We start from the raw sequence: 56,780 nt of genomic DNA, 5'->3' as shown, positions 1-56,780 counted from the left end.
TTCTGTGGGTGCGGATCGTGAGCCGGTTGGAGCGGTGGGGAGTGGTCTTGTCGTCGGGCGGGCGGAATTCGCGGGGGGAGAGGGTGCGGGCGGTGAGAGGGCTGGCGCCGTGGGTGCGGATTCTGTGGGTGCGGATCGTGAGCCGGTTGGAGCGGTGGGGAGTGGTGTTGTCGTCGGGCGGGCGGAATTCGCGGGGGGAGAGGGTGCGGGCGGTGAGAGGGCTGGCGCCGTGGGCGCGGATTCTGTGGGTGCGGATCGTGAGTTGGTTGGGGTGGTGGGGAGTGGTGTTGCCGTCGGGCGGGGTGGGGTCGATGGTGGGGGCGAGGCCGAGTGTTGGCGGCTTGTGCGGGTGGCCTGGGCGTGGCGGGGGCGGCTTGACGCGGTGGTGAACTGTGCCGGGATCCAGCCGGTGCAGGCGCTTCCCGGCATGACCGCCGCCGATTGGCGCGCGCTGGCGGAGGCGAACACGACGAGTGCGTTCAGCTGCACGCAGGCCGCCGCGGAGCTCATGTCCCGCCAGGACGGCGGCGGTTCGATCACGCACATCGCGTCGATCGAGGGCTCCCACCCCGCCCCCGGCCACGCGCACTACAGCGCGTCCAAGGCCGCCCTCATCATGTTCGCCCGCTCCGCCGCCCTGGAGTACGGGCCCCTCGGCATCCGCGTCAACAGCGTCTCGCCCGGCCTCGTCGACCGTCCCGGCCTCGCCGATGACTGGCCGGACGGCGTGGCCCGGTGGGGCCGCGCGGCGCCGCTCGGCAGGCTCGGGCGGCCCGAGGACATCGGCGACGCCTGCGTGTTCCTCGCCTCGGACGCGGCGTCCTGGATCACCGGGACCGACCTCGTCGTGGACGGCGGGGTGGGGGCGCGGCCCACCTGGTAGACGGCTTGAACCGATCATCTACGGTTCCGGCATGACGACTATGGAGCCCCGCCCGGATCTTCGGCCCCCGGGTCTGAACGCCGACGAGAAGACCACGTTGTTGACCTTCCTGGACTACCTGCGCGAGTCCGTCCTCGCGAAGGCGGCCGGTGTCCCGGAGCCGGCGGTCCGCACGGCCGGTGTCCCTTCCGGGACCAGCCTGCTCCAACTGCTCAAGCACCTGACGGCCGTCGAGCTCAACTGGTTCGTCTGGGCCTACGCGGGGGCCGACCGCGAGACCTGGGAGGACGAGGCCGTGGTGTCCGCCGACGACACCGCTTCGGGCTTGGCGGACGCCTATCGCGAGGCGGTCGCCCGGGCCAACGAGGTTGCCCTCGCCTGCACCGACTTGGACCGCCCAGGCGCCCGCTCGCTGCGCGAGACCCCGCCGCCGTCGATGCGCTGGGTGCTGGTCCACATGATCGAGGAGACTGCCCGGCACGCCGGTCACGCGGACATCCTGCGCGAGCAGATCGACGGCTCGACCGGGCGGTGATGCGGCCCCGGTGAACCAGGCGCGACCGCGCCCACCGACCGGTCGTGTCGGCCCCGGCCGCCTACGACCACCAAACCCCGTGGAATCGATCAGCTAGTTTCTGGCCGATACCCCCGAAGCCGACGCGACCCGGTCGAGCCACCCGCCGACCGCCGCGTCGAACTCGGCGGGACGCTCCAGGTTCGGCAGGTGCGCGGCCGACTCGACGACCCGCAGCGCGGAGTCGGGGAGCGCGGCGTGCATGGCCTCCGCGTCGGCGACCGGCGTGTACGTGTCGTCGCGGCCCACGACCACGAGGGAGGGGACCGTGACCCGGGTCAACAGGTCGCGGTAGTCCGGGCGTTCGGCCCGCCCGCGCAGCGCCGCCGCGGCTCCCTCGGGTGGCGCGGCCAGCATCATGCGGTGCACGTGGGCCGCGGCCTCGGGGTTGTACGGGGCGGCCATCCTGTCCAGGACCTCGTCCGCGTACCCCCGCATGCCCTCGGCGAGCAGCCGGTCCGCCATGGCGTTGCGGTGTGCCTTGCCCTCCGGCGTCTCCGCCGCGGGGAACGTGTCGGCGAGGAGCAGTCCGGTGACGCGGTCGGGGAACCTGCGGTAGCACTCCATGACGATCTGGCCGCCCATGGAGAGCCCGCCGAGTGCGAACTCCCGTACGCCCAGGTGGTCGAGGAGCGCCGCGATGTCCTCGGCGAACGTGCCGAGCGGGGTGGTGCCGGGGACGACCGTCGACTCGCCGTAGCCGCGCAGGTCGGGCGCGATGACGCGGTGCGTGGCGGCGAACGCGCGGCGCTGCGGTGTCCACATGGAGCGGTCGAAGGGGTGGCCGTGGATGAGGACGAGGGTGGGGGTCGGGGCCGGGGCCGGGGTGGGGGCGAGTGCGGGTGTGGGCGTCGGTGTCGGTGTCCGTGCCGGTGTGGCGGGGGTTTTGGTCGGGCCGTCGTCGTCGTAGCCGATGGTGACGCCGTTGACGTGTGCGGTTGCCATGGAGGGAGGCTAGGCCGGGCGGAGTTGGCGGTGCAATAGGATCTTTGCTCTCGGTGCAATGTGGGCTGACCAGGGGAAACGGGGTGGCGGGTGCGGCGGGACGAGTTCCGGCGGGTCGCGGACGAGGTGGCGGCGGAGATCGGGAGCGGGGCGCTGCGGCCGGGCGAGCGGCTGCCCACGCAGCGGGCCTTCGCGCGGGCGCGGGGCATCGCCAACTCCACCGCCATCCGCGTGTACGGAGAGCTGACGCGGCGCGGACTCGTCGTCGGCGAGGTGGGCCGCGGCACGTTCGTACGGGCCACCGCTCCGCACGCCGGGGGCGCCGCCCTCACCGAGCGCGCGGCGGCCGCCGCGTCCGGGCCGCCCGACCCCGGCACTGTGAACCTCGAACTCAACTACCCAGTGACACCAGGGCAGTCGGAGCTGATGAGCAAGGGACTCGCCCCGCTCCTCAGGCCCGACGTACTGCTCGACGCCACCCGGACCGCCGCGCCCGCCGGTACCCCTCGGGCGCGCGAGGCCGCGGCCGACGTGCTCGCCCGCGCCGGGTGGCGGCCGGAGCCCGAGCGGCTGCTCTTCGCGGGCAACGGCCGCCAGGCCATCGCCGCCGCGCTCTCCTCGCTCTGCGGTCCCGGCGGCCGCGCCGGTGTCGAGGAACTGACGTATCCGCTGGTGAAGTCCATCGCCGAGCGGATCGGCGTACGGCTCGTGCCGGTCGCCGTGGACGAACAGGGCATGGTCCCCGAGGCGCTCGCCGAGGCCCACCGGAGCGCTCCGCTCAGCGCCGTCTACGTACAGCCGACCCTGCAGAATCCGCTGTCCGTGACCGCGAGGGAGGGGCGCAGGGCCCAACTGGCCGCCGTTATACGGGAGTACGGGATCGTCGCCGTCGAGGACGCCACGTGGGGGTTCCTCGTGCCCGATGGGCCGGGTACTGCTGATGGGCCGGGTGCGGCTGATGGGCCGGGTGCGGCTGGTGTGCCCGCGCCGCTCGCGCCGCTCGCCGCGTACGCGCCCGAGCGGACCGTGCTCGTCGACAGCCTCTCCAAGCGGCTCGCCCCGGGCCTCACCGTCGGCATGCTGGCCGCGCCCGCGGAGCTCGTCGACGTTCTCACGGACGGTCTGCGGTCCGGGGCCTGGACGGCACCGGCCTTCAACCTGGAGGCGGCCGTGCGGTGGGTCCGCGACGGGACCGTCGCGGCGGTCACCGAAGCCAAGCGTGCCGACGCGGCCGCGCGCCAGCGGATCCTGCGGGAGCGGCTCGGGGTCGACGCGGCGGGCCGGGTCCGCGCGGGCGGCCGGGTCCGTACCGATCCCGGTGCGTACTACTGCTGGTGGGACCTGCCGTCGCGGTGGCGGGCCGAGCCGTTCGTCGCGGCGGCGGCCGCGCGTGGTGTCGCCGTCACGCCCGGCGCGGCGTTCGCGGCGGGCGGGCATCTCGCCCCGGACGCCGTACGGATCGGTCTCGCCTCCCCGCCGATGGAGGCGCTCGGGGAGGCGCTGGAGGTGCTGGCGGAGGTGGCGGAGGTGGCGGCCGGGTGATCAGTCGGTCGCCAGCAGCGCGCGCAGTGCCTCCGTGACCCCGGCCGGGTCCTCCTCCGCCATGAAGTGGCCGCACGACACGGTGCGGTGCGTCAGGCGGGGCGCCCAGGCCCGCCAGCGCGCGGCGGCGTCGAAACCGAGCGCGGCGCCCCAGTCCTGCTGGAGCACCGTGACCGGCATGGCGAGAGTGCGGCCCGCGCGGCGGTCGGCGGTGTCGTGTTCGAGGTCGACGGTCGCCGACGCGCGGTAGTCGGCGACGATCGAGGGCACGGCCTCGCGCGACGCCTTGAGGTAGGCGGCCCTGACGTCGTCGGGGACGGCCGCGGGATCGCGCGTCCAGATGTCGAGGAAGTGGCCGAAGAACGCGTCCGCCGACGCCTCGATCATCCGCTCCGGCAGGCCGGGCGGCTGCGCCATCAGATACAGGTGGAAGCCGACCGCGGCGGACGCGCCGTGCATGACCTCCCACATGTCGGGCGTCGGCAGCACGTCGAGGGAGGCGAGGTGCGTGATCGCGGCCGGATGGTCGAGGGCCGCCCTGATCGCGACGAGCGCGCCGCGGTCGTGCCCGACGAGCGCGAACCGCTCGTGGCCGAGCGCACGGGCGAGCGCGACGACGTCGGCGGCCATCGTGCGCTTGGAGTACGTCGCGTCGGAGAGGGCGGGCGGCTTGTCGCTGGCGCCGTAACCGCGCAGGTCGGGGCAGATGACGGGGTGGTCGACGGCGAGCTCGGCCGCCACGTGGCGCCACATCAGGTGGGTCTGGGGGAAGCCGTGCAGCAGGACGACGGGGGTGCCGGTGCGGGGGCCGCCGACGGCGGCGTTGAGCGCGACACCGCCGTCGGCGGGGTCGACGTCGACGCGGTGGTAGGCGAATCCGTCGATGTGGGGGGCGGGGGTGGGGACGGGGCTGGCCTCGGTGGTGTTCTCTCGGTGCATACGGAGAGGGTGCGCCGGGTGGATCAGCGGTGGATCAGCGGCGGCTCAGCGGTGGTGCTCCGCGGGGCCCAGGGACGGCCCCGTGGCGGCTCGGCGCACCCCGCCGAGCGGGTACGTTGACGGAGTGCCGCAGCAAGCAGGGGGCTCCGCCCGGCCGTCGCAGGAGCAGGCGGTGGCGTTCACCGTGCTCGGGACCGTGGGGGCGCGGGGCGGGGACGGGCGGGCGCTGGGCCTCAAGGGGCCGATGCACCGGGCCGTACTGGCCAGGCTGCTGATCGCGCGCGGCAAGGTCGTCCCTCTGGAGTGGCTGGTCGACGACCTCTGGGAGGATCCGCCGCCGAGGGCCGTCGGCACGATCAGGACGTTCGTCTCGACGCTGCGCCGCGCCCTCGAACCCGACAGGCCGCCGCGCGCGCCCGCCCGCCTCCTCGTCACCGAGGGCACCGGCTACGCGCTGCGCCCCGCGCCCGACGCGGTCGACGCCTGGCGGTTCGAGTCGGCGGTGCGCGGCGCGGGCGAACTCCTCGACGCGGGGCGCCCCGCGCCCGCCGTACGGTGCGTCGACGCGGCGCTCGCGCTGTGGCGGGGGCCCGCGTACGTCGAGTGGGCCGGTGCGGACTGGGCGCGGGCGGAGGCCGCGCGCCTGGACGGCCTGCGGCTGCTCGCCGTGGAACGCCGCGCGGCGGGGGCGCTGGCGCTCGGCCTCACCGACGACGTGGTCCCCGACCTGGAGGCGCAGGTCGTGGAGCACCCGTGGCGCGAGGAGTCCTGGCGCCTGCTGGCCCTCGCGCTCTACCGAGCGGGCCGCCAGGGCGACGCCCTCGCCGCCCTGCGCCGCGCCCGCCGCATCCTGGTCACGGAACTCGGGGTGGACCCCGGGCCCGAACTGCGACGGCTTGAGGCGGGGGTGCTGGAGCAGGATCCGGGGTTGCTGATGCCTGGGCCTGCTGTGGCGCGGGTGGGGATTCCCGAAGGTTTCGCCGGGCGGGGGCTTGGGGGCCTTGAGGAGGTCTCGGGGCCGGCTGGGTACGCCGGGTTCGCCGGGTACGCCGGGCAGGCGGGGCACTCCGAGCAGGCGGGGCTCGCCGGGTTCATGGGGCGCTCCGGGTTCGTGGGGCACGCGGGGCACGCGGGGCACGACGAAGCTGCGAGGCAGGCGGGGCTCGTTGGGCACGCCGGGCTCGTCCTGGCGCCCGGCGAAGCGGGCGCGGGGAAGACGGCCCCGGCCGAACAGCGGGTGGTGACCCCTCAGGGCTTCGTCGGGCGGGAGCGGGAACTGGCGGTCCTCGAAGAGGTCGCGGGGCAGGTGGGGCTCGCGGGGCGCTCCAGGCTCGCGGGGCAGGTCGGGCAGGTCGGGCAGGTCGGGCAGGTCGGGCAGGCAGGGCTCGATGAGGCTGCCGGGCACTCCGGGTTCGTGGGGCATGCGGGGCTTGACGAGGCCGCGAGGCACTCTGGGTTCGCGGGGCAGGCAGGGCACGACGAGGCTGCGGGGCAGGTGGGGCTCGCCGGGCGTGCGGGGCATGCGGGTCTCGACGCGGTCGCCGGGCGTGCGGGGCATGCGGGTCTCGACGCGGTCGCCGGGCGTGCGGGGCATGCGGGGCTCGACGCGGTCGCCGGGCGTGCGGGGCATGCGGGTCTCGACGCGGTCGCCGGGCGTGCGGGGCATGCGGGGCTCGACGCGGTCGCCGGGCGTGCGGGGCATGCGGGGCTCGACGAGGCCGCCGGGCGTGCGGGGCATGCGGGGCTCGACGAGGCCGCCGGGCGTGCGGGGCATGCGGGGCTCGACGACGCTGCCGAGCTTGCGGGCCACGCCGGGCACGCCCGGCTCGCCGGACACCCCGGGCACGACGAGGCCGTCAGGCACGCCACCCACACGGGACCCGCCACGCCCCCCGGCCTCGTCCTGGTCTCCGGCGAAGCAGGCGCGGGGAAGACCGCCCTGGTCGAGCAGTTGACGGCGCGGCTCGCGGGCCGTGGCTGGGGCACGGCGTGGGGGCGGTGCCCGGAACACGGGGGCGTACCGGCCGCGTGGCCCTGGGCCACGATCCTGGCTGAGCTGGCGGCGGGGCCGTGGCCCGGTGGGGGCGATGCCGGGGCCGATGTCGGGGAGGTCCCCGCCCCCGACGCCCGTTTCCAGCGCCGTCGCGCCCTCGGGGAGCTCCTTCGCGGCGTCGTCGTACGAGAGCGTCAACCCCTGCTCATCGTGCTCGACGACCTGCAGTGGGCCGACGACGAGACGCTGGAGTGTCTGGAGAGCCTCGGCTCACCCGCGTCGGCGGGCGCCTCGGCGGGCGTGCTCGTCGTCGGGACCTGTCGGGAGACCGACGTGCCCGCGCGGCTGCGCGCGTTCCTCGGGCGGGTGGCGCGCGCCGAACCCGTGCGGGTCGTCCTCGGCGGGCTCGGCGAGGACGACGTGGCCACGCTCGTCCGCACCGTCGCCGGACCCGACGTGACCGCCGACGCCGTCCGCGCCGTGCACGCCCGCAGCGGCGGCAACCCCTTCTTCGTACGCGAACTGGCCCGCCTCTGCGCCACGGACGGCCGCGCCGCGCTCTCCGGCGTCCCCATCGGCGTACGCGACGTCATCCGGCACCGGCTCGGCGCGCTCGACGACGGGGCGCGGACCGTGCTGCGGCAGGCCGCCGTCATCGGGCCCGAGGTGGATCTCGACCTCCTGATCCCGCTCGCGGGCGGCGGCGAGGACGCGGTCGTCCACGCCGTCGAGACGGCACTGCACCACGGCTTCCTCGACGAACTCGGCCCGGACCGCGTGCGGTTCGCCCACGCGCTCGTCCGCGAGACGCTGTACGCGGACATCTCCCGCGCCCGCCGCGCCCGTTGGCACACCGCCGTCGCCGAGGCCATCGAGACGCTGCGCCCGCACGACGCCGACGCGCTCGCCGACCACTACCTCCGCGCGGGCACCCGGGCGACCGCCGCCCGCGCCGTCCACCACGCCCGCCTCGCCGCGCGCCGCGCCGAACACGACGCGGCCCCGCACCGCGCGGCCCGCCTGTGGCGGGCGGCGCTCGACGCCCACGACCGGCTCGGGGGCGAACGCGCGCGCGAGCGGCTCGGGCTCGTCACGGGGCTCGTCCGCGCCCTCGCCCTCACCGGCGGCCTCGCCGAGGCCAGGCGGCACCGCTCCGACGCCCTCGCCGACGCCGAACGCCTCGGCGACCCCGAGCTGACGGCCCGCGTCATCGGCGCCTTCGACGTCCCCGGCAACTGGACCCGCAACGACGACGAAGCGCTCTCCCGCCGCATCGTCGACGCCGCCGAGCGCACGCTCCTCGCGCTCCCCGGCGACGACGGCGCCACGCGCTGCCGACTGCTCGCCACCATCGCCATGGAACTGCGCGGCTCCGCCGGACCGCGCGGGCGCGAGGCGGCCGCCGAGGCGGAGGCGCTCGCCCGCGGCCTCGGGTCCGGCCCCGGCTCCGGTCCCGGCCCCGGTCACGACCCGGTGCTCCTCGCCTTCGCCCTCAACGCCCGCTTCATGCACAGCTTCGAGCGGGCCGGTCGATCCGCCGAACGGCTGCGTATTGGGGAGGAGTTGGTGGACTTCGCCGGGGGCGGGCGCGGTCATGGATCCCTCGTCGCCTTTCACGTGCTCGGGCATCTGATGTGCCTTCAGGCGCACTGCGCACGCGCCGAGTTCGGTGACGCCGACGCGCACGCCGTCGCCGCCGACCGGCTCGCCGAGCGGTACGACCTGCCCCTCGTCGGGGTGTTCACCGAGTGGTACGCCGCACTGAAGCAGGCCGTGTCCGGGCGTACGGAGGAGGCGCGTGCCGCGTACGCCGCCGCGGCGGCGCGTCTCCCGGAGACGGGCATGACCGGGCTGGCGGAGGGGCTGCTGCCGCTCGCCCTGCTGAGCTTGCGGGGGCGACCAGATAGTGGTGAACCGGGCGCGGGCTTCGAGGAGGGGTGCTTCGGGCCGTACGAACCCTGGTGCCGACCCGCCGACCTCACCGCCCTGCCGCCCTCCGCTCCCGACCTCCTCCTCGAAGCCCGCCTCTGCCTACACGCCAGGGCCGCCGTCGCCGCCGGTGACGATCCTGTCCTCATGGAGCGGCTCTATCGTCAACTCCTTCCGGCCTGTGGGGAGTTGGCCGGGGCCGGGAGCGGTCTCGTCAGCTTCGGGCCCGTGGACCGGTACGCGGGTGACCTCGCCGCCGCCCTCGGCAGGGCCACGGACGCGGCACGGCACCACGAGCGGGCCCGGGCCCTGGAGTCCCGCCTCCGCGACCGCTGACCTTCCCCAGTCGCCCCTAGCCGTCCCTGTATGTCAGGAAGCCAGTCCCGCCCGGTGCGCGAGCAGCGCTGCCTGCACCCTGCTGTCGCTGTCCGTCTTCTCCAGGATCGCGGCCACGTGCGTCTTGACCGTGCCCACGCCGATGCCGAGCCGCAGTCCGATCTCCAGGTTCGGCAGACCGGCCCCGAGCATGGCGAGCACCTCGCGTTCGCGGTCGGTGAGGGAGGCGACGCGGTCCTCCGCCGATGCCGGGCCCGCGGCGGCCCCGGGGCCCGTGGGCGCGGCCGCGGCGCCGCCCTGGAGCATCCGCCTGATGACCGTCCCCGTCACGCCGGGCGAGAGCACCGCGTCACCGGCCGCCGCCGCCCGCACCGAGCGGATCAGCTCGTCGGGGCCCTCGTCCTTGAGCAGGAAGCCGCCCGCGCCCGCTTGCAGGGCGCGCGTCACGTTCTCCTCGTCGCCGAACGTGGTGAGCATGACGACCTGCGGCCTCGGGTCGAGCGCGATCAGCGGGCCGATCGCCGCGAGCCCGTCGAGCACGGGCATCCGGATGTCGACGAGGGCGACGTCGGGGCGCAGCTCGGCGGCGAGCGTGACCGCTTCGGCGCCGTTCACCGCCTCGCCGACGACCTCGATGCCGTCGGCGTGCTGGAGGATCATGCGGACGCCGTGCCGGATCATCTCCTCGTCGTCGGCGAGGAGGACTCTTACACATCTTACGGGGCGCTGGTCCTGGGGCATCTCGTCCATGGGCTCAGGCTACGGCTGACGCGCAGGTACAGCGCGTGGAGAAGCCCCGCCCACGCGCCACGGGGCAGCACACGGACGGGCTTCCTTCACGGTCTCAGACCGGCCAGCGGTCGGCAGGGTCATCGACCCATGCGCTTTGCCCGTTCGCCGTAACGGTGAGGCCGAAGCGCTGGTATCCGGGCTTGCCCTTCTCCGTCCACCATCGGTATGCCGATTCGGCTTCGTCCCACAGTTGGCGGGGTCCGGATTGCCACACCTGCGCTTCGTCGCCGTCTCGGAACACGACGCACGCCCATGATCGGTCGGTGAGTCCGTAGAGCCACACGGGCCGCTTGCCGTCGCGCTTGTCGGCCACGACGTGGACGCAGTCCCGGAGCTTGAGACCCATGGCGAACCGCTGAGGGCTGAACTGTTCCCCTATGAATTCGTCTTCCGTGATCGTGGTGGACGATTTGGTGCGGTCGGCCACGTTGTCGGTCACGTACTCCGCGTGTACGACGGGCGAAAGGCGTTGTGCTCGCGCCTTCATGAACTCGACCGGCCCCGTAAAGGGGCCTGTGGCGCTCTCTCCGTCGTCCGCGACCACCAGCCGGGCTACGGCGTCAGCGTTGTCATAGTGAGTCCCCCACGGAGCCACAATGACCGCGCCGGGGCGGCTCTGTTCAACCCACGCGAACGGGATGGACCGGAAGCCACATGTAGCGATGATCCTGTCGTACGGCCCTCCTTCCGGGTAGCCCTTGAGCCCGTCGCGATTGATGACCAGGGCGGAGAGGCCGAACAGGTTGAGTGCCGTACGTGCTTCCGCCGCGACAACGGAATCCAGTTCCACCGTGACGACGTTCTCCGGCCTCAGCCGGTGGGCCAGCAAAGCGGCGTTCCATCCGGTGCCCGTGCCGATTTCCAAGACATGGTTGCCGGGTCGTACGTCTAGGTCACTGAGCATCCGGAACACGACGGACGGCATGGAAGCCGAAGATGTTGATACCTCCCCTGGTTCGGTACCGGTGTGCTTGCCGTCGTCCCACTGTGTGACGACGGGAACGTCAGATTCTGCGTACCCGTGCCAGAGTTCCGGATCGTCCGTCCGCGAAACGAAAACGCTGCGCCCCGTTTTCATGTCGAATGGCCACATGAGATCCGGAAGGAATGAGGAACGGGGCACCGCAGCAAACGAGGGAACCCAATCCGTGGAGAGGGCACCGCCAGCCATGAGGGCACGCCCCAGCTCGCTACGGCTGGGGCGCTCCTGGTGTGCGTCGGTCACAAGGTCATCCCTTGGGCGGGTTGGGGACGCCGGGACCACCGTCCGGGGTGGGCGGGGGCGGCGGGGGTGCGGGCTCGCCAGGCAATCCGTCTCCGCCGTTGGCCTCATAGATCTTCATCATCGGTTTCCCTTTCGGTTGTAGATCACTCGAACCCGTGGGGCCGGTCCGGTCGCTGACGGCTCAGCGTTCACCCGTCATGGGTGAGGGAAGGGCCGGACCGGCAGTGGAGTTACCTCTTCCTGTCTTGCCTCTTCGCGGCCCGGCGTTCCGCCCTGTTGCCGTCGGGGTTGGGCTGGACGGCCTTCTTGGGGCGGTCAAAGTTCACGGCCTTGATGCTGGCCGCCGTCCGGGGCGCCTTCTTGACCAACTGAGTTCCTTTCGGTAGCGGGTTGTTGAAGACCCGTCCTGCCATCTCCGCTGCACGGAATGGGGCGTGTGACCGGGCGGGAGTGAAGCCCGTCCCGTGCCGGGATCACCAATTGCCGTGGGGCGACCATTCGGCGTTCTTCCGGCACGGGACGGAGTTATCGGGTGGCGGCAAGGTCGATAGCGAGACGTCGAAGCTTCTCCGCGACCGTGCGCACAGTGGCAGCCCGGTAGTTGCCCATGCTGAGAACGGTGTCTCGGCTGTGCTCGGTGCAGTGCGGATGGGAGCACGGCTCAACAATGTGCGAGTCGTCGAACTCCGTGATCCCCAGGGCTTCGAGGGCTTCGACCAGCGAGCGCCCGGCTTCGTCCACCTCTTCACGGTCTGATGTGGAGAAGTACCCCGGATGGGTCATGACGGTCGCCCTCCCTTCGCTGGTGAGCGGCGATTGAGACCCCGTGTTCCGCCCCCTGCCACTGCTGCCCCAGCGCGCTTACAGAGGGCTCCTGCGGCAGGGGGCGGAAGATTTCCAACAGGCCAGAGGACATGAGGAGCAGGCCGGAGATTCCGACGCTCATGAGCATGAAACAGCCCCCGGCTCTTCCCGAAGACGTGGGCATCCTCCATCGCTTCACGACTGCGCCCTTCCCGACTGCGCGGCCTCAAACTGGTTCGCCTGACGCGACTCAAACAGTTCGGCGAAGTCGGTGAAGGTTCTCCGGAAGTGCCGGTGTCCGGTGTCCCTCAGGTGTTGGCGCATCCAATCATCGACCGTCAACGCCCCACCCATGACGCCCGAGTAGGCGCCGCATGCCTTCTCGTCGCCGGAGACGCACAGGGCGGCGTACTCCGGTTCCACCGTGGGGTCTTGGGCGGTGGTGAATGGGTCCCATCTGAAGAGGCGGCGGGGGCTCATCACTCTTCCTTTCGGCTTCGCTTGCGTGGTGGGGGGGTAGCGCGGAGCGTCGGTTCCTTGAGGGGCGCTTCGCGGCAGCGGGGGCAGCGGCACGGCGGGTAGGCCATGGACCCGGGCGGTAGGTCGGCGCCGTCCGCCGTCGCCGTGCCGGGCTTCGGCGTCGACGCCCGGGGAAGGTCGTTGGTGCCCCGGACGGCCATGAGGCGGCTAAGGGCTTCACTCGCGCTACTGGTCATGGATCAGCCGTTCCAGACCAGTCTTGATGGCCCTGAGATCCACTTCGTGCGGGTGGGCGAAGCCGCCGCGCGGGCGCCAACCGACGAGAGCCCACGGGCCGAAGACCGCTATCCGGGCGGCCAGCGTCGCCACGTCGTCTCGCTGGTCGGTGGTCCTGGTGGTGTCGCTGGTCATGGTTGGGCGCCGCCCCCTCTGCGCTGGTGGCTCCGTGTGGACTTCGGGGTTCCACCATGGGCTTCCGCGCGTACGCTCAACAGGGGGGACGGCTTTACCGTCCGAACCGTAAAACTCCAGGAAGTGAGGCTATGGCCAAGGAAGTTGACGGCCCATCAATGGCTGAGCTGTACGGCAAGCGCCTCAAGATGCTCCGGTTGGCGAAGGGGTGGACGCAGCGCCATCTGGGCAGCCTGGTGGCGGTCGAGCACAGCCGCATTGCTCAGCTTGAGGGCGCCAAGGGAGCGAAGCCAACCTTGGAGTTGTCCCGTGCCCTGGACCGTGCGCTTGGAGCAGACGGGCTTCTTGAGGACCTACAGCCCCACGTCTACCGCGAAACGTTCCCCGACTGGTCCCGGGCCTGGCTTGACTACCAAGCCCGCGCTGAGGAGATTCGGGCCTACGTGGGCCACGCCGTTCACGGCCTCTTGCAGACCCCGGAGTACGCACGCGCAACTCTGCGCGTTGGGCGAATGCTCAAGACGCCGGAGCAACTTGAGGAGCGGATCTCTGCCCGGCTCAACCGTCAGATTCGACTCAGCGCACCCGGGGCACCTGCTCTGTGGGTCGTGATGGACGAAGCCGTTCTTCGTCGTGCGGTTGGCGGACGAGAGGTGATGCGCGGTCAGTTGGCCCACCTGGTGGCTGTGAGCGCCTGGCCCAACGTCACGGTCCAAGTACTTCCCTTTGGGCACGGCGAACATTCCGCCATGGGCGGCTCACTCAGCTTGTGCACGCTGGCTGACGGCACGGAGCTGGCGTATACCGAAGGCGCTGAATGGGGGCGACTGGTGGAGGACCCGGAAGAGGTCAAGTCCTATGAGATTTCATACGATCAGCTCAGGGCTGAGGCCCTACCCTCATCCATGTCGCTAGACATGATCCGTTCCGCCATGGAGGGCAACAGTGCGCGTGTCCCAGCTCAACCTGTCCGGCGCCGCTTGGCGCAAGTCCAGTCACAGCAACCAGGAGGGTGGGGACTGCGTGGAGATCGTGGACGGCCTCACCGTCGTCCCCGTCCGTGACAGCAAGCTGACCGACAGCCCTGTCTTGCTGCTCTCTCCTACTGCCTTTGAGGGGCTGGTGAACTACGCCAAGCAGTCTGCGTAGCCGCACTGTTGCCCCTGAGCCCCGCCTCTTCCCCTGGTGGACACGGCAGGGCTCTTCCGTGCCCGGCTACGACGAAAGCCCCCGATGACCGTCCAGCGCATCCCAGCGCGGGCAGTAGTCGGGGGCTTCCGTCATCTTCACGGCACATTGAGGGAGGCTTGACCATCCCTTAAAGGGGCCGTTCCTCGGGGCGCTCAATCAGTAGATCCCAGTATTCTCTGGGAATTTGCGGCCCATGGGGTCAAAAAAAACGGCGCCACACCCAGCGCGCGTTTTCCGAGCTAGTGGCGGGATCGCTGAGAGCGAATTCCGCCGAACTTCGGACGCGCCCCACCCTCCCTCTGCGGAAGTCAGTAGAGAGCACCCACGGTGAGCAGGGCTCACGCACGGGTCCGACAACCCCGACAATCGATCAGCCAGGCGTCTGAGTTGGTCTCTCGCTTCGCGTCAGTGGGTATTCGGTCCTTCGGCCCGTACGCATAGCGCGGACAGCGTGGGCAGCTCACCGGAACCCACTGCCGGTTGTCTTCACTCAGCGTCGCGCGCCCGTCGGGCCGGACCCATGCCGGACGCATCCACGATGGCCACTCGCTGAAATCCTCAGCCGTTCCTGGAATCTCGCGTGCCTTGAATGCAATCAGCGCACGTCCGTCGCCCATCCGGTGACCAGCCCCCACCTTCCGGCCCCAGCCCTTTTCGGTGAGGTGCCCCCCTACGTCAAACGGGCACTGGATACGCATACCCACCCCCAGGGGTACGCGGTCAAGGCGCACCCCCGTGAGGAGTTCAACGAACATAAGCGTCAGGCAAGTTCTGCAAGATCAGCGGAGACAAGCCACTTAGCCTCACTCTGCGGAACCGCGTACGTCTCGCCGTCCTCCAGGACGTGCGACGGGATGCCGTCATTAGTCGGACCGTAGCTCATGCGGCCGGTCATGCAGACGGTCACGGTCGGCTCATCGGTGGTGAAGTAGGACATGGTTGAGGTCTCCTTAGGCGGTAATGGTGATCTTGCAAATGGCAGCGGCATTTGGAACGGCGATAGCGGCGCGGGCAATGGCGCGCACGGCGGTGCCGTCTTTCAGGAAGCCAAATTGATCCGAGATCTGGAACCCTGCATCCTTACGCCAGACGGCAAAGATCTGGTCCGCCTCGTAGACGAGAACATCCGTGCCAGGCATGAACGAAGAGATCCACACTGGAACACCCAGAATCGCCCGCTGAACACCAGTCGTGGGGGAGCCCGCCGATTCACTCAGAAGCGGCTTCAGCGACCCAGACGTTTCCCGCAGCGCCATGAGTCCCGCCCAAACGGCCGGGTTCATCACAACGGCCGTCGCCTTCGAGTTGACCGATTCCAGCTTCCCGAAGGCAGCAACAAAGCCGTCCAAGTCCTTGAAGCCGCCCTTGACGGCGTGAGTCTGAATACCCGGCGTGTTCGCGATGCCAACGAACCCCTTACTGGCTCCAGTGCCCAGCAAAGCCTCACGGTCGAACCCCAGGGAGACCGACCTCATAAGTGACTTGGCCACCGGGTCCATGAACGCCGAACCGCCGTCTTCCACCAGCTCATTGGCGAGCATGTCAGCGGCCGCGATCTTACGCGGCGTCACCTTCAGAGGCTCCGCACCGAAGCCTCCGGACGGCAGATCGTCCAATTCACCGATGAAACCGGCCGTGAAGTCAGAGCGGATTACCGGGAACGAGTAGGTCTCAGCGTTCGTCGTCACCCGATTCACACCGGAGTTCATGACGACGGACTGAGGGGCCAGGAGGTCAACGAACTTGGATGCCATCTGTTCCGGGCTGAATGCCTTACCCGTGCCCGGCGTGGTGATGCCCCGCGCAATATCCAGCGAACGGGACAGAAGGTCACCAGGGATTACGGTCATGTGAGATTCCTTCGGTTCAAGGTTGCGCGTAGTGCCCATGGTCTGAAGTGGAGAGGCAGCGCGCGTGCCTCGCTCTTCAGCGGCAGATGCCTCAATGTGGCGCATTGCCGCTTCGTCGTGCTCCTGAATCTCATCCAGTAGCGCGGCCTCCTGCTTTCGCTCAGACGGCGAGAGTGGGCGGCCTTTCGTTTCGCTGGTCAGTGAACGCAACTTATCGACGGCGGCTTCACGCTTCTCCATGCGAGAAGCCGCTATTCCGGCGTGATCCAAGGGGGTCCTCCCGACTCGAACGCCAGTGCGACCAGCGCACCATGTGGTGCATTGGTCCGGCGTACGCAGAAAGCCCCCGGGACTCCATCCCGTGGCCGTGGCAGCGGCACTCTGGGATAGACCCGGGGGCTGGGTTCATGGGGGCGCGCTGCCACGCGCCAGAAGGAGTGAAACGGTAGCCGCCTCGCGCCTTACCCGCCCTGGAGCGTGACGGTTGCCGGAATCGGCGCCTGAGGCTGCGCTATTGCGAGTGACCTTGACCATGCTGCGGTGAAACGGTGATTTGAGGGTCGATCTGGTTTTCCTTGTAAGTTCTTCATGGGATCTCAGATTTAGGGAAGAATCACCGTTCCACCGCAGCAAGCTCCCATCGGCCGTGGAGGCTCTTCGTCCGGGGCGAGATGCCCCCCAGCCCCCGTGCCTTTGTGTGGCCCGTGAACGCACGAAACGGCCGCCACTGGGTTGGTCCCCAGTTGACGGCCGCATGGTGCCGGGAAGGCCGCTCAGGCGGCTTCTGCGAAGTCCTCCTGTGAAGGCGCTGCCCACTCAATCATCAGCCGGTCACGGCCGTTGAAGCGGATGCCCTGACGCGGTGCCTTGCGCACCGTGATGCGGTCGATAGCCAGCCGCAACAGGTCACGCTTCATGGCCAGCGGCGCGGAGTCCCATTTGGCCGTCAAGGTCTCCTGATCCAGGGAGAGGAACGGCAGTTGGATGGTTCCCCCGCCGCTGTAGCGGGCGGCTTCTTCGCGGGCGGCATCAATGGCCTCGTTCGCCTCCCGCAGTAGGGGGCCGAAGTACCGTGCTGCCGCGCCGTCGTAGACTCCGGCCTGACGGTCGGCAAGGAGCCGCTGCAAGCCAGCCTCAGCCGCCCGCAGAGCCGCCCGCGCGGCCTGCTCCTCCTCCGTCTCCTCCGGCTTCACGCGGGCCGTCCAGCGTTCTGAGACGGCTATCAACAGGGGGTCATCGACGTCGGCGTTGGTCAGCCGTGCCAGCCATGCGGCGAACACGTAGTCCTCAATGGACTGCATCTTGGCCGACGCGATCGCCAGGCACGCCCGCCCGCCTAGCGCTGCCTGGCACTTGTACGCCTTTCCACCCATGGGCATGGACCGTCCGCATCCCGCGCAGCGGAGCAGATCCGTAAGAAGGTGCCTGCGGCGCGTGTCCTTGCCACGTTGCGCGGCAGGAATCACGTTGCCTGTGGAGAGAGCGTCTTGGGCCTTGCGTTGCCGCTCCGATGTGATCAGTGCCGTGCCCTTGAGGCGCACCCGCTGGCCCTTGGCGTTGCGGTACGGCTCCGGCTGCCCGGGACGTATCAGGATCACCTGCCACCCGGCATACGCAGGGTTGTGCATCACGCGGTACACGTAGGTGAACCGCCACTTCTTCCCGCCCGGCGACGGCACCCCCATGCCATCAAGCCACCGGCAGATATCGCGAGTTGAGGCACCGTCCTCCGCGACCATGCGGAACATCTCCCGCAGCAGAGCGGCACGGCTCCACTCACGGCGCGTGGCGATGTGGCAGACGTACGGCTCTTCATCCGGCGACAGGATGCGGTCACGGGAGACGACGTAACCCCACGGGGCGCGACCGGCGACCCAAAGCCCCTGGTCTCGCTGCTGCTCCTTGGTGTCCCGGACCCGCTCGGAAAGGATCTCGCTGTACTCGCGCGCCTCTTCGGCACGGTTGATAATCCAGCGGCGGTCGCGCCGTTCGTTGGAGTCCAGGCCGTCAAGGTCGAAGATGACGCGCACCTTGCCGATGACCTTCAACAGGTCTTCGGCGCCCTTACGGCTGAACCGGTCGATGCAATAGGCCCACAGGGCGGGAGCTTCACCCTTGGCCAGAGCGGCTAGCGCGCGATCGAAGTCTGTGCGCTTCACGTCCTTGAAGGCGCTCTGAATGTCCTTCCATGCCTTCCGGACGGCGTAGCCGTTGCGGTGGGCCCAGCGGTGCCCCTGCTCCCGCTGTGCGTCGGTGCTCTGTTCCCTGCGGTGGTCGTCCTTGCGGAGCCTCTTGGACTTCCGCGTGTACAGGTCGATGACGTTCGACTCGCTCTTGCCGCAGATGGTGCAGGCGTACTCAGCAGCCATGATCAGGCGCGCTCCCGTTAGGCGTTGTGAACCCTTCGGAAGCACCCGGAGCGCAAGGGTTTCCAGGGAATCCCCTGGTCAGCGCAAGGTGTCTAAGGGTTCACGCCTCCTCGGCGAGCAGGACGCGGATGGTCGTCGGGGTCTCGGAAACCGGCGGGGTCGTCATGGCTGCTCCTACGGTCTGGCCAGCGGGACGGTGAAGTGGTCGATTGCCTTCAGGACATCATCGTGGAAACAGTAGCGAGTTACCGCAAAACGGGCGGCGCTCTCCTCGTTCACCGACTCGTTCGCCGACTCGCCCGCTGTGTCGCCCGCCGTCTCGTCGGACCCCGCCCCGTTCACGTACGGATAGAGGCAGCTCGTGGTCCCCGCGGGCACCGCGGGACCGTGTCCGGCGGCCGCCGCCCGCACCGCGTCGCTGTCGGACGGCACCGACCGTTCGACCTCCTGCCTGCTCATCCCGACGTGCACCTCCTGCCGTTCGGGAAGGTCGGGGCCCGGCTGCGCCTCGCTCACCAGGCCGAGTCCGAGGGCGAGCATCAGGGCCACCCCGCCCATCCCGAGCAGCGTCGTGAGCGCGCCCGCGATGCGTCCCTGGAGGCCGCCGACCGCGCCCTCCTCGGCCGTCGTGTCCGGCAGCGGCGGTCCCGGCAGGGGTTCCGCGCGGCTCGCCGCGTCCGGTCCTGTGGGGATCGTCGCGGTCACGTCGAAGCCGCCGCCGGGCGCGGCACTCGCCTCGAACGTGCCGCCCAGCAGCGTCACCCGCTCGCGCAGTCCGATGAGCCCGCGCCCGGTGCCGAGCCCCGTGGTCGCGGCCGGCGGGCTCGGCGGGGCGCCGTTGCGTACGGAGATCCGCACCTCGTCGTCGGTGTGCGCGACCGCCACCGTGACCGACGCGCCCGTCGCGTACCGGTGCACGTTCGTCAGGGACTCCCGTACGACGCGGTGGACCGCTCTGCGCACCGAGGGGCCCTCCGCCGCGCCCAGGTCGGGGCCCTCCCAGTCGAACGTCACCGGGATGCCGCCGCCGCGCGACTCCGTCACCAGGGCCTCGATGTCGGGGCGCGTGCCGGTCGCGTCGGTGAGGGCATTGGTGCCGGTGTCGCGTCCCAACGGGCCCAGGACGCCCAGGACTTCGCGGAGTTCGTTCATCGCGTCCCGGGTGGCCTTGCGCAGTATGGTCGCCTCGTCGCGCAGCTCGGGGGCCTGCTTGCCGAGGGCCAGTTCGAGGCCGCCCGCGCGCAGCGAGATCAGGCTGAGCCGGTGGCCCACCAGGTCGTGCATCTCGGCGGCGATGCGGGAACGCTCGTGGATGCGGGACTCGCTGTCCGCGAGGCGGCGCGCCCGCTCGGCCGCCGAGGTGCGCTCCCGCAGCGCGCGCAGCAGCCGGTCCTGCTGGCCCGCCGCCGTGCCGACGAGCCCCGGCACGATCACCGTCGCGGCCGCGAGCATCGTTCCGAGCGCGAGCCCGTACTGCCAGCTGCCCACCGCCATCGGCCGCGCGGTCCCCGCGGCCACCAGCATGGTGAGCGCGGCCGCGGTGAGCAGCACGGCGACCCTGCGGCGCGGCTCGGCCAGTTGCCGCGCCGCAGGGTACGCGGCCACCGCGACGAGCAGCCCGGCCTGCGGCATCACCCCCGCGAGGGCGGCCAGGGCGAGCAGGCTCCCCACGGGGAACCGCCGCCGGACGACGAGCGCGAGCAGCACGACGACGCCGTACGTGATCTTGCCGCCGCGCGAGAGATCGGTGACGGCGGCGCCGAAGCCCGAGTACGTCAGGACGAGCAGCGCCCCGCCCGCCAGCGCCTCCAGGGCGGCGCGGACCAGGTGCCAGGTGGTGACGTGGGGCTCGGGGGCGAAGGGGGAGCGGAGGGGCATAACGTTAAGTATTGGACAGGTGGGGTTGTCCTCTTCGTACATCTTGAGGTGGATGATCGCCGCGTTCTCTGCCTTTTGGCATAGGCGGATGTTCGTCCTGTGGCCGTACGGAAAGGGGGAGCGGGGCGCGAAGACTGGATCCATGCCCCTGAACTCGTCGAAGGCGTCGACGGCGTCGAGCCCGCCGAACTCCGCGAAGTCCCCGAAGCCCTCCAGCAAGAAGAAGGCCGGTGTCGTCGTCATCGTCGTGGCGGGCTGCCTGGCCTCGGTGGGTGTCGTGGCCGCCGTCGCCGCGCCCGCGCTCAGGAACAGCGCGCTGGTGCCGGACGCCGTCAGCGAACACGTCTTCAAGGAGAAGACGCGGGCCTTCGCGACGGCTGCGGACGCTCCCACCAAGGGTGACCTGGCGTTCGTGCTGCCCGAGTGGATCCCGCGCGACGCCAAGAACGTCAAGGTCAAGGTGAAGACGACCGGCGATGCCAAGCTGATCCGCTTCACGCTGGCGGACGGGGAGCGGCTGGCCCCGGAACGGGAGTGCGGTGCGGCGGCGCGGCACGTCGCGGGCCCCGAACTGGACGCCCCCTGGTGGCCGGACCGCACGCCGAGCGCGTCGCGCGCGGAGTGCGGGGACCACCACCGGTACCGGGTCTCGGTGAAGGAGAACACGGTGTACGCGTGGACGAACGGGGAGGCGTCGGCGGAAGGACGGTGAGCCACTCGGCGTGCTGAGGTCACCTGTCGTACCCGGTGAGCCACTTGCCGTACCCGGTGAGTCACCTGCCGTACCGGGGCCAGTTATGAGGATCTTGTCAGCCCGCAGTCCGGATCCCGTTTCGTTTTCGGGGCGCGCCTATCCTCAACGCCATGTGCGCTTTTGTCCTGGTCGCGGAGGACGACGAGAAACAGGCCGAGCTGGTCCGCCGCTATCTGGAGCGCGAGGGCCACGCGGTCGCCGTCGTGCACGACGGGCGCGCCGCTCTCCGCGAGGCCCGGCGCGGGATGCCGGACCTGCTCATCCTCGACGTGATGATGCCGGGCGCCGACGGCCTCGAGGTCACCCGCGTCCTGCGGACGGAGCCGGGGCCGCCGGACCTGACGGGGCTGCCGATCCTGATGCTCACGGCCCGCTCCACGGAGGACGACCTGCTCGCGGGCCTCGATCTGGGCGCGGACGACTACCTCACCAAGCCGTACAGCCCGCGCGAGCTGATGGCCCGGGTACGGACGCTGCTCCGCCGCGTGGGCGGCATCCACCATCCCGTGCCGGACGCCGGACAGCGCGTCCTGCGCGTGGACGGCCTCGTGGTCGACCCGCTGCGGCACGAGGTGACGGTCGACGGGCGCGGCGTGGACTGCACACCGGGCGAGTTCGACCTCCTCAGCGCGCTCGCGGGCGAACCGGACCGGGTCTTCACCCGCCCCCAGCTGCTCGACCACATCCACGGCTCGTCCGGCTACATATCCGCCCGCACGGTCGACGTGCACATCCTCAACCTCCGCAAGAAGATCGAAGCCGATCCCCGCCGCCCGACCCGTCTCGTCACGGTCTTCGGCATCGGGTACAAGCTGGTGGGGGCGGGGCTCGTGGCGCCGCCGGAGGGCGTGCCATCGTCCGGGAGTGTGCCGTCGGCCGGGGGCGCGCCGTCGCCCGGGGATGTGGCGCCTTCCGGGGGTGTGCCGCCTTCCGGGGGTGTGCCGCCGTCCGGGGGTGCGCCGCCTTCCGGGGACGCGCCGCCTTCCGGGGACGCGCCGTCGCCCGGGGATGTGGCGCCTTCCGGAGATGTGGCGCCTTCCGGGGGCGTGCCGCCTTCCGGGAGCACGCCACAGGCGGCCGGTCCCCGCGCCCCCCGCGCGTCCCGCGTCCCGCGTGCCCTCCGCGTCCCGCGCGGATCGGTGGCCTCGCGTGGGGCGTGACGTTCCGTTCCGCAAGAGTCTGCTGACGCGGCTGCTCGCCGTCTCCGTGCTGGTCTCCGTCGGGTCCATCGCCGCCACCGCGTGGCTCGCCGCGCAGACCACGTCCGGTGCCATCCGGCAGGAGCAGGGGCAGGTGCTCGCCGACGACGCGCGGATCTACGACCGGCTCCTCGGGGTCGGCGCGGGCGCTCCCGACTGGCGCGGTGCCGACGAGGCCGTCCGCGAACTGTCCCGGCAGACCGGCCGCCGCATCGCCCTCACCACCCAGGACCGCAAGGTCATCACGGACTCGGCGGCGCCCGCGGGCAAGACCGCGGCGCAGGACGGCCACAGGCCCGCCGCCCTGCCGCCCAGGGCGTCCGCCGTCGTCGACCCGCTCTCCGTGGACACGACGCTCGCGGGCAGGCCGGAGGACCGGTCCGCCGACCGCATCGACCCGCGCGCGGTCGGCCCCTACCGGCTCCCCCCGAAGGAACGTACGCGGCTGAAGGGCCAGGCCGACGTGTACGTCTCCTGTCTGCACGGACTCGGTCTGCCCGCCGAGCTCGTCGTCGGACCCGGCGGCCGCCCCGTCGTCGAGAACGGCGACCGCTCCGGTGACGGTTCCGGCGGCGATCCCGCCGCGCTCCTGGGGGTCCAGTGCCCCGGCTCCGGGTTCGAACGGCCGACGCCGACGGAGCAGAAGGCCGTCAACAAGCTCAACTCCCTCGTCGAGGCGTGCATGAAGCGGCGTGGCCTCGGGCCCGTCGCGGTCAACCTCGACCTGACCGGTCGCGACGGCGCGAAGCCGGTGGGAGTCATACCGACGTATCCGTCCATCGAGCCCGACCCCGACCTCGACGCCGAGCTGGACCCCGATGCCGGGCCCGATGCCGGGGGCAAGGACGGGGGCCAGGACGGTGCCGAGCCCCGGGACGGCTCCGGCTCCGGCTCCGGCTCCGGTTCCGGTGACCGCAGCCGCGAGTCGACCGGGCCCACCAAGCCCCCCGGCACGCCCCCCGGCACGCCCCCCGGCACGCCCCCCGGCACTCCGTCCGGCGCCGGTGCCACGCCCTCGTCCGGCCCGGGCGGCGGCCTCTCCACCGCCACCGACCGTGCCAAAGCCGCGGCCGACCGTGCCAACGCCGCCGCCGCCACCTGCGTCGACACCGCGCGCCGCGAACAGCTCGGGCCCTTCGTCTCCACGCCCGCCCTGCTCTTCATCACCAGTTCCGACGGCGCCCCCGTCGCCCGGGGCTTCAGCCTCTCGGTCGCCAACACCGCGCGCCTGGCCGGACTCGCCGCGGCCGTACTCGCCGTCACGGTCGCCGTCACCGCGCTCGCCGCGACCCGGCTGACCCGTCCGCTGCGCGCGCTGACCACCGCGACGCGGCGCATGAAGTCGGGCACCACGGAAGGCCCGCCGGTGCCCGCGAGCGCCACCCGTTCCGCAGGCGAGATCAGCCAACTGGCCGCCGCCTTCAACGACATGGCGGCCCACCGCAAGGCCCTCGAAGAGCAGCGCAGGGCCATGGTCAGCGACGTCGCGCACGAGCTGCGCACTCCGCTGTCCAACATCAGGGGCTGGCTGGAGGCGGCGGAGGACGGCGTCGTCGAGACCGATCCCGAACTCGTCACCTCGCTGCTCGAAGAGGCCCTGCTGCTCCAGCACATCGTCGACGACCTCCAGGACCTGGCGGCCGCCGACGCGGGCACGCTGCGGCTGCACCGCGAACCGGTGCGGGCCGCGGAGATCGCCGAGCAGGTGGCCGCGGCGCATCAGGCGCGCGCGGACGCGGCGGGCGTACGGCTGCGCGCGACGACGCTCGGCGATCCCTGGCTGAACGCGGATCCGCTGCGCCTTCGCCAGGCGGTCGGCAACCTCGTCTCCAACGCCATCCGCCACACCCCCGACGGCGGCAGCGTCCGGGTCACCTGCCGGACCACGCCCGACGCCGTACTCATCGAGGTCGCCGACACCGGTACGGGCATCGATCCTGAGGACCTGCCGCACGTCTTCGACCGCTTCTGGCGCGCGGACAAGTCACGGACCCGCGCGACGGGCGGCAGCGGCCTCGGTCTGTCGATCGTCCGCAATCTGACGGAGGCGCACGGCGGGACGGTGACGGCGGAGAGCGCGCCGGGCAAGGGGTCGCTGTTCACGGTGCGGCTGCCGGAGGCGCGGGACGGGGCGGTCTGATCCGCCGATCCGCTAGGTGTGGGGTGTGTGGGGGGGCAGGGCGAAAGCCCCGGTCGCTCACCTCCGACGACCGGGGCTCTCTCTGCCCCCGGACCCAGCCGCGGCGGCGACACTCCCCCGAGTTACGCGCTGTGCGCGAGTACCGGCGGGCCAGGTCCGATGTCGTGATCACATCAGGGTTCGCCAACAGATCGCTAACATATGGCCAACGGTGTGCACGGGGGCACAGGGAGACGGTGTGAGTGAGCGGTGCGAGCTGCGGTCCGGACTGAAGTTCGGCCTGCTCGGGGAGCCCGCGGTGTACGACGCGGCGGGTGAGCCGCGTCCTGTGCACAGCGCGAAGGGGCGCGCCCTGCTGGCCGCGCTGCTCCTCGAACCTGACCGGGTGGTCTCCCTCGGCGCCCTCAAGGACGCGCTGTGGGGCGACTCGCCGCCCGCGTCCGCGCGGGCGTCCCTGCAGAACCACGTCACACGGCTGCGGCGCCTGCTCGACGATCCGGAGCGGCTGCGTTCGGTGCCGCCGGGGTACCGGTTGCGGGTCGCCGACGGCGAGTTGGACGTACGCCTCTTCGAGAGCCGGGTGGCCCGTGCGCGGGAGGCACACGCGGCGCGCGACTGGGCGCGGGCCTCGGCGCACGCCGCCGACGCGCTCTGCCTGTGGCGCGGCACGCCGCTGAGCGGCCTCCCCGACACGGTGGCGGGCCACCCTCTCGTACCGCGCCTGGAGGAGGCCCGCCTGCTCGCTCTCGAGCTGCGGTACGACGCGGAACTCGAACTCGGCGCGAGCGGCCTCGGCACGGGCCTCGCCGCACTCGTCCCCGAACTCACGTCCCTGGTCGCCCAACACCCGTTCCGCGAGGTCTTCCACCGCCACCTGATGCTGACCCTGCACCGCACGGGCCGCCAGGCGGAGGCCCTCACCGTCCACCGCGAGTTGCGCCGCAGGCTGGTGGAGGAACTCGGCGTGGAGCCGGGGGCGGGGGTGCGGGAGGCTCACCGGGAGGTTTTGCGGGGGGAACTGGAGGGGGCGCTACCTGCAGCTGCTGAGGCCGAAGAGGCTGACCGTGATGGCCGGTTGGCTGGGCAGGAGCAGAGGCGGAACGTTTATGCGGTGCGGGCGGCGGCCGGGAGTGGTGGGCCAGGGGGCATTGGCGGTGGGCAGGCGGCCGGGTCTGTTGGCGTAGGTGATGTGCCGGGGGGCCGGGCTTCTGGTGTTGGTGGTGCGCAGGCAGGCGGGTCTGATGGCGCAGGCGGTGTGTCAGGGGATGAGGCTTCTGGTGTTGGTGGTGCGCAGGAGGTCAGGGCTTCTGGGGGCCGTGGTGCGCGGGAGGTTGGGGTCTCTGGGGGCCGTGGTGCGCGGGAGGTTGGGGTCTCTGGGGGCCGTGGTGCGCGGGAGGTTGGGGTCTCTGGGGGCCGTGGTGCGCGGGAGGTTGGGGTCTCTGGGGGCCGTGGTGCGCGGGAGGCCGGGGTCTCTGGGGGACACGGCGCGCAGGAGGCCGGAGCCTCCGGTGGTCGTGGTGTCCAGCAGCCGGGGGGCGCAAGTCGCGGCGGGGTGCATGAAGTTGGGTGCTCTGGGGGCGCGGCGCAGCCCCGCGGGGGCGGTGTTGGTCCCGGTGCGGAGGAACGGAGCCGGGGAAAGCGCGCGCCACGGCCCGCTCAACTGCCGCCGCCGCCCGGCCACTTCACCGGTCGTGGCGATGTCGTCCGCGCCCTGCGGCACGGCCTCACCGGAGACCGGTCCTTCGCCGTCGTCTCCGGCATGGCCGGTGTCGGCAAGAGCGCGCTCGCCCTGCACGTGGCACACGGACTGCGGGACGAGTTCCCCGACGGGCAGCTCTACGTCAATCTCCGCGGCGCCACCCCCGGCATGACCCCCCTCACCCCCGCGAGCGCCCTCGCCTCGCTCCTGCGCGACCTCGGCGCCGAGCCGCGCCGCGCCCCGGAGGACGACGAAGACCCGGCGGCGGCCAGCGCGTTGCTGCGTTCACTGCTCGCGCCCACCCGCACCCTGATGGTCCTCGACGACGCCGCCACCGCCGCCCAGGTGCGCCCGCTGCTGCCCGCGGGGCCCGGCTGCGCCGTCATCGTCACCAGCCGTTCGCCGCTGACCGCGCTCGACGGCGCCGACCGCTTCCCCCTCGAACCGCTCTCCGACCGGGACAGCGCTGCCCTCCTGCGCGCCGTCTCCGGCCGGGACGGGCTCGACGCCGGGCACCCCCTGGTCCGTCTCGCGGGCCGCCTCCCGCTCGCCCTGCGCATCGTCGCCGCCCGGCTCGCCGCGCGCCACGCCCTCACCCCGGACGCGCTCGCCGAACTCCTCACGGTCAGCGGCGGCCGCCTGCACCACCTCGAGTACGACGACCTGAGCGTGCGCTGCTCCCTCTCCGTCGCCCTCGACGCCCTGCGCACATCGGACCGCGAGGCCGACCGCGACGCGGCCCTCGTGCTCGCCAGGATCGGCGCGCTCGACCTCCCGACGTACGGAGTGCCGCTCATCGCCCGCCTGTTGGACGCCGACGAACTGCGCGCGGGCGCGGCGCTCGACCGCCTCGTCGACGTCGCCCTCCTTGAGGAGACCGCCTACGGCAGGTACGCCCCGCACGACCTCGTCCGCGACTTCGCCCGCGAGGTGTCGGGTGCGGGTGCGGGTGCGGAGGACGCCGTCGCGGCCGTCGACCGCGTCGCCGAGACCGCCCTTCGCTGGTACGCGGAGTCCGCGCGGCGCAGCCTCCTCGCGATCATCCCGGAGGGGCTCGACCGGGCGGACCGGCTACGGGGGGTGGCGGCACGCCTCGGTGATGTCTCCTCGTCCGCGCCCATGTCCACGTCCGCGCCCATGTCCATGGAAGCCGCCTTCGCCTGGGGCGACACGGAGCTCGACAACATCGTCGCCCTCGCCGAGCGCCACCACGACACCTCCGCGCTGATGTCCGTCCTGGTCCGCTGCCTCTTCCCGTACCTCCAACGGCGCGGCCGCCTGACCGAGCTGGCCGCGCTCGGCGCCGTCGCCGTGGCCGCCGCCCGCCGTCAGGGCGACACCGCCGACGAGGCCCAGGCCCTCACCGACCTCGCGGGCATGCACTACATGTCGGGCCGGGCGAGCGAGGCGCTCGCCCTCAACGACGAGGCCCTCGCCCTCTGGCGCGAACTCGGCTTCGTCTCCTGCGTACGCCGCGGCCTCAACAACCGCGGGCTCCTCCTGGAAGGGCTCGACCGGCACGAGGAGTCCGCCGACGCCCTCCACCAGAGCCTGGCCCTCGCCAAGGAGCTCGCCGACCCGCTCAGCGAGGCCGTCACCCTCAGCCACCTCGGCAACCTCTACGAGCACACGGACGCCCGCGCCGCCATCGCCCACCACGAACAGAGCCTCGCGATCGGCGAGACCATCGGCCACGCCATCGTCCGCCAGTCCGCCCACTGCAACATCGGCTACGCCCACCTCACCCTCGGCGAACCGGCCGCCGCTCTCGCCCACTTGGAGGAGAGCCTGCGCATCCACGACGAGTACGAGGACTGGCACGGCGCGTCCCAGTCCCGCCTCGGCCTCGCCCGCGCCCTGCGCGAACTCGGCCGTCACGAGGACGCGGCGCGCGAGTGCGCGGTCCTCCTCGACCGCGCCGAGCAGCGCGGCGACACCCACATGGCCGGACTCGCCCGGCACCAGCACGGGCTGCTGCTCGCCGCCGCGGGGCGTCGTGAAGAGGCGTACGAGCAGTGGGAGTCGGCGCTTTCGGCGCTGGACGGGACGGACAGCAAGGTGACGGACGAGCTCAGGGGGTTGTTGGGGGCGCCGTAGTCCGGTCCGGTCCGGTCCGGTCGGGGTCGGGTCACTCCGGGGCCGGTCGGGTTCGGGTCGCGTCCGGGGCCGGTCCGGCTCGGGCCAGGTCGGGTCTGGTCCGGACCCGGGCCGGGCCGCATCCAGATCGGGTCGGGGTCCGGTTCGGGCCTGGTCCGGGTCGCGACCGGGCCAGGTCAGGCCCCGGTCACTTCGCGTCCGCGTAGCACTCGACCACCGCGATCGTGAACGGGAACCGCACCGGCGTCTCCCCGAACGCGATCCGGCCCGCCAGATCCCCGGCCGCCCGCACCGCCGCCGTCACCTCCTCCGCCTCCTCGGCGGGGCAGTGCACGATGACCTCGTCGTGCTGGAAGAAGACCAGCTCGGCCCGGAGCCCCGACTCGGCGATGGTCCGCCGCAGCGCCGCCAGCATCAGCAGCGCCCAGTCCGCGGCGCTGCCCTGCACCACGAAGTTCCGTGTGAACCGGCCCCGCGCGCGGGAGTTGACCGAGGCGTACCCCGGCGTGAACTCCCCTTCCTGGACGGGGCCCGGCGCGGCGGGGGCCTCCTGTGGGATGCCCGCCTCGTCGTTCTCCCCGGCCCCGGCCGCCGGAGGGCTCGTCCTGCCGAGCCACGTCCGGACGAGCCTGCCCTCCTCGCCCTCCTTCGCCGCGTCGTCCACGTACGCGACGGCCAGCGGGAAGCGGCGGCGCAGCGCCGCCAGGTTCTTCAGGCCGTCGCCCGACGTCTGGCCGTACACGGCCCCCAGCAGCGCGATCTTCGCGTGGTCGCGGTCGCCGGAGAACGCGCGGTCGGACAGGCGCGTGTAGAGGTCCTCGTCGCTGCCCGCCACCTCCATCAGGCCCCGGTCGCGGGAGATCGCGGCGAGCACCCTCGGCTCCATCTGGTCGGCGTCGGCGACCACGAGCCGCCAGCCGGGGTCGGCGACGACCGCCCTGCGGATCACCTTGGGGATCTGCAGGGCCCCGCCGCCGTTGGTCGTCCAGCGGCCGCTGACCGAGCCGCCCGGCGTGTACTCCGGGCGGAAGCGCCCGTCGCGCACCCAGTCCTGCAGCCAGCTCCAGCCGTGCGCCGTCCAGATCCGGTACAGCTTCTTGTACTCGATGAGGGGCCGCACGGCCGGGTGGTCGATCTCCTCCAGCTGCCAGCGCCGCGTCGACGTCACCTTGATGCCTGCCTGCGCGAACGCCTTGATGACGTCGGCGGGCAGATCGGGCCGGACGCGGCGGCCGAACGCGGCGGACACCTCGTCGGCCAGCTCGGCGAGGCGACGGGGTTCGCCGCCGCCCGCGTACCGCTCGCCGAGCAGTTCGTTCAGGAGGCCGCGGTGCAGGTCCGCGCGCCAGGGCAGGCCCGCGGCGTTCATCTCGGCGGCCACCAGCATGCCCGCGGACTCGGACGCGGTGAGCAGGCGCATGCGGCCGGGGTGGGCGGCGGCGTCGTGCCTTCGCTGCTGCTCGGCGTAGACCTCGACGAGGTCCAGGAGGGGGAGGGGAGCGCCGCCGGGGCGGGGCTCGAAGAGGAAGAGGGAGTCCTGGGAGCCGGGTTCGGCGGCGCGGGGCGGGGGATCGGGGGGTACGGGGGTGTCGCGGATGCGGGCGAGGGCGGCGGCCGCGGAACGGGGTTCGCCGAGGCGGCCTTCGTGGCCCAGGAGGAGGAGCTCGGCGGCCTCGATGTCGTAGCACCGCTCCACGCGGGCGCCGGCGGCCAGCAGTCGCGGATAGATGTCCGCGGTCGAGCGCCAGACCCACCGGGTGACGTCGGGGCGCTTCAGCACGGCCTCGCCGAGGTCGGCCTCGTGGACGACGGGGCCTGCGGGCAGGCCGCTCTCGCCCAGGGGCACCAGCTCGGCGGCGGCTCCCTCGGCAGGGGCGATGGCCCACCGATCACTCATGGGGGGAGTGTCGCACTCGGCACTGACAGGCTGGTGTTTGCGCGGGTGGGGCGCGTTACCCCTCGCCGTGGGGCGCGTTGTCCCTCGTCGTGGGGCGCCTCGCCGTCTTGGGGGCGGGGCCGCGGCGGTATGTCCGTCCTCGCCGTCCCAGAGCATTGCCACACTTCGGGCACCTCGGAACGAGGCCCCCAGTGCTCCGGGCGGACATACCGCCACGTCCCCTCGGGTCGCGCTCGCGGCTGCGGGAGGCATTCGATTGCTGCTGCCCCTACAGGCCACGCGTCCGGTGCGGAGATACGGGTGGGCGGGTGGGGATGATCCGCCGCGAAGCGGCGGGTTTGTTGCTCCTGCCCCGGGCGGGGGCGCCTCGTCCGGGCCCTCCCCGCGTGCGGCGGCTCCCGCGCGCTGCGAGGCTCGGGGCATGCGAGTGGCGCTGGCGCAGACCGACTGCGCACTGGGTGAGGTTGACGAGAACCTGGAGACCGCGCGGGACCAGGTGGCCCAGGCCGCCACCCAGGGCGCGGACCTCGTGGTCTTCCCCGAGCTGAGCCTGCACGGGTACCACCTGGGCGGGCTCAAGCGGGACACGTCGATCACGACGGACGACCCGCGGCTGCTCGCCCTGGCCGCGCCCGGCGGCCCGGACGTCATCGTCGGCCTGCACGAGCACACCAGCCTGCGCGCCTACAACACGTCGGCGTACTACTCGGCCGGTCAACTCCTGCACGCGCACCGCAAGTTGTACCTCCCCAACTACCTGGCCTGGGAGGAGCGCAAGCACGTCAGCCCCGGCCAGCACCTGCGGGCGTACGACCTGCCGGGCGGGCACGGCCGCGCCGCCACCCTCGTCTGCAACGACGCCTGGCAGCCGGTCCTGCCGTGGCTCGCCGTGCAGGACGGCGCCGAGGTCATCGTCGTACCGACCAACAGCGCGGCCAGCCTCGATCCCGAGGCGATGGACACGGGCCTGTACTGGGACACGCTGCTCTCGTACACGGCGCGCATGCTGCAGTGCTGGGTGATCTTCGTGAACCGGGTCGGCAACGAGGACGGGGCCTCGTTCTGGGGCGGTTCACGCGTCGTCGACCCGCGCGGCGCGGTCGTCGCGCAGGCGCCGAAGTGGGAGCCGGGCCTGGTGACGGTCGACATCGACGTGCACGAGGCCCGCCGCAGGCGCCGCTCCGTACCCCTGGTCGCCGAGGCGCGCCTCGGCCTGGTGGACCGCGAGGTGCGCAGGCTGATCGACGAGGGCGGCGACAGCTGAGCGGAGAGGGTTACGCGCCCTCCTCGCCTCTCCCGCTGCCCCCCGGCTGCTCCACGCGGGCCAGCCATCCGGTCAGCAGGGTCTCGACGGCCGTCGCCTCGTCCGGTGTCAGGGCGTCGAGCAGCCGCCGTTCGTTGTGCATGTGCTCGGTGAAGGCCCGGTCGATCAGCTCCCGCCCCGCGGCGGTGAGCGCGACGACCCGGCCCCGGCCGTCACCGGCCGCGCGGCGGCGCGTGACGAGGCCGCCGCGTTCGAGACGGTCGATGCGCTTGGTCATCGCGCCGGTCGTGACCATGGTGTGCGCGGCGAGCTCCCCGGGGGCCCGCTCGAAGGGCTCGCCCGCCCGGCGGAGCGCGGCGAGGACGTCGAACTCGCCCTCGCTCAGGCCGAACCGCCGGTAGGCGACGCAGAGCTGCTCGGTGAGGAGCGCGCCGAGCCGGTGGAGCCGCCCGATGACCGCTTGCGGGCTGACGTCGACATCGGGCCGCTCCCGCTCCCACTCGGCTTGGATGCGCCCCACGTGATCAAGGCGCTGAGCGGACGCGGACGCGGACGGCTGACGGGGCTGACGGGGCTGGCGGGGCTGACTGGAGGCGGCCATACCCCGCACCCTAGCCCGATACCTTCCGGGGAAGGCATAATTACCTTCCATGGAAGGTAATTATCCGCGCTGGCTCCTGATCACCGCGATCGCCCCCGTCGCCTGGGGGACGAACTACTACGTCACGCACGAGTACCTGCCTGCCGGAAGCCCGCTGTACGGGGCGGCCATCAGGGCGCTGCCGGCCGGTCTGCTGCTCCTCGCCGTGGCCCGGCGGCTGCCGCGCGGCTCCTGGTGGTGGAAGTCCCCGGTCCTCGGCGTCCTCAACGTGGGCGGCTTCTTCACCCTGGTGTACGTCGCCGCGCAACTGCTCCCGACGAGCCTCGCCTCGACCGTCATGGCGACGGCGCCGCTGGTCATGATGCTCACCGCCTGGGCCCTGGTCGCCGAGCGACCCCGGCTGCCGCACCTGGCGGGGGCGGGCGTGGGACTCGGCGGCGTCTGCCTGATGCTGCTCACCGGCGCGGTGGCGGCCGATGCCCTCGGCGTACTCGCGTCGGCCGCCGCGATGCTCATGTCGTCCCTCGGCTACATCCTCGCGAAGCGCTGGAGCTCCGAGGTTCCGGTGCTCGCGTCGACGTCCTGGCAACTGATCGCGGGAGGCGTGCTGCTGCTCCCCGCAGCGGCCCTTGCGGAGGGTGCGCCGCCGCGCCTGGACGCCTCCTCCGTGCTCGCCTTCGGCTACGTCACGACGGTGGCGACGGCGGTGGCCTTCGCGGCGTGGTTCGCCGGTCTGCGCCACCTGCCCGCCGGGACGGTGGGTCTGGTCGGCCTGCTCAACCCGGTCACGGGCGTACTCCTGGGCACCCTCATCGCCGACGAGTCCCTCTCCGCGCGGCAGTTGCTGGGGCTGACGCTGGTCCTCTTGGGCGTACTCCTGGGCCGCCCACGCCCTCCCGTAACGACCCCTCTGCGACGGGGGCTGTGCCCACCCTTCCCCAAGCTCTCGGCTTCGCCCGAGCAGGGGAGGCCCCACTCGCCCTGCGGAACAATTGCCCACAGCGGTAGCGGCAGCGGCCCGGCCCACCGGCCGTCCGCCGTGCGGTGACCCCCACCGGCGCGCAGCCGCGAGCGCGCCTGAGGGGACGTGGCGGTATGTCCGCCCGGAGCACTGGGGGCCACGAGCCGAGGTGCCCGAAGTGTGGCAATGCTCTGGGACGGCGAGGACGGACATACCGCCGCGGCCCCGCCCCGCGCTCGGCGAGGCGCCCCACCACGAGGGGCAACGCGCCTCACAGCCGAACCCGCCCCACCACGAGGGGCAACGCGCCCCAAGCCGAACCCGCCCCATACGCGACGAGGCGCCCCACGACGAGGGGCAACGCGCCCCACGACGAGGGGCAACGCGCCCCACAAACGCCCCCCCACACCCGAGGCCACCGCACTCACCCCACCCACCGAGCCCTAGCCACCCCCACAACCCCCGCCAGCACCCCCACCACGGCACACACCCCCACACCAACCCCCACCACACCCCAGGGCACCTCCACCCCCACCGGCACCCCCAACCGCGCAAGCCCTCCCGCCAGCCCCGCCAGATTGACCACCGTCACCGTCACCCCGAGCAACGCCCCCGCCAACACCGCCACCAACGCCTCCCCGGCCACAACCATCCGCACCTGCACCCCGGTAGCCCCCGCCAGACGCAGCGAACGCAGTTCCCCGCGCCGCACCGACGCGGCCATCAGCAGCGTGCTGGCCAGTGAAATGCCCGTATAGACAAGGGAGATGCCGAGCAGTATCAGCAGCCCGAGCCGGGTCTGCGTCTTCGTCCGGGGATGCGTCGCGGCCAGCCACTCCTCGGCGGTACGCACCTCCCCGCCGCTGGCCGCGGCCAACGCGGCGGCGGCAGCACCCCGGTCCGCCCCCGGCTTCAGGGTGACGTCGAGCCGGTCCACCGGCGCCGCATCCGCACCGACCCCCGCGTTCGCCGACGTCACGTACGCCCCGTTGTCCCCGCTCCCACGCGCGAGGACCGCCACGATCCGCAACCGCGCACGCCGCCCGTCCCCGAGCCACACGTCGACCCGCTCGCCGACCCGCCGCTTCTCCCACTCCTCGTTGACGACGATGGACCGGTCGTCCAGATCGCGCACGTCACCCGCCACCACCGGCAGCCGGGATGTGGCGGCCCACGCGGCCGGATCGTCGACCGCGCGTGCGTCGGAGCGGACGAGGGCGCTGCCTTCTTCCCGTACGAAGACGGCGGTGGAGGCGGACGCGGAGACGGCCGAGCCATCCGGCACCGCACGCCGGGCGGCGGTAGCGGCTGCGGGTTTCAATTCGTCGCCGGTCACGACGAGTTGAGCGACAGTGCGCTGCCGCGCCTCCGCCGCCTTGGCCCCGCTCACCGTCTCCGCGGACCCCATCAGGCTGCCCGCGAGCGCGACGGTGACGAGAACGGGGGCGGCCACGGCGGCCGTGCGGCGCACGGAGGCGGTGGAGTTCTCGCGGACGAGGAGGCCGATGGCGCCGGGCAGTCGCAGGGCGCGTACGACGGGGCGTACGAGAAGGGGGGCGAGGGCGGCGGTGGCCGTGATCAGGATCATCGGCTGGGTGGTGTAGGTCTTGCGCTTCAGGAGAGCGGACGGATCGGTCGCCAGGTCCCGGACGAGGAGCCCGAGACTCAGGGCGAGCAGCGCCGCGCCCACGAGGCGTCGGCTCCACGGCATGACGTCGCTGTCCACGGACGCGTCGCGCAGCGCCTCGGTGGGAGCGCTGCGCCCGGCCCGTCGTGAGGCGCTCCACGCCCCGGCGTACGCGACGAACAGGCCGGTCCAGAAGGCGAGTTGGCAGGGCCAGGCGAACAGTGGGGCCGTGCCGGGGATCGTGAACCAGTCCGGTGCGATGCCCGCGTCGACCATGGCGTCGCCGAGCAGGGGAGCGGCCCCTACGCCCAGCACGCAGCCGGAGGCGGACGCCGCGACGCCCACCACGAGCGCCTCGCCGAGGAGTTGCCTGCGCACCTGCCCCGGCGTCGCCCCCGCCATCCGCAGCAGCCCGAACTCCCGCCGCCGCAGCGCCACGACGAGGGCGAACGTCGACGCGGTGACGAAGACCGAGACGAAGGCGGCGACCCCGCCCGCCGTGCCGAGGAAGGCGTTCACGGCCACCAGTGCCTCGGCGTCCCGCGCGGTGGCGGGGTCGGCGCGGCGGCGGTCGTCGCCGGTGAGGACGAGGGCCCGCCCGTCGACCACGTCGCGTACGGCCCGCACGGGTGCGTCGACCCCGACGGCATCCCGCGCGTTCCCGTCGACCCGCACGGGCCCGAGCCGCCGAAGCTCGTGCAGAAGTTCGATATCCACAGGGTGTGGATGAGCGAGTGGCTTGGACACGCGCTCGACGTCGGGCCCGCGCCGCACCGGCACGGTCAGCGTGTCCTGTCCCATGACGACCACGGGCGACCCGGCGAACCGTACCGGCGCACGCTCCGGCGCCCCGAGACTCGCGTCGAGCCCGAGCCCCATGGCCGCGGTGAGACCGACGCCGAGGGCGACGGCGACGAAGGCGCCGAGAAGGCTGGTCCAACGGGCGCGCAGCGAAGCGAGAACGATCATCGCCCGACCGCCTCGGTATCGGCGTGGACGCTGTCCGTGTGCCTGGCCGTCTCGGCATGGGCGTGGACGCTGTCCGTGCGCCTGGCCGTCTCGGCATGGGCGTGGACGCTGTCCGTGTGCCTGGCCGTCTCGGTATCGGCGTGGACGCTGTCCGTACGCCCGACCGTCTCGGTATCGGCGTGAACGCTGCCCGTGCGCCTGGCCGCCTCGCCATCGGCGCGGACGCTGCCCGCACCCCCGGCCGCCTCCGCACCGGCGCGAACGCCTCCCGTGCGCCGCCCCTCCAGCGCGGCCATCCGCCCCGCCACCTCCTCCACGTCCGGCCCGGCCAGTTCGCTCTCCACCCGCCCGTCGACGAGGAACACCACCCGGTCCGCGTACGAAGCCGCCACCGGGTCATGCGTGACCATCACGGTCGTCTGCCCCTCCCCGTTCACCAACTCCCTCAGCAGCGCGAGCACATGACGGCTCGTCACCGTGTCGAGCGCCCCCGTCGGCTCGTCGCCGAAGAGGACGGCGGGGCGGCTCACCAGGGCCCGTGCGAGCGCCACCCGCTGCTGCTGGCCGCCGGACAGCTCACCGGGCCGGTGCCCGGCCCGCCCGGCAAGTCCCACCCGGTCAAGGGCCGCGTGCACCTGCGTACGGGAGGGCCGACGTCCCGCAAGCCGCCCCGGCAGCGCGACGTTCTGCGCCGCGCTCAGCGAGGGGATCAGGTTGAACGACTGGAAGACGAAGCCGATCCGGTCCCTGCGCAGCAGTGTCCTGCGCCGCTCGCTCAGCCCCGTCAGCTCGGTGCCGCCCACCTCCACCGACCCGGACGTCGGCCGGTCGAGCCCGGCGGCGCACTGCAGCAGCGTGGACTTGCCGGAACCGGAAGGCCCCATGATCGCGACGAAGCTTCCGGCGCGGACGGCGAGATCCACCCCGTCCAGGGCGACGACGTCGCGGTAGAGGCGGCGTACGGAACGGAGGCGTACGGCGACGGCAGTCGCCCCGGCATCGGTTTCTGTCATGCGCCAAGCCAAGCGCCGGGCGGCCCGTGGAACACGACCACTGGGGGGCGTCCGGGGGTAGGGCTGGCCATACCCCCACCACTCCGCCTCCCGCCGCTCCGCCCCCTACTGTCCGCTCTTCTACCCTTGACCCCATGGATTCGGTGATCGACAAGGCGTTCGCGGCGGCGCTGTACGGCGACGGTGACGAGGGCCTGGACGCCGGGGCCTCGATGCTCGCGGCCGCGCCCGGCGCGGACGACGAGCTGCGCGGGCGCGGCGAGGAGTACCTGCGGCGCGCCTGGGAGCGGGGCTGGCAGCCCGCCGACGTCGTACGCGTCGTCCGGCGCGACCTGGCCGAGACCCACCTGAACCTGACCGCCGCCCTGATCCACGCCGAGACCGGCCGCTACCCGCACCTGCCGCCGCGCTGGGCGACCCAGCTGGCCGACATCGGACCCGGTGCCGAGCGCCCTCAGGACCGCTTCTCGTCCGCCACCGTCCACCTCCAGCTCTACCGCCTCCTCCTGCGCCTCCCGCCCATCGAGCCGGTCGGCCCGCCGCCCGGCGGCGCCGTCCCCGGCCCCGTCGAGGGCGAGCCGCGCACGCTCACCCGCATCCGCGCCCTGCTCGCCAAGGCCGAGGCGACCGGTTTCCCCGAGGAGGCGGAGGCGCTCACCGCCAAGGCGCAGGAGCTGATGGCGCGGCACTCGGTCGACGAGGCGCTGCTCGCCGCCCGTACGCACGCGAAGAACGTCCCGGCCGCCTGCCGCGTCGGCGTGGACGCCCCGTACGAGACGGCGAAGGCGATCCTCCTGGACGCGGTCGCCTCGGCGAACCGCTGCCGCGCGGTGTGGAACGAGGCGCTCGGATTCACCACGGTGGTCGGCTTCGAACCCGACCTGGAGGCGGTGGAGCTCCTCTACACCTCCCTCCTCGTCCAGGGCACGTCGGCGATGACCCGGGCGGAGGCCGAACAGCGCGCGGGCGGCCGCAAGCGTACGAAGACGTTCCGCCAGTCCTTCCTGATGGCGTACGCCCACCGGATCGGCGGACGGCTCGCGACGGCGGGCGAACACGCGGTCACGGAAGCGGCGGAGACGTCACGCGACACCGCGCTGCTCCCCGTGCTCGCCGCCCGCGACGTCGCCGTCACCGACCGCGCCGAGCAGATGTTCCCCGAGACGACCACGACGCGGGTGCGCGGCGCGACGGACGGCGCGGGCTGGACGCACGGCACGGCGGCGGCCGACCGGGCCCATGTGCCGGGGCGCGGGGGACGGGCTCCCGACGCGGACCGTTCGCTGGGGCGCGGGCGCGGGCGCTGACCCGGAATCGCGTCGACGGCTCCTACTTCAGGAAGTCGGAGCACACGTAAGGCCCCAACTCCCCCTCCTGCTCCACACCTTCAGGCGGAATCGCCCGCACCGTCACCCGCACGTCGTCCGGTCGCGTACGCCCGTTCTTGTCGAGGACGGCCTGCGCGCGGGCCAGGCTGCACACCAACTGGCCCGTGTAGTTGCGGTCGTTGACGGACGCCGGATCGAGTGTCAGGTCGGAGATCCGGACCGTGAGCCGGTCGCCGTCGCCGGTGACGTCGAACTGTCCGCTGCGCACCAGCGTGGTGAGCCCGGAGCGCCGCTCGGACTCGTCGGGGCCCGTCATCAACAGCTTGATGACGGCGGCCGGTTCTCTGACCCGTTCGTCCGGACGGGACACGCCCTCCAGGCGGCCCGTCTCGGAGACGAAGTAGATCCGCAGCCCCTTGGTGAGCCCGCTCGCGGGTTCACCCGCGTCCACGACGCCGGTGGGCCGCACGCCGCAGCCCGTGAGCACCAGGGCCGTCACGGCCAGTGCGACTCCTCTGCGTACGAAAGTCACTTCTCGTCCTCCTCGCCCCGCCGCCACGGCACCCGCAGTGCGAACACCGCACCGCCACCCGCCCTGTTGGCCACCTCGATCGTCCCGCCGTGCAGTCGCGCGTTCTCCAGGGCGATGGCCGTGCCCAGGCCGCTGCCCTCCGACCGGGTGCGCGCGCTGTCGGCCTTGTAGAAGCGGTCGAAGACGTGGGGGAGTACGTCAGGGGGGAGGCCGGGGCCGTGGTCCGCGACCTCGACGGTCACCCAGTCGCCCGCCGCCCGCACGGTCACGGAGACCGGTTCCGCGCCGTGGCGCAGGGCGTTGCCGACGAGGTTGGCGACCGCGACGTCGACGCGGCGCGGGTCGAGCACGGCCCGTGCGCCGTCCGGGAGTTGGGCCTGGACGAGGCCGGTCCAGCCGCGCAGGTCGAGCGTGTTGCGCAGGGTCTCGGCGAGGTCGACCTCGTCGAGGTTGAGCCGGGCGGCGCCCGAGTCGAAGCGGGACATCTCCATCAGGTCCTCGACGAGCCGCGCGAGCCGCGCGGTCTCCGCGCTGATCGTGCGGGCGGCGTGCGCGGCGTCCGGCGGCAGCTGCCCGGCGTCCTCGTCGAGCACCGTCGCCACCATCGTCATCGCGGCGAGCGGCGTGCGCAGCTCGTGCGAGACGTCGGCGACGAAGCGCCGCGCCTTGGCCTCCTGCTCGCGCAGCTCGGCGACGGACGATTCGAGCGCGTCGGCCGTCCTGTTGAAGTCCCGTGCCAGATCGGCGAGTTCGTCCCGGCCCTTGGGCGTCTCGACCCGCGATGCGAGGTCCCCTGCCGCGTGCCTGCGCGTGGCGCGGCCCAGTTCGCGCACGGGCCGCAGCACCGTGCGCGCGGCGAGCAGCGCGAGTACGGCGGCGAGCAGGACGACGGGTACGAGCCCGTCGCGTACGGCGTCCAGGATCTCCGCGGTGTCGTCCTGCTCGGCCCGCAACGAGGTGACGGCGAAGACGTCGAGGCCGGACGGCGGCCCGGACTCGAAGGTGACGGGCGTACCGACGGCCAGGTAGGGGCTGCCGTCCCGGTCGATCCGCTGCAGGCTCATGCGGTTCCGCTTCCGTACGGCCTCACGGAGCGAGGACGAGATCAGCGACCGGTCGGCGGAGGCGTCGGACGAGCCCTTCAGCGAGCGGTACTCGGCGACGACGACGGAGTCCCCGAGCCCGTCGGCGACGCTGCCCGCGAACCGGGTGAGGGAGACCTCGTCGGGCGGCACGGAGAGGTCGGCCGCGGCCTGGTCGACGCGGTTCTTGAAGTCGGTGCGCACGGCGTCCTGCTTGCGCTCCAGGACGGCGGTGCGGGACTCGCGGTAGGCGAGCCCGGTGGCGGTCACGGCGCTGACCAGCGCGACCAGCACGAACGCGACGACGAGCCGGGCCCGGAGCCCGCCCCGGCGCCGCCATCCCCTGTGCGTCTCGCCCATGCCCCTACACCGGCCCGAACCGGTACCCGAAGCCCCGCACGGTCTGTACGTACACCGGTCTCGCAGGGACGTCCTCGATCTTGGCGCGGAGGCGGCCCACCGCCGCGTCGACCAGGCGGGAGTCGCCGAGGAAGTCGTGTTCCCAGACCGAGCGGAGCAGCTGTTCGCGGCTGAAGACCTGGCCGGGGGAGGCGGAGAGTTCGAGCAGTACGCGGAGTTCGGTGGGCGGCAGGGGCAGCGGCGTGCCGTGTTTGGTGACGGTGAGGCCCGCGCGGTCGATGAAGAGCCCGGCGTGCGTGTCCTCGTCGGGCCGCCGCCGCACCGGCTCGGCCCGCCGCAGTGCCGCCCGGATCCGGGCTTCGAGGACGGGCGCGGTCACGGGCTTGACCACGTAGTCGTCGGCGCCCGACTCCAGGCCCCGCACGATGTCGCTGTCGTCGCCGCGCGCGGTCAGCATGACGACGGGGATCGTCGACCCGGTCGCCCGGATGCGGCGGCAGACCTCGAAGCCGTCGATGCCGGGCAGCATCAGATCGAGCACGGCGAGTTCGACGCCGGGCCCCGCGGGCGAGGCGAGCAGCGCGAGGGCCTCCTCGCCGGTGGCCGCGGTGTCGACCGCGTACCCGTGGCGGCGCAGCACCAGTTCCATTCCGTCGCGCACGGACGCGTCGTCCTCGATCAGCAGCACATGGGGCACTCGGGGCATGCCGACGATTATGGGCGACGGTTTGACCAGTTCAGGGCCGGTACGGGCGCGGACAGGCGCCGCGCCCGGCATTGTTACGTGCTCATCATGTGGCGTTACGCGTTCATCATGCGGTCATGGACCGCCCACCATGTGGCGGCGGCAGATTGCCCGGCATGAGCATTCACACCACACCCGGCGCCGCAGCCCGGCTGCGCGTCGCGGGCCTCGTCGCGCTCCCCGTCCTGATGTTCTCCGCGGCCTGCGGAGGCGGCGGCGGTGACGGAGCGAAGGACGCCGGTGTCGCCTCGGTCCCCGACGAGAGCGCCACAGGCAAGCCCGCCGACTCCGCCGACTCCGCAAAGGACAGCGCGGACTCCGCCAAGAAGCACAAGAGCGCGTTCTACGACGCCCAGGTGAAGTACGTGCGGTGCATGCGCGGCAAGGCGGGCGTCAAGGACTTCCCCGACCCCGAGCTGAGCGGCTACCTCGACATGTCCAAGGTCGAGAAGGTCGTCGACCCGAACGGGAACGGCGAGGAGTACAAGGGCGGCAAGGACGGCGCCTGCGTCACCGAGCTGAAGGCCGCCATGAACCTGGAACCGGAGCGCGACGACCAGAAGGACTACGAGTCGATGCTCGCGCACGCCAAGTGCATGCGCGAGAAGGGCGTATCGAAGTTCACCAACCCCACGATGTCCGGCGGCAACGTCCTGCCCGGCGGCGACCCGAGCCCCGCGAACCCGCAGCTCGACAGGGACTCCGCCACCTACAAGGAAGCCCGCACGGCCTGCAAGGACAAGCTGCTCGACGGCCTGGACGGGATGCAGTAGATGAGACGCCGTACGGGAATCCTGGTGGCCGCGGCGGTCGTGGCGGCGGCCGCCGGAGCCGGGGCGCTCGCCCTCGGGGGCGGCGACGACGCGGACGCGAGCGCGGGGAAGGACGGCCTGCCGCCCGCCACCGCCGCCGTCGTCCGCACCGACCTCGTGCAGTCCAAGACGGTCGACGGCAAGGTCGACTTCGCGCAGCGACGGGCGGTCAAGTCGGCGGTCGACGGCACGGTCACGGTCGCGGCGCGGGAGGGCGCGACGGTCGCGCGCGGCCAGGCGCTCTACGAGCTCGACGACAAACCGGTGACGCTTCTGTACGGCCAGGTCCCCGCCTTCCGCGAGATGAAGGTGGGCGCGCGCGGCACCGACGTACTCCAACTGGAGCGCAATCTGGCCGCGTTGGGGTACGGCGCCGGGCTCTACGTCGACCCGCGCTACGACAAGGCGACGGAGGCCGCGGTCAAGCGCTGGCAGAAGTCCCTGAACCGGGTGCCCACCGGCCGGGTCGGCAAGGGCGACGTGGTCTTCCAGCCGGACCGGATCAAGGTCGTCTCCGCGGACGCCGCGCTCGCCGACGCGGTGGGCCCCGACACCTCGGTCCTCACGGCCGCGTCGACGAACCCCGTCGTCCGCGCCGACCTCGACCAGAGCGACGCGCCGCTCACCGCGAAGGGGACGAAGGTCGAGGTGACGCTGCCCAGCGGCAAGAAGGAGCCGGGCAGGGTGTCGGGCACGGTGCACCCCGAGGCCGCGGACGACGAGGGCGCCCAGGACACCATCACCGTCGAAGTGACCCTGGACGGCGGCCGGTCGGCGGCGTCGGGCGAGGACAGCGAGGTGTCGGCGAGCGTGCGGTTCGTCAGCGAGAGCCGCAGACACGTCCTCGCGGTCCCCGTCGAGGCGATCGTCGCGCTGCGCGGCGCGCACGGCGGCTACGGACTGCAGGTCGTCGAGGGCGGCGCCGCCCGCATGGTGCGGGTCGAGACCGGCATGACGGCGGACAGCCGCATCGAGGTCAGCGGCCCGGACATCAAGGAGGGCATGAAGGTAGGAGTGGCGAAGCAATGAGCACACCCACACCTGTCATCCGGCTCCGCCGCGCCACCAAGTCGTACGAGGGAGGAGTGCACGCCCTGCGCGGCGTGGACCTCACCGTGCACGCGGGCGAACTCCTCGCGATCGTCGGCCCTTCCGGCTCGGGCAAGTCGACGATGCTCAACATCATCGGCACCCTCGACAAGCCGACGTCGGGCACGGTCGAGGTGGCGGGCCACGACGTCGGCCGCCTCTCGGACGCCCAGCTCTCGGCCCTGCGCGCCCGCCACATCGGCTTCGTCTTCCAGCACTTCCACCTGGCGCCCGCGCGCACCGCCGTGGAGAACGTCGCGGACGGCCTGCTGTACGCGGGCGTCGGCGCGCGCGAACGCGGCGCGCGTGCGCGCGGGGCCCTGGAACGGGTCGGCCTGGGCCACCGCCTCACCCACACCCCGAACGAACTCTCCGGCGGCGAGAAGCAACGGGTCGCCATCGCGAGGGCGTTGATCGGCGACCCGACCATCCTGCTCGCCGACGAACCCACCGGCGCCCTGGACACCGCGTCGGGCCGCGTCGTCATGGACCTGCTCCACGAACTCCACGCGACAGGGACCACGATCTGCGTCATCACCCACGACCACGACATCGCCGACGCGCTGCCCCGCCGCATCCGCTTCAGGGACGGGGAGGTGGTGTCGTGAAGCCCGCGAGGCTCTCGCCCACGGACGTCCTCAGGGTGGGCGCGGTGGGCCTGCGGGCGCGCAGGGCGCGCGTGGTGCTCTCCGCGCTCGGCATCGCGCTCGGCATCGCGACGATGGTCGCGGTGGTGGGCCTGTCCCAGTCCAGCAAGGCGGACCTGATGTCCCGCCTCGACCGCCTCGGCACCAACCTCCTCACCGCCGAGCAGGGCAAGGACATCCAGGGCAACGCCGTTCCGCTGCCCAAGAACGCGGTGGCGATGGTGGAGCGCGTCGGCCCGGTCCAGCACGCGACGGCCACCGCCAACGTCGACGCCCGGGTCCGCCGCAGCGACGTCGTCCCCGAGGAACAGTCGTCGGGCGTCACGGTCCAGGCGGCCCGCCCCGACCTCCTGAAGGCCCTCAACGCCCGTACGAACAAAGGGACTTGGCTGAACAGGGCGAACGAACGCCTCCCCGTCACGGTCCTCGGCTCCGTCGCGGCGGAGCGCCTCGGCATCACCGCGCCGGGCGAGAAGATCATGCTGAACGACCAGTACGTGGCGGTCGTCGGGATCCTGGACCCCATCGAGCTGTTCCCGACCCTCGACCGGGTGGCGATGATCGGCTTCCCCGCGGCCGAACGCCACTTCGCCTTCGACGGCCACCCCTCCACGATCTTCGAACGCTCCACCGACGACTCGGTCGAGGACGTACGGGACGTCCTGGCCCGCACGGTCAGCCCCGGCGACGAAGGATCGGTCAAGGTCTCCCGCCCCTCCGACGCGCTGGCCGCGAAGGCGGCGACCGACAAGGGCCTGACCACCCTGATGCTGGGCCTCGGGGCGGTCGCCCTCCTGGTGGGCGGCGTGGGAGTGGCCAACACGATGGTGATCTCGGTCCTGGAGCGCAGAACGGAGATCGGCCTGCGCAGGGCCCTGGGCGCGACCAAGAACGCGATCCGCCTCCAGTTCCTGACGGAGTCCCTCCTCCTCTCCTCCCTGGGCGGCGCGACGGGCGCGCTCCTGGGCGCGGCGGCGACCTACGGATTCGCCCTGACCCAGGACTGGACCCCGGTGGTCCCGCCCTGGTCCCTGACGGCGGGCTTCGCCGCGACACTCGTGATCGGCATGGCGGCGGGCCTCTATCCGGCGATCAGGGCGTCGCGCCTGCATCCGACGGTGGCGTTGAACGCGACGTAGAGCCCAAGTGTGCCCGATATGCCCAGTATCATCACAGAGTGACCTGGCTCCGAGCGCTGAAAGAGACAGCTCGCTCGGGTCTGACCGTCGAGCGCAAACGCCTTGAACCCCTGATCGCCCTCCGCGGCGCCGGGGGCCTGGCCATCATCATCGGCGTCAGCCTCACCCTGTTCGGCCCGGCGGTGGCGGCGAGCTCCGCCTTCGGCGCTTACCAGGCGGCGATCGCCACGTTCCAGCGCAGTTGGCGGCCCCGCCCGGAACTGGCCCTGGCCTCCGGCACCAGCCTCGCCGTCTCCACCTTCCTCGGCTACCTCACCGGCTCCCACACCCTCCTCTTCCTGGCGCTCCTCTCCCTCTGGACGTTCCTGGCGGGCCTGAGCTGGGCCGCGGGCCCGACCGTCGGCATCATCGCGTCGTCGAACGTGGCGATCATGCTGGTGACGGTCACGCTCCCCACCTCGCTCGCCGGTGCCGCGGGGCATGCGGCGATGATGATCGTGGGCGGCTGCGTCCAGGCGGCGCTGGTGGTCCTGTTCCCGATCCGCAGATGGGGCGCGCACAGGGACGCGCTGGCCGACGCGCTCGCGGCCGAGGCGGACTACGCCCGCAGGCTCCGCCACGACCCCGTGGCCCCCTTCGACCCCGAGCCCCTGATGGCGGCGCGCGACGCGGCGCGGATCACCCCGCGCCAGGCCCGCACCCGCCCCGCGGAACTGCACGGCGCACGCGGCCTCGCCGAACGCATCCGCCCGGTGCTCGCGTCCCTGGCGGACCCGGCGGTGGGCGTACCGCCGGAGGGCAGGGAACGCGACCGGGTGCGGGAGATCCTCGGCGCGGCGGGCGCGGTCCTGGACGCGGCGGCGCGGGCGGTCCGCCACGGGGAGCCGGTGAAGATCCCCCCGGCGGCGATCGCGACGCTGCGGACACCGGACACGGGGGCGATCCTCACGGGCCCGGCGTACCGAGCGGCGACGCGACTGGGCGCACTCCTGAGAGACGTACTGGAAACGGCGGGAACACCGACGCCTACGCCTACGCCGAGTCCGACGCCTAGGCCGAATCCCACGCCGTCGCCCACGTCCACGCCTGCGCCGACGCCGAGTCCGACGCCCATGTCCACGCCGAGTCCGACGCCGAGTCCGACGTCCACGCCGACGCCGAGTCCCACGTCTGCGCCGACGCCGACGTCCGCGTCCACGCTGCCGCCGAGTCCGACTCCGACGTCTACGCAGACGCCCACGTCTACGCCGACGTCCACGCCGACTCCGACGTCCACGCCGACTCCAACGTCCACGCCCACGCCCACATCCACACCCACGCCCACCTCAGACCAGCCCTTCACCTCAGCTCCGACCCCCAGCGCAGGGCCGGGCCCGGCTTCAGGGCCGACCTCTGCTCCAGGGCCGCCCCTCACTCCCGGGCCGACTCCCAGCGCAGGGCCGCCCCCCACCCCAGGACCGCCCCTCACCCCAGGACCGCCCCCCACCCCAGAGCCACCCCCCACCCCCCAAACCCACTCCGACACCCAGCCGATCCCCCTCCTCCGGCCCACCCTCCCGGCCCTGGTCCCCGGTGCCCTCCGTGCCATGCGGTCGGAGTTGCGGCACGAGTCGCCGGTCGCTCGGCACGCGATCCGCGTCACGGCGGTGGCCGCCACCGGCTATCTGTTGGGGCACTGGCTTCCGTTGGGGCACGGGTACTGGGCCCCCATGGCGTCGGTCATGGTGATGCGTCCGGACTTCTCCCAGACGTACTCGCGCGCCGTGGCCCGCTTCGGCGGGACCCTCGTGGGTGTCGCGCTGGCTACGGGGCTCGTCCAGTTGGCCGACCCGGGCACGGGGCTTTCCGCGGCGCTGGCCGTGCTCTGCGCCGGACTGATGTACCTGCTGATGCGCACCGGCCAGGTCGCGGCGCAGGCGTGCGTGGCGGCGTACGTCGTGTTCCTGCTCGGGATGGGCGGCCAGCAGTGGCAGCAGACGGTTCCGGAGAGAGTCGTCCTGACCCTGCTCGGCGGCGTCCTCGCGATGATCGCGTACGCCGTGTACCCCGCGTGGGAGACCCCGCGCCTGCGCACCCGCCTCGCGGACTGGCTGATCGCGGACGGCCGCTACGCAGCGGCCGTCGTCGACCACTACGCGCACCCCGCGGGCAAGTCCTGCCCCGACGTCCGCGAGGCCCTGCTCGCGGCCCGCGACGCGCGCGTCGCCTGGCAGGACGCGGTGGCGCGCGCCAAGAGCGAGCCGGTGCGCCACCGGGGTCTGTCCCACGCGGCCGCGGCGGACGCGGAGGAGGCCCTGGCCCAACTGGGCCGCGTGGCCATGCTGATGGAGGCCCACCTGCCGGACCGCGGCGCGACCCCCGTCCCCGCGGCGGCCCGCCTCGCGGACGCGCTGCGCGCGTCGACGGAGCAGGGCGCCAAGGCGGTGCGCGAACGCCGCGTACCCCGGTGGGACGCGGTGCGCACGGCGCTGCGCGAGTGGGACGGCGAGGGCGTGCCCGACCGCGTCGTACGCAAGGGGGCGGGCCTGCTCCTGGAGACCCTGGAAGAACTCTCCGACGCGCTGGACACGACGCCGCCCCCGATGCTGGTGGACGGCACGGAGACGAAACACCAACCGCCCGAGCCCCAGCAGCCAGAAGGGCCGCGGGACCAAGAAGGTCCCGCGGCCCCCTGACCTCAAGGCCTCGTCAGGACTGCGGCATCCCACCCGTGGGCAGCCCCTCGGGCAGCTTGCCGCCCTCGGTCCTCAGGAACTGGTCCTTGCCCGCGCCTTCCCAGGAGACCTTCATCGTCTTCGTGTCGACGGAGTCGACCCGACCCGTCGTACGGTCCGCGTTCCCCTTGGGGCACTTGAGGTTGATCATCTGCGAGCCCGCCTCGTCACCCGCGGTGCCACTGCACATGACGTCCTCGCCGACCAGCGACGCGTTCTTGCCGTTGATGACGAGGGCGAGCGGCTTGCCGCCGGCCGTGGTCACCCACGCACCCTCGACGCTGCCGTCCTCGGCGCCGGAGCCGGAGCCCCCGGTCGAGCCCCCGTCGTCCGTGGAGCTGCCGGACGAGCCCCGGTCCTTCTTGCCGCCGCCGTCACCGCCGCTGTCACTGTCACTGCTGCACCCGGTCACGGCCAGCGCGGCGGCGAGGCCGAAGGCGGCCACCCCGACCCGGGCGCGACGGACACCGAGGCCACTACGGACGTACGTACGCACTTGAAGTCCCCCTAAAGAGCCTGACGTCGCCGGTGCCACCTGCCACCGGCCAAAGCGCGCGCCAAGCTACCAGGACGACTTGCGCACGCCGGGCAGGTATCCGGCGTGCGCAAGCTCGCGCAACCTCACCCGGGAAAGACCGAACGCCCCTACGTAGCCGCGCGGGCGCCCGTCGACGCTGTCCCTGTTCCGGACCCGCGTGGCGCTCGCGTCCCGCGGCTGACGCGCCAACTCCCGCTGGGCGGCGCGCCGTTCGGCATCGCCGGTGCCGGGGTGCCGGATGATCTCCGTCAGTTCGGCCCGCCGCACGGCGTACCGCGCGACGACCCCGCGCCGCTTCTCGTTCTTGGCGATCTTGCTCTTCTTCGCCATCAGATCCTCACCCCGCGCGCACGGATCCTGGCGACGGCGGCCTCGATCCCGATGCTGTCGACCGTCCTGATCCCCTTCGCGCCCAGCCGCAGGCGGACGTACCTGCCTTCGCTCGGCAGCCAGTACCGCTTGCGCTGGACGTTGGGGTCGAAGCGGCGGTGGGTCCGCCGGTGGGAGTGGGAGACGTGGTTGCCGAAGCCGGGCCTGGCGCCGGTCAGCTGGCAGTGGGCGGACAAGTGACGCACCTCTCGGTAGTCGCGGACGGGATCCCTATTGAAAACGGGAGTCATTTTCATATACTAGCCCCATGGCACGCAACGAACTCCGCCCGGTCATCAAGCTCCGGTCCACCGCCGGAACGGGCTTCACCTACGTCACCCGCAAGAACCGCCGCAACGACCCGGACCGCCTCACCCTGCGCAAGTACGACCCGATGGCGGGCAAGCACGTCGACTTCCGAGAGGAGCGCTGATCACCATGCGCAAGGACATCCACCCGCCGTACGCACCCGTCGTCTTCCGCGACAAGGCCGCGGGATTCGCCTTCCTCACGCGGTCGACCGCGACCAGCGAGAAGACGGTCGAGTGGCAGGACGGGCGTACGTACCCGGTCGTCGACGTCGAGATCTCGTCCGCGAGCCACCCCTTCTACACGGGCACGGCACGCGTGATGGACACGGCGGGCCGCGTCGAACGCTTCGAGCGTCGCTTCGGAACGCGCCGATGAGGGACGGCTACGAGGGTCCGGGGGACAGTCACCCGGACCCGGGGAACGGCGCCCCGATGGACGTCGTGATGGACGTCGTGATCGTCGCCGGGCTCCACGAGGACGCCCGCGCGGCGGCCGTCGGCGAACTCCTCGCCACCGTCCCCGACAGCGTCGCGCTCCACCACGACCTCTCCACGGCGGTGCGGGGCACCGTCGTGCGCACCGTCCGCGACACGTCGGGCGAGCTGTCCAGGGGCGACGCCCCGCTCGTCAACGACTGCGCGTGCTGCGCGCTCCGCGCGGACCTGGTGCCCGAACTCACCCGCCTCGCGGACGCGGGCCTCACCCGCCTCGCGGTCGTGGAGCTGTGGGACTCGGTCGAACCGAAGGCGATGGCCGAGGTGATCGCCGCGCACCACGGCGCCGGGTTCGGGCTGCGCGGCGTGGTCACGGCGGTCGACCCCGCCCTGCTCCTGGCCTGCCTCGGCAACGGCGACGACCTGATGGCGGCGGGGCTCGCCGCGGCCCCCACCGACCAGCGCACCGTCGCCGACACCTGGGCGCGCCAGCTGGAGTACGCGCCCGTGCTCGCCGTCGCCGACTCGGCGCGGGCCGACGACGAGGATCGCGCGCTGCTCGCCCAACTGCATCCGACGGCGCGCCAGGTCGCCATCGGGAGCGGCGGTCTGGCCCGGGCCGCGCGGGCCGGTTTCGACGTCGAGGCCGCCGCCGCGGCCCAGCATCCGGCCTGCGCGCGGCTTCCGGCCGAGGCGGACGCGTGCGGTGTCGCCACCTTCGTATGGCACCGCGAGCGTCCCTTCCACCCGGAGCGGCTCTACGCGGCCCTGGAGGATCTGACCTGCGCGGCCGCGCGCAGCCGGGGGCGGTTCTGGCTGGCCGACCGGCCGGACACGCTGCTCGGCTGGGACGCGGCGGGCGGCGCGCTCTGCGTGGAGAGCATGGGGCCCTGGCTCGCCGCGCTGCCGGACGCCGCGTGGGAGACGGTGCCGCCGGTGCGCCGCGCCGCCGCCGCGCTCGACTGGCATCCGGAACACGGCGACTGCTGCAACCACCTGGTGTTCACCTCGCCGGGACTGGACCGCGAGGGGCTGGAACAGGTCCTGGGATCCTGCCTGTTGACCGACGAGGAGTACGCCGCTGGCCGCGCCGCCTGGAAGAACCTGCCCCCTGCCTTCGACGCACTCCTGGAGGTCTGACCATGCCCCCGCGCACGCCCTCGCACCCGAGGAAGCCCAAGCCGAACCCGCTGGACCGGGCGGGCATCACGTACATCGACTACAAGGACACGGACCTGCTCCGGACGTTCCTCTCGGACCGGGGCAAGATCCGCGCCCGGTGCGTCACGCGCGTGACGGCGCGGCAGCAACGACGGATCGCCGCGGCGGTCAAGAACGCGCGCGAGATGGCACTGCTGCCGTACGGATCCCCCCGCTGACCTGCTGACCGGCTCCCGCCTCCGTACGCTCCCCGGGATCCGGCCAACTTCGCGGACCGGACGATCACCTGGACCGTGGAACATGAAGGGCGTGGAACGCGTCTCTTCCTTGTACGTGAAGGATTCGACCGTGCTGACGGTTCTGTAATCAGGGGAACACCCCGCGTGCACGTGCATCTGCCCATGCATCGGCATGTGAACACAGCTATGATCCGGGGACAGTTGACCGCTGCATCTAGAACCACCAATGGCACTGCACGACCGGGGAGCGACCTGTGCACCACGCGTTTAACGGCATGGCGGCCACGGAGCTTCACGGGGTGGTCTGGCAGAAGAGCAGGCACAGCAACTCGCAGGGATCCTGCGTGGAGTTCGCGAAACTGCCCGGTGGCGACGTCGCCGTGCGCAACTCGCGATTCCCCGACGGTCCCGCGCTCGTCTATACACGGGCGGAGATAGAGGCGATGCTGCTCGGGATGAAGGACGGGGAGTTCGACCACCTGATAGGTGGCTGACGCTCACTCGACCCGCCCTCCGATCAGCACGGTCGAAGGGCTGCCCCGGCGCGCCTCACGCCAGGTGGAACAGTGCCCAGACCACCTTCCCGCGCAGCGTCCCGGCGAGCGGGTGCCAGCCCCAGCCGTCGCTGAAGGAGTCCACCAGGAAGAGGCCGCGCCCCGACTCCGCCGAGAAGTCGTCGTCGGTGTCGCGCGTGACCGGACTCTCGTCACTGGGATCGCGCACGGCGCACACCAGGCGCGAGGCCCAGCGCATCAAGTGCAGCCGTACGGGCGGGTCCTGGCTCTCCCGCGGGGTGTCCGCGGAATCGAAGGGGGCGGCCCGAAGGGCCTCGTTGGAAGGGCGGTGGTGGGCGAGGGGCAGGCCATGACGCAGCGCGTTGGTGACGAGTTCGGAAACGACGAGCGCGATGTCGTCGAAGCGTTCGTCCAGGTCCCACTGAGTGAGTGTCGTACGGGTGAACTTCCGTGCGCTGCCCACCGCTTCGTAGCGGGCGGCGAGCGCCACGGACGCCGTGCTGGAGACCGCGGACGGGTCGAGTGGTGGTAGCCCCTGCCGTAACGGCTCGAGCATGGTCGATCCATTCGTCCCCATGCGAGGCACTCCCCGGTTTCGCGGTACATAGCGATGGAGCGGTGGCGCGGTCGGTCGCCGATGGTGCGGTCGTACACGGTCGGTACAGCGGTGGCGCGCGGACCATGGTTCCGAATGCGTACAGCAGATGCAAGGGCAGATGCACGTGCACGCGCCGGACTTGGTCGTTCCCGTGCCACTTCTTGCCCATTTCTTCCTACGGTTTCTTGTGGAGGCCTTGCGCGGCCTTTCGGAGTTCTTCCGTTTCTGTAACCGAACGAGTACGGCCCGAAGCGTTTAATGGCAGACTGCTGGCTTCCAGTCGATGGGGAGGATTGAGCGAAGTGACCGCAGGGGAGTCGAGCGGCTCGGTGGTACGGCGCATCCTGCTGGGCTCGCAGCTGAGGCGCCTGAGGGAATCCCGTGGCATCACCCGCGAAGCGGCCGGCTACTCGATCCGCGCATCCGAATCGAAGATCAGCCGCATGGAGTTGGGACGGGTGAGCTTCAAGTCCAGGGACGTAGAGGACCTTCTGACGCTGTACGGCGTCACGGACGAGGCCGAGCGCGGCGCACTCCTCTCGCTCGCCAAGGAGGCCAACCTCACCGGCTGGTGGCACAGTTACTCGGACGTCCTGCCGGGCTGGTTCCAGACCTACATCGGTCTGGAGGGCGCCGCCTCGCTCATCCGCGTCTATGAAGTCCAGTTCGTCAACGGCCTGTTGCAGACCGAGGCGTACGCGCACGCGGTGGTCGCCAGAGGCATGAAGGGCGCGAGCAGGGCCGAGATCGAGCGGCGCGTCGCGCTGCGCCTGGAGCGCCAGAAGCTGCTCGCCTCCGAGCACGCGCCCCGCTTCCACTGCGTCCTGGACGAGGCCGCGCTCCGCCGCCCGTACGGGAACCGGGAAGTGATGAGGGGTCAGATCCAGCACCTCATCGACATCTCCGAGCGCCCCAACGTCACGCTCCAGGTGATGCCGTTCAGCTTCGGCGGCCACGCGGGCGAGAGCGGCGCGTTCACGATGCTGCGCTTCCCCGAGTCCGACCTGTCCGACGTCGTCTACGTCGAGCAGCTCACCGGCGCGCTCTATCTGGACAAGGCGGAGGAAGTCGCCCAGTACGAGCGGGTGGTGGCCCAGCTGCACAAGGACAGCCCGGATCCGGCGGACAGCAGGGATCTTCTGCGTGGTCTACTCCAACTCACCTGAAACATAAGTACTATGACGTGAGATCAGGTGTCTGCTTCCGTTTGCGTCCGTCTGCTGTCGCGGCAAGGGGTGTCCCTCTCATGTCCTTCTTCACCGACCTGGCTCATCAGTACATCGACGGTGAGTGGAAGGCGGGCTCCGGTTCCTGGGACATCATCGACTTCAATCCGTACGACGGGGAGAAGCTGGCGTCCATCACCGTCGCCACGGCCGCCGAGGTCGACCAGGCGTACCGAGCGGCGCAGCGCGTGCAGCGGGAGTGGGCCGCGACCAACCCCTATGCGCGGCGCGGGGTGTTCGAGCGGGCCCTGCGGATCGTCGAGGACCGCGAGGAAGAGATAACCGAGGCCATCATCGCCGAGCTGGGCGGCACCCGGCTCAAGGCGGCCTTCGAGCTCCACCTCACCAAGGAGTTCTTGCGCGAGTCGGTGCACCTCTCGCTGCGCCCCGAGGGCCGGGTGCTGCCCTCGGCGGAGGACGGCAAGGAGAACCGCGTCTACCGCGTCCCTGTCGGTGTGGTGGGCGTCATCAGCCCCTTCAACTTCCCGCTGTTCCTGTCGATGAAGACCGTCGCCCCGGCCCTCGCCCTCGGTAACGCGGTGGTGCTCAAGCCGCACCAGAACGCCCCGGTGATCGGCGGCAGCCTGCTCGCGAAGGTCTTCGAGGACGCGGGCCTGCCCGCCGGACTGCTCAACGTGGTGATCACCGACATCGCCGAGATCGGCGACGCGCTGCTCGAACACCCGGTGCCGAGCGTCATCTCCTTCACCGGCTCCGACCGCGTGGGCCGCCACGTCGCCACGGTCTGCGCCTCGCACTTCAAGCGCTCCATCCTGGAGATGGGCGGCAACAGCGCGCTGATCGTCCTCGACGACGCCGACATCGACTACGCCGTGGACGCGGCGGTCTTCAGCCGCTACGTGCACCAGGGCCAGGTCTGCATGGCCGCCAACCGCATCCTGGTGGACCGGGCCGTCCAGGCGGAGTTCACCGAGAAGTTCGTCGCCAAGGTCGCGAGCCTCAAGGTCGGCGACCCGGCCGACCCCGCGACCCACATCGGCCCGCTCATCAACTCCTCGCAGGCGGACGCCGTTTCGGCCGTCGTCGACCAGGCCGTCGCGGCGGGCGCCACGGCCCTGCTGCACGGCGGCACCGAGGGCAATCTGGTGGCGCCCTCCATCCTGACCGACCTGCCCGCCGACTCGCCCGTCCTCGGCCAGGAGATCTTCGGCCCCGTCGCGCTGCTGCTGCCCTTCGACGGCGAGGACGAGGCCGTACGCATCGCCAACGACACCCCCTACGGCCTGAGCGGCGCCGTGCACACCGGTGACGTGGAGCGCGGTGTGCGGATCGCCAAGCGCGTCGACACCGGCATGATCCACGTCAACGACGGCACGGTGCACGACGAGGCGATCGTGCCGTTCGGCGGCGAGAAGAACTCCGGCCTCGGGCGGCTGAACGGCGAGTCGACGGTGGACGCCTTCACGTCGCAGAAGTGGATCTCGGTCCAGCACGGGCGCTCGCGCTTCCCGTTCTGAGCGCTTCCCGCTTCTGAGTGCTTCCGGGAATCTCTCGTGCCCACGGACCCTTGCGGACAGAAGCTGACCGCAAGGGTCCGTAGCTTGAGTGGTGTCGGAAAGCCCGAAGGGGCAGCCTGTGAAAGCAGGCAGGAGAGAGGCGGACACCATGGTTACTCACGTCGGCGCGGAAACCCGTGGAGACGAGCGCGGCGCCCTGCTCGCGTTCGTGGAGGCCCAGCGGGGCGGCCTGCGCCGTTCGGTCATCGGCCTGACGGGCGAGCAGGCGAGCGCCCGGCCGAGCGCCAGTGAGCTCTCCGTCGGCGGCCTGCTGAAGCACGTCGCGGAGACCGAGCTGAACTGGCTGCGGATGGCCCAGCGGAAGCCGAACGAGCGGGCCCGCACCCAGGAGACCTGGGGCGACAGCTTCCGGCTCGTCGAGGGGGAGACGGTCGCCGACATGCTGGACTTCTGGGCCGAAGTCGCCCGGGAGACCGAGGAGTTCATCCGGCAGGTGCCGAGCCTCGACGGCACCTTCCCGCTGCCCGAGGCGCCCTGGTTCCCCAAGGACGCCGAGGTGTCCATGCGCTGGGTGATGCTGCACCTGGTCGAGGAGATCGCGCGGCACGCGGGCCACGCCGACATCATCCGCGAGTCCCTCGACGGTAAGACGGCCTACGAGCTGGTGGCGCTGGAGCAGGGATACCCTAGTCAAAATTGATGACTCTGGGTGCCGAACGGTTCGGGCGCCGGACGGAAGGGCGCGGTACATGTCAGCGATCCGGCTGCTGGTTCTGGGGGCCGTGCGTCAGCACGGCCGCGCCCACGGCTATCAGGTCCGCAACGACCTGGAGTACTGGGGCGCCCATGAGTGGTCCAACGCCAAGCCGGGATCGATCTACCACGCGCTGAAGCAGCTGGCCAAGCAGGGAATGCTGCACGCGCACGAGATCGCCCCCTCCACGGCGGGCGGCCCGCCGCGCACGGAGTACGAGCTCACGGAGCAGGGCATGGAGGAGTACCGCTCCCTGCTCCGCGAGTCCCTCACCAAGTACGACCAGCGGCCCGACATCCTCACGTCGGGAATCGGCCTCATGGTGGACCTGCCGCGCGAGGAGGTCGTGGCTCTCCTCAAGGAGCGGGTGCGCAGCATGGAGGGGTGGCGCGCGTCCGTCACCGAGTACTACATCCCGGAGGACGGTCCCGGGCAGCTCGGTCACATCGGCGAGATCATGAACTACTGGGTGTACTCGGCCGACACGGGCGCGGAGTGGACCAGGGGTCTGATCGGTCGCATCGAGGGCGGCGCGTACACCTTCGCGGGCGAGGGCGAGCCGTTCGTCGGCGTGCTCGCCGAGGGCGAGGAGAACCCCTTCGGGACGGGCGAGCCGCACGCGGGGGACCGCGGCTAATCAAGTTTGACGAATGACTTCGGGCCGGTTACCTTCGTCCATCTAGTCAAACTTGATTAGGTGGACTCTGGACCGGAGGGAGTCGGATGACGGACGCGATCGTCGTCGAAGGACTACGGAAGAGGTTCGGGGAGAAGGCCGCGCTGGACGGCCTCGACCTGGTGGCGCGGCGCGGCACCGTGCACGGCGTGCTCGGCCCGAACGGCGCGGGCAAGACCACCGCCGTGCGCGTGCTCGCCACCCTGCTGCGGGCCGACGAGGGGCGCGTGGAGGTCGCGGGGCACGACGTGCGGCGCCGCCCCGACGAGGTGCGCGGGCGCATCGGCCTTCTCGGCCAGCACGCCGCGGTGGACGAGGAGCTGAGCGGCCGGCAGAACCTCGACATGTTCGGGCGGCTGCACCACCTGGGCGCCCGCCACGCGCGCGTGCGGGCCGACGAGCTCCTGGAGCGGTTCGGGCTCGCGGACGCCGGACGCAAGGCGGTCAAGCGGTACAGCGGAGGCATGCGGCGCCGTCTCGACCTCGCGGCCTCGCTCATCACCGACCCCGAGGTGCTGTTCCTCGACGAGCCCACCACGGGCCTCGACCCGCGCGGCCGCGCCGAGGTGTGGGAATCGGTGCGCTCGCTGGTCGGCGGCGGCACGACCGTGCTCCTGACCACGCAGTACCTGGAAGAGGCGGATCAGCTGGCCGACCGGATCTCGGTGATCGACTGCGGCCGCGTCATCGCGCACGGCACGGCCGACGAGCTGAAGGCCCGCCTCGGCGGCGACCGCATCGACGTGGTGGTGCGGGACGCGGGCCAACTGGCGCGCGTCGCGGAGCTGTTGCCCGGCGGGGCGACGGTGGACGCCGACCGCAGGCTGGTCTCCGCACCGGCAGAGGACCGGATGAAGGCGCTCACCGGCGTCGTACGGGCGCTGCAGGACGCGGGCGTCGACGCGGAGGACGTGGCCGTGCGCAGGCCCACGCTGGACGAGGTGTTCCTGAGCCTGACGGGGCGTACGGGCGAGGGTGAGCCCGGGGAGCGTACGGACGAGGGCGAGCCCAGGGAACGTACGAAGGAGGGCGTGTGAGTACGTCGATGAGCTGGGCCGTGACGGACTCCTGGACCATGACGCGGCGCGAACTGGCGCACTGGGCACGGCAGCCCGTGCAGGTCGTCGTCGGGCTCGTCTTCCCGGTGATGCTGCTGCTGATGTTCAACTACCTGATCGGCGGCGGGAAGGGCATCGAGGGGGAGTACGCCGAGTTCCTGGTGCCCGGGATGTTCGCGATGACCATGGCCTTCGGCCTGGACGCGACGATGGTCGCGGTCACGCAAGACCTGAACAAGGGCGTGATCGACCGGTTCCGCTCCATGCCGATGACCAACGGCGCCGTCCTGGTGGGGCGTTCGGTCGCGGACATGCTGCAGTCCACCGCCTCGCTCCTGGTCATGATCGGGGTCGGGCTCGCCGTCGGCTGGCGCTGGCACGGCTCGTTCGGCGGGGCGCTCGGCGCGGTCGGGCTGCTCCTGCTCCTCCGGTTCGCGATGCTGTGGATCGGCATCCATCTGGCGATGGTCGCGGGCCGCCCTGAGCTGGTGGTCGCCGTGCAGATCCTGGTCTGGCCCGTCAGCTTCTTCTCGAACGCCTTCACGATCCCGCAGAACATGCCGGGCTGGCTCGGGTCCCTTGTCGAGTGGAACCCGATGTCGGCGACGGCCA

The 56,780-nt window shown here is 72.0% G+C and carries 49 protein-coding genes and 4 pseudogenes (1 of these 53 cut by a window edge); 31 read left to right on the top strand and 22 right to left on the bottom strand.

What is annotated here, in order from left to right:
* The first annotated feature begins 109 nt into the window (after window positions 1-109).
* Together CP970_RS44240 and CP970_RS19375 are read left to right on the top strand one after the other, a co-directional pair.
* On the top strand, window positions 110-883 hold the full coding sequence (locus tag CP970_RS44240; protein WP_191095065.1) for an SDR family NAD(P)-dependent oxidoreductase: 774 nt from the start codon (window positions 110-112) through the stop codon (window positions 881-883).
* A 40-nt stretch (window positions 884-923) separates the two neighbouring features.
* Entirely contained in the window at window positions 924-1,418 is a 495-nt protein-coding gene (locus CP970_RS19375) for a DinB family protein (RefSeq protein WP_055556771.1), read from the top strand.
* A 93-nt stretch (window positions 1,419-1,511) separates the two neighbouring features.
* On the opposite strand, the gene CP970_RS19370 is transcribed toward CP970_RS19375, so the two are convergent.
* Window positions 1,512-2,402: an alpha/beta fold hydrolase gene (locus CP970_RS19370; protein WP_150493606.1), complete on the bottom strand. Its 891-nt coding sequence runs from the start codon at window positions 2,400-2,402 to the stop codon at window positions 1,512-1,514.
* A 90-nt stretch (window positions 2,403-2,492) separates the two neighbouring features.
* On the opposite strand from CP970_RS19370, the gene CP970_RS19365 reads away from it, so the two are divergent.
* On the top strand, window positions 2,493-3,944 hold the full coding sequence (locus tag CP970_RS19365; RefSeq protein ID WP_055553696.1) for an aminotransferase-like domain-containing protein: 1,452 nt from the start codon (window positions 2,493-2,495) through the stop codon (window positions 3,942-3,944).
* On the opposite strand, the gene CP970_RS19360 is transcribed toward CP970_RS19365, so the two are convergent.
* Window positions 3,945-4,883 (bottom strand): alpha/beta fold hydrolase, encoded by a 939-nt coding sequence (locus CP970_RS19360; protein WP_150493604.1) that lies wholly within the window; start codon window positions 4,881-4,883, stop codon window positions 3,945-3,947.
* A 172-nt stretch (window positions 4,884-5,055) separates the two neighbouring features.
* On the opposite strand from CP970_RS19360, the pseudogene CP970_RS46215 reads away from it, so the two are divergent.
* A pseudogene (locus CP970_RS46215) lies at window positions 5,056-5,829 on the top strand (AfsR/SARP family transcriptional regulator); the annotation flags it as partial.
* Window positions 5,818-9,141 (top strand): ATP-binding protein, encoded by a 3,324-nt coding sequence (locus CP970_RS19350; protein WP_317987192.1) that lies wholly within the window; start codon window positions 5,818-5,820, stop codon window positions 9,139-9,141. The pseudogene CP970_RS46215 and the gene CP970_RS19350, both read left to right, overlap by 12 nt.
* Window positions 9,142-9,174: 33 nt before the next feature.
* Here CP970_RS19350 and CP970_RS19345 read toward each other — a convergent pair whose 3' ends face one another.
* The 5 genes from CP970_RS19345 to CP970_RS19325 form a co-directional block, all read right to left on the bottom strand.
* Window positions 9,175-9,891: a response regulator gene (locus CP970_RS19345; protein WP_055553698.1), complete on the bottom strand. Its 717-nt coding sequence runs from the start codon at window positions 9,889-9,891 to the stop codon at window positions 9,175-9,177.
* 94 nt (window positions 9,892-9,985) lie between these two features.
* Window positions 9,986-11,104: an rRNA adenine N-6-methyltransferase family protein gene (locus CP970_RS19340; RefSeq protein WP_055553701.1), complete on the bottom strand. Its 1,119-nt coding sequence runs from the start codon at window positions 11,102-11,104 to the stop codon at window positions 9,986-9,988.
* Window positions 11,105-11,683: 579 nt separating this feature from the next.
* The gene (locus CP970_RS19335) at window positions 11,684-11,941 is read right to left on the bottom strand and encodes a hypothetical protein (protein ID WP_150493602.1); all 258 of its coding nucleotides are present in this window, start codon (window positions 11,939-11,941) and stop codon (window positions 11,684-11,686) included.
* A 216-nt stretch (window positions 11,942-12,157) separates the two neighbouring features.
* Entirely contained in the window at window positions 12,158-12,442 is a 285-nt protein-coding gene (locus CP970_RS19330) for a DUF7848 domain-containing protein (protein ID WP_055553874.1), read from the bottom strand.
* Window positions 12,443-12,667: 225 nt separating this feature from the next.
* Window positions 12,668-12,853, bottom strand: coding sequence for a hypothetical protein (locus CP970_RS19325; RefSeq protein WP_055553872.1), 186 nt, complete (start codon window positions 12,851-12,853; stop codon window positions 12,668-12,670).
* Window positions 12,854-12,984: 131 nt separating this feature from the next.
* On the opposite strand from CP970_RS19325, the gene CP970_RS19320 reads away from it, so the two are divergent.
* Entirely contained in the window at window positions 12,985-13,917 is a 933-nt protein-coding gene (locus CP970_RS19320; RefSeq protein ID WP_224058530.1) for a helix-turn-helix domain-containing protein, read from the top strand.
* On the top strand, window positions 13,877-14,002 hold the full coding sequence (locus CP970_RS44995) for a DUF397 domain-containing protein (RefSeq protein ID WP_317987156.1): 126 nt from the start codon (window positions 13,877-13,879) through the stop codon (window positions 14,000-14,002). Before CP970_RS19320 ends, CP970_RS44995 begins: the two co-directional genes overlap by 41 nt.
* An 802-nt stretch (window positions 14,003-14,804) precedes the next feature.
* On the opposite strand, the gene CP970_RS44235 is transcribed toward CP970_RS44995, so the two are convergent.
* From CP970_RS44235 to CP970_RS19300, 4 genes are all read right to left on the bottom strand, one after another.
* Entirely contained in the window at window positions 14,805-14,981 is a 177-nt protein-coding gene (locus CP970_RS44235; RefSeq protein WP_157877799.1) for a hypothetical protein, read from the bottom strand.
* A gap of 13 nt (window positions 14,982-14,994) precedes the next feature.
* On the bottom strand, window positions 14,995-16,134 hold the full coding sequence (locus tag CP970_RS19310) for a phage major capsid protein (protein WP_079043899.1): 1,140 nt from the start codon (window positions 16,132-16,134) through the stop codon (window positions 14,995-14,997).
* A 533-nt stretch (window positions 16,135-16,667) separates the two neighbouring features.
* Window positions 16,668-18,263 (bottom strand): recombinase family protein, encoded by a 1,596-nt coding sequence (locus CP970_RS19305; protein ID WP_079043898.1) that lies wholly within the window; start codon window positions 18,261-18,263, stop codon window positions 16,668-16,670.
* Window positions 18,264-18,437: 174 nt separating this feature from the next.
* Window positions 18,438-20,141 carry a histidine kinase gene (locus CP970_RS19300; RefSeq protein ID WP_150493598.1) on the bottom strand — a complete coding sequence of 568 codons (1,704 nt, stop codon included), beginning with the start codon at window positions 20,139-20,141 and terminating at the stop codon, window positions 18,438-18,440.
* Between the two features lie 142 nt (window positions 20,142-20,283).
* Between CP970_RS19300 and CP970_RS19295 the strand changes: the two genes are divergently transcribed.
* From CP970_RS19295 to CP970_RS19280, 4 genes and pseudogenes are all read left to right on the top strand, one after another.
* Window positions 20,284-20,853, top strand: coding sequence for a hypothetical protein (locus tag CP970_RS19295; protein WP_150493596.1), 570 nt, complete (start codon window positions 20,284-20,286; stop codon window positions 20,851-20,853).
* Between the two features lie 152 nt (window positions 20,854-21,005).
* Window positions 21,006-21,710 (top strand): annotated as a pseudogene (locus CP970_RS19290) (response regulator transcription factor); the annotation flags it as partial.
* Between the two features lie 334 nt (window positions 21,711-22,044).
* On the top strand, window positions 22,045-24,234 hold the full coding sequence (locus tag CP970_RS44230) for a HAMP domain-containing sensor histidine kinase (protein WP_224058527.1): 2,190 nt from the start codon (window positions 22,045-22,047) through the stop codon (window positions 24,232-24,234).
* A 238-nt stretch (window positions 24,235-24,472) separates the two neighbouring features.
* Window positions 24,473-28,030, top strand: coding sequence for an AfsR/SARP family transcriptional regulator (locus tag CP970_RS19280; RefSeq protein WP_224058524.1), 3,558 nt, complete (start codon window positions 24,473-24,475; stop codon window positions 28,028-28,030).
* 187 nt (window positions 28,031-28,217) lie between these two features.
* Here the strand turns inward: CP970_RS19280 and CP970_RS19275 are convergent, their stop codons facing one another.
* Window positions 28,218-29,927 (bottom strand): bifunctional 3'-5' exonuclease/DNA polymerase, encoded by a 1,710-nt coding sequence (locus tag CP970_RS19275; protein ID WP_150493592.1) that lies wholly within the window; start codon window positions 29,925-29,927, stop codon window positions 28,218-28,220.
* Between the two features lie 421 nt (window positions 29,928-30,348).
* On the opposite strand from CP970_RS19275, the gene CP970_RS19270 reads away from it, so the two are divergent.
* A complete protein-coding gene (locus CP970_RS19270) occupies window positions 30,349-31,191 on the top strand; it encodes a nitrilase-related carbon-nitrogen hydrolase (RefSeq protein ID WP_055556620.1) in 843 nt (280 codons plus the stop codon).
* A gap of 10 nt (window positions 31,192-31,201) precedes the next feature.
* On the opposite strand, the gene CP970_RS19265 is transcribed toward CP970_RS19270, so the two are convergent.
* Entirely contained in the window at window positions 31,202-31,711 is a 510-nt protein-coding gene (locus CP970_RS19265; protein ID WP_224059245.1) for a MarR family winged helix-turn-helix transcriptional regulator, read from the bottom strand.
* 130 nt (window positions 31,712-31,841) lie between these two features.
* Here CP970_RS19265 and CP970_RS19260 point away from each other — a divergent pair, with 130 nt between their 5' ends.
* Window positions 31,842-32,840 carry a DMT family transporter gene (locus tag CP970_RS19260; RefSeq protein ID WP_150493590.1) on the top strand — a complete coding sequence of 333 codons (999 nt, stop codon included), beginning with the start codon at window positions 31,842-31,844 and terminating at the stop codon, window positions 32,838-32,840.
* 337 nt (window positions 32,841-33,177) lie between these two features.
* Here CP970_RS19260 and CP970_RS19255 read toward each other — a convergent pair whose 3' ends face one another.
* Together CP970_RS19255 and CP970_RS19250 are read right to left on the bottom strand one after the other, a co-directional pair.
* Window positions 33,178-35,349, bottom strand: coding sequence for an ABC transporter permease (locus CP970_RS19255; RefSeq protein ID WP_150493588.1), 2,172 nt, complete (start codon window positions 35,347-35,349; stop codon window positions 33,178-33,180).
* Window positions 35,350-35,588: 239 nt separating this feature from the next.
* A pseudogene (locus tag CP970_RS19250) lies at window positions 35,589-36,362 on the bottom strand (ABC transporter ATP-binding protein); the annotation flags it as partial.
* Between the two features lie 134 nt (window positions 36,363-36,496).
* On the opposite strand from CP970_RS19250, the gene CP970_RS19245 reads away from it, so the two are divergent.
* Window positions 36,497-37,669 (top strand): DUF2786 domain-containing protein, encoded by a 1,173-nt coding sequence (locus tag CP970_RS19245; protein WP_055556508.1) that lies wholly within the window; start codon window positions 36,497-36,499, stop codon window positions 37,667-37,669.
* A gap of 22 nt (window positions 37,670-37,691) precedes the next feature.
* Here the strand turns inward: CP970_RS19245 and CP970_RS19240 are convergent, their stop codons facing one another.
* From CP970_RS19240 to CP970_RS19230, 3 genes are read right to left on the bottom strand one after another with little or no spacing between them, the layout of a single operon-like run.
* Window positions 37,692-38,222, bottom strand: a complete 531-nt coding sequence (locus CP970_RS19240) for a hypothetical protein (protein ID WP_055556510.1) — start codon at window positions 38,220-38,222, stop codon at window positions 37,692-37,694.
* Window positions 38,219-39,664: a sensor histidine kinase gene (locus CP970_RS19235; RefSeq protein ID WP_055556512.1), complete on the bottom strand. Its 1,446-nt coding sequence runs from the start codon at window positions 39,662-39,664 to the stop codon at window positions 38,219-38,221. The genes CP970_RS19240 and CP970_RS19235 overlap by 4 nt, the downstream gene beginning before the upstream one ends.
* A gap of 4 nt (window positions 39,665-39,668) precedes the next feature.
* On the bottom strand, window positions 39,669-40,361 hold the full coding sequence (locus CP970_RS19230; protein WP_055556528.1) for a response regulator transcription factor: 693 nt from the start codon (window positions 40,359-40,361) through the stop codon (window positions 39,669-39,671).
* A gap of 164 nt (window positions 40,362-40,525) precedes the next feature.
* Here CP970_RS19230 and CP970_RS19225 point away from each other — a divergent pair, with 164 nt between their 5' ends.
* From CP970_RS19225 to CP970_RS44985, 5 genes are read left to right on the top strand one after another with little or no spacing between them, the layout of a single operon-like run.
* Entirely contained in the window at window positions 40,526-41,182 is a 657-nt protein-coding gene (locus tag CP970_RS19225; RefSeq protein ID WP_055556514.1) for a hypothetical protein, read from the top strand.
* Window positions 41,183-42,250 (top strand): efflux RND transporter periplasmic adaptor subunit, encoded by a 1,068-nt coding sequence (locus CP970_RS19220; protein WP_055556522.1) that lies wholly within the window; start codon window positions 41,183-41,185, stop codon window positions 42,248-42,250.
* On the top strand, window positions 42,247-42,918 hold the full coding sequence (locus CP970_RS19215) for an ABC transporter ATP-binding protein (RefSeq protein ID WP_055556524.1): 672 nt from the start codon (window positions 42,247-42,249) through the stop codon (window positions 42,916-42,918). The genes CP970_RS19220 and CP970_RS19215 overlap by 4 nt, the downstream gene beginning before the upstream one ends.
* Entirely contained in the window at window positions 42,915-44,096 is a 1,182-nt protein-coding gene (locus tag CP970_RS19210) for an ABC transporter permease (RefSeq protein ID WP_055556526.1), read from the top strand. Before CP970_RS19215 ends, CP970_RS19210 begins: the two co-directional genes overlap by 4 nt.
* 38 nt (window positions 44,097-44,134) lie before the next feature.
* On the top strand, window positions 44,135-46,771 hold the full coding sequence (locus CP970_RS44985; RefSeq protein ID WP_224058522.1) for an FUSC family protein: 2,637 nt from the start codon (window positions 44,135-44,137) through the stop codon (window positions 46,769-46,771).
* Window positions 46,772-46,784: 13 nt separating this feature from the next.
* On the opposite strand, the gene CP970_RS19195 is transcribed toward CP970_RS44985, so the two are convergent.
* The 3 genes from CP970_RS19195 to rpmB all read right to left on the bottom strand — a co-directional run bounded on the left by CP970_RS19195 (window position 46,785) and on the right by rpmB (window position 47,914).
* Entirely contained in the window at window positions 46,785-47,306 is a 522-nt protein-coding gene (locus CP970_RS19195; protein WP_055551454.1) for a hypothetical protein, read from the bottom strand.
* A gap of 66 nt (window positions 47,307-47,372) precedes the next feature.
* Entirely contained in the window at window positions 47,373-47,678 is a 306-nt protein-coding gene (gene rpsN / locus CP970_RS19190; RefSeq protein WP_055551456.1) for a 30S ribosomal protein S14, read from the bottom strand.
* Window positions 47,678-47,914: a 50S ribosomal protein L28 gene (gene rpmB / locus CP970_RS19185; protein ID WP_055551458.1), complete on the bottom strand. Its 237-nt coding sequence runs from the start codon at window positions 47,912-47,914 to the stop codon at window positions 47,678-47,680. Before rpmB ends, rpsN begins: the two co-directional genes overlap by 1 nt.
* A 71-nt stretch (window positions 47,915-47,985) precedes the next feature.
* On the opposite strand from rpmB, the gene rpmG reads away from it, so the two are divergent.
* The 6 genes and pseudogenes from rpmG to CP970_RS19155 all read left to right on the top strand — a co-directional run bounded on the left by rpmG (window position 47,986) and on the right by CP970_RS19155 (window position 50,357).
* Window positions 47,986-48,150, top strand: a complete 165-nt coding sequence (gene rpmG / locus CP970_RS19180; RefSeq protein WP_055551460.1) for a 50S ribosomal protein L33 — start codon at window positions 47,986-47,988, stop codon at window positions 48,148-48,150.
* Between the two features lie 5 nt (window positions 48,151-48,155).
* On the top strand, window positions 48,156-48,404 hold the full coding sequence (locus CP970_RS19175; RefSeq protein ID WP_055551462.1) for a type B 50S ribosomal protein L31: 249 nt from the start codon (window positions 48,156-48,158) through the stop codon (window positions 48,402-48,404).
* Window positions 48,405-48,460: 56 nt separating this feature from the next.
* Entirely contained in the window at window positions 48,461-49,603 is a 1,143-nt protein-coding gene (locus CP970_RS19170; protein WP_055551464.1) for a CobW family GTP-binding protein, read from the top strand.
* A gap of 2 nt (window positions 49,604-49,605) precedes the next feature.
* Window positions 49,606-49,842, top strand: coding sequence for a 30S ribosomal protein S18 (rpsR, locus tag CP970_RS19165; RefSeq protein WP_055551466.1), 237 nt, complete (start codon window positions 49,606-49,608; stop codon window positions 49,840-49,842).
* 45 nt (window positions 49,843-49,887) lie between these two features.
* A pseudogene (locus tag CP970_RS44980) lies at window positions 49,888-49,980 on the top strand (SRPBCC domain-containing protein); the annotation flags it as partial.
* Between the two features lie 137 nt (window positions 49,981-50,117).
* A complete protein-coding gene (locus CP970_RS19155; protein ID WP_223775964.1) occupies window positions 50,118-50,357 on the top strand; it encodes a DUF397 domain-containing protein in 240 nt (79 codons plus the stop codon).
* A gap of 55 nt (window positions 50,358-50,412) precedes the next feature.
* On the opposite strand, the gene CP970_RS19150 is transcribed toward CP970_RS19155, so the two are convergent.
* Window positions 50,413-50,955 carry an ATP-binding protein gene (locus tag CP970_RS19150; RefSeq protein ID WP_055551468.1) on the bottom strand — a complete coding sequence of 181 codons (543 nt, stop codon included), beginning with the start codon at window positions 50,953-50,955 and terminating at the stop codon, window positions 50,413-50,415.
* 323 nt (window positions 50,956-51,278) lie between these two features.
* On the opposite strand from CP970_RS19150, the gene CP970_RS19145 reads away from it, so the two are divergent.
* From CP970_RS19145 to CP970_RS19120, 6 genes are all read left to right on the top strand, one after another.
* Entirely contained in the window at window positions 51,279-52,142 is an 864-nt protein-coding gene (locus CP970_RS19145; protein ID WP_055551470.1) for a helix-turn-helix domain-containing protein, read from the top strand.
* A gap of 80 nt (window positions 52,143-52,222) precedes the next feature.
* Entirely contained in the window at window positions 52,223-53,680 is a 1,458-nt protein-coding gene (locus CP970_RS19140) for an aldehyde dehydrogenase family protein (protein ID WP_055551473.1), read from the top strand.
* 148 nt (window positions 53,681-53,828) lie between these two features.
* A complete protein-coding gene (locus CP970_RS19135; RefSeq protein ID WP_055551476.1) occupies window positions 53,829-54,380 on the top strand; it encodes a DinB family protein in 552 nt (183 codons plus the stop codon).
* A 49-nt stretch (window positions 54,381-54,429) separates the two neighbouring features.
* Window positions 54,430-55,071 carry a PadR family transcriptional regulator gene (locus CP970_RS19130; RefSeq protein ID WP_055551478.1) on the top strand — a complete coding sequence of 214 codons (642 nt, stop codon included), beginning with the start codon at window positions 54,430-54,432 and terminating at the stop codon, window positions 55,069-55,071.
* A gap of 86 nt (window positions 55,072-55,157) precedes the next feature.
* A complete protein-coding gene (locus tag CP970_RS19125; RefSeq protein ID WP_055551480.1) occupies window positions 55,158-56,147 on the top strand; it encodes an ATP-binding cassette domain-containing protein in 990 nt (329 codons plus the stop codon).
* Between the two features lie 8 nt (window positions 56,148-56,155).
* Window positions 56,156-56,780, top strand: partial view of an ABC transporter permease gene (locus CP970_RS19120; RefSeq protein WP_055551482.1) — the 5' portion only. 155 nt of this gene lie beyond the right edge of the window; 625 of the gene's 780 nt are visible here — the first part of the coding sequence; it begins with the start codon at window positions 56,156-56,158; its stop codon lies beyond the right edge, outside the window.

Origin of the sequence: Streptomyces kanamyceticus, from assembly GCF_008704495.1 — a bacterium.
GTDB lineage: Bacteria > Actinomycetota > Actinomycetes > Streptomycetales > Streptomycetaceae > Streptomyces > Streptomyces kanamyceticus.
Note: the sequence above shows the minus strand (reverse complement) of the source record. Positions and strands in the feature narration are given on the sequence as shown.

Excerpts from the sequence above, each read along its gene's own strand:
- CP970_RS19375 (WP_055556771.1), top strand. The coding sequence starts at position 924 with ATGGAGCCCCGCCCGGATCTTCGGCCCCCGGGTCTGAACGCCGACGAG.
- CP970_RS19370 (WP_150493606.1), bottom strand. The coding sequence starts at position 2,402 with ATGGCAACCGCACACGTCAACGGCGTCACCATCGGCTACGACGACGAC.
- CP970_RS19360 (WP_150493604.1), bottom strand. The coding sequence starts at position 4,883 with ATGCACCGAGAGAACACCACCGAGGCCAGCCCCGTCCCCACCCCCGCC.
- CP970_RS19350 (WP_317987192.1), top strand. The coding sequence starts at position 5,818 with ATGCCTGGGCCTGCTGTGGCGCGGGTGGGGATTCCCGAAGGTTTCGCC.
- CP970_RS19345 (WP_055553698.1), bottom strand. The coding sequence starts at position 9,891 with ATGGACGAGATGCCCCAGGACCAGCGCCCCGTAAGATGTGTAAGAGTC.
- CP970_RS19340 (WP_055553701.1), bottom strand. The coding sequence starts at position 11,104 with ATGGCTGGCGGTGCCCTCTCCACGGATTGGGTTCCCTCGTTTGCTGCG.
- CP970_RS19335 (WP_150493602.1), bottom strand. The coding sequence starts at position 11,941 with ATGACCCATCCGGGGTACTTCTCCACATCAGACCGTGAAGAGGTGGAC.
- CP970_RS19330 (WP_055553874.1), bottom strand. The coding sequence starts at position 12,442 with ATGAGCCCCCGCCGCCTCTTCAGATGGGACCCATTCACCACCGCCCAA.
- CP970_RS19325 (WP_055553872.1), bottom strand. The coding sequence starts at position 12,853 with ATGACCAGCGACACCACCAGGACCACCGACCAGCGAGACGACGTGGCG.
- CP970_RS19320 (WP_224058530.1), top strand. The coding sequence starts at position 12,985 with ATGGCCAAGGAAGTTGACGGCCCATCAATGGCTGAGCTGTACGGCAAG.
- CP970_RS44235 (WP_157877799.1), bottom strand. The coding sequence starts at position 14,981 with ATGTCCTACTTCACCACCGATGAGCCGACCGTGACCGTCTGCATGACC.
- CP970_RS19310 (WP_079043899.1), bottom strand. The coding sequence starts at position 16,134 with ATGGAGAAGCGTGAAGCCGCCGTCGATAAGTTGCGTTCACTGACCAGC.
- CP970_RS19305 (WP_079043898.1), bottom strand. The coding sequence starts at position 18,263 with ATGGCTGCTGAGTACGCCTGCACCATCTGCGGCAAGAGCGAGTCGAAC.
- CP970_RS19300 (WP_150493598.1), bottom strand. The coding sequence starts at position 20,141 with ATGCCCCTCCGCTCCCCCTTCGCCCCCGAGCCCCACGTCACCACCTGG.
- CP970_RS19295 (WP_150493596.1), top strand. The coding sequence starts at position 20,284 with ATGCCCCTGAACTCGTCGAAGGCGTCGACGGCGTCGAGCCCGCCGAAC.
- CP970_RS19275 (WP_150493592.1), bottom strand. The coding sequence starts at position 29,927 with ATGAGTGATCGGTGGGCCATCGCCCCTGCCGAGGGAGCCGCCGCCGAG.
- CP970_RS19270 (WP_055556620.1), top strand. The coding sequence starts at position 30,349 with ATGCGAGTGGCGCTGGCGCAGACCGACTGCGCACTGGGTGAGGTTGAC.
- CP970_RS19260 (WP_150493590.1), top strand. The coding sequence starts at position 31,842 with ATGGAAGGTAATTATCCGCGCTGGCTCCTGATCACCGCGATCGCCCCC.
- CP970_RS19255 (WP_150493588.1), bottom strand. The coding sequence starts at position 35,349 with ATGATCGTTCTCGCTTCGCTGCGCGCCCGTTGGACCAGCCTTCTCGGC.
- CP970_RS19245 (WP_055556508.1), top strand. The coding sequence starts at position 36,497 with ATGGATTCGGTGATCGACAAGGCGTTCGCGGCGGCGCTGTACGGCGAC.
- CP970_RS19235 (WP_055556512.1), bottom strand. The coding sequence starts at position 39,664 with ATGGGCGAGACGCACAGGGGATGGCGGCGCCGGGGCGGGCTCCGGGCC.
- CP970_RS19225 (WP_055556514.1), top strand. The coding sequence starts at position 40,526 with ATGAGCATTCACACCACACCCGGCGCCGCAGCCCGGCTGCGCGTCGCG.
- CP970_RS19220 (WP_055556522.1), top strand. The coding sequence starts at position 41,183 with ATGAGACGCCGTACGGGAATCCTGGTGGCCGCGGCGGTCGTGGCGGCG.
- CP970_RS19215 (WP_055556524.1), top strand. The coding sequence starts at position 42,247 with ATGAGCACACCCACACCTGTCATCCGGCTCCGCCGCGCCACCAAGTCG.
- rpsN (WP_055551456.1), bottom strand. The coding sequence starts at position 47,678 with ATGGCGAAGAAGAGCAAGATCGCCAAGAACGAGAAGCGGCGCGGGGTC.
- rpmG (WP_055551460.1), top strand. The coding sequence starts at position 47,986 with ATGGCACGCAACGAACTCCGCCCGGTCATCAAGCTCCGGTCCACCGCC.
- CP970_RS19175 (WP_055551462.1), top strand. The coding sequence starts at position 48,156 with ATGCGCAAGGACATCCACCCGCCGTACGCACCCGTCGTCTTCCGCGAC.
- CP970_RS19170 (WP_055551464.1), top strand. The coding sequence starts at position 48,461 with ATGGACGTCGTGATGGACGTCGTGATCGTCGCCGGGCTCCACGAGGAC.
- rpsR (WP_055551466.1), top strand. The coding sequence starts at position 49,606 with ATGCCCCCGCGCACGCCCTCGCACCCGAGGAAGCCCAAGCCGAACCCG.
- CP970_RS19150 (WP_055551468.1), bottom strand. The coding sequence starts at position 50,955 with ATGGGGACGAATGGATCGACCATGCTCGAGCCGTTACGGCAGGGGCTA.
- CP970_RS19140 (WP_055551473.1), top strand. The coding sequence starts at position 52,223 with ATGTCCTTCTTCACCGACCTGGCTCATCAGTACATCGACGGTGAGTGG.
- CP970_RS19135 (WP_055551476.1), top strand. The coding sequence starts at position 53,829 with ATGGTTACTCACGTCGGCGCGGAAACCCGTGGAGACGAGCGCGGCGCC.
- CP970_RS19130 (WP_055551478.1), top strand. The coding sequence starts at position 54,430 with ATGTCAGCGATCCGGCTGCTGGTTCTGGGGGCCGTGCGTCAGCACGGC.
- CP970_RS19125 (WP_055551480.1), top strand. The coding sequence starts at position 55,158 with ATGACGGACGCGATCGTCGTCGAAGGACTACGGAAGAGGTTCGGGGAG.